This window comes from Lacticaseibacillus nasuensis JCM 17158 (assembly GCF_001434705.1).
Lineage (GTDB): Bacteria > Bacillota > Bacilli > Lactobacillales > Lactobacillaceae > Lacticaseibacillus > Lacticaseibacillus nasuensis.
In genome coordinates this window covers 157,518-204,541 of record NZ_AZDJ01000013.1, presented here as the reverse complement: position 1 = coordinate 204,541, position 47,024 = coordinate 157,518, and the positions used below count along the sequence as shown (strand labels likewise).

Annotated in this window: 42 protein-coding genes (1 of these 42 only partly in view); 29 read left to right on the top strand and 13 right to left on the bottom strand. The window is 54.8% G+C overall.

Annotated features, from left to right (window positions below):
- The 7 genes from FD02_RS04015 to FD02_RS03990 form a co-directional block, all read left to right on the top strand.
- On the top strand, positions 1-989 hold a 989-nt coding region (locus tag FD02_RS04015), incomplete at its 5' end, for a hypothetical protein (RefSeq protein ID WP_162255571.1).
- An 85-nt stretch (positions 990-1,074) separates the two neighbouring features.
- On the top strand, positions 1,075-1,773 hold the full coding sequence (locus tag FD02_RS04010; RefSeq protein WP_054721672.1) for a tRNA (adenine(22)-N(1))-methyltransferase: 699 nt from the start codon (positions 1,075-1,077) through the stop codon (positions 1,771-1,773).
- On the top strand, positions 1,754-2,551 hold the full coding sequence (locus tag FD02_RS04005; protein WP_056950686.1) for a Nif3-like dinuclear metal center hexameric protein: 798 nt from the start codon (positions 1,754-1,756) through the stop codon (positions 2,549-2,551). The genes FD02_RS04010 and FD02_RS04005 overlap by 20 nt, the downstream gene beginning before the upstream one ends.
- A 130-nt stretch (positions 2,552-2,681) precedes the next feature.
- Positions 2,682-2,852 (top strand): hypothetical protein, encoded by a 171-nt coding sequence (locus FD02_RS11445; RefSeq protein WP_156408228.1) that lies wholly within the window; start codon positions 2,682-2,684, stop codon positions 2,850-2,852.
- Between the two features lie 106 nt (positions 2,853-2,958).
- Positions 2,959-3,351 carry a hypothetical protein gene (locus FD02_RS04000; protein WP_054721670.1) on the top strand — a complete coding sequence of 131 codons (393 nt, stop codon included), beginning with the start codon at positions 2,959-2,961 and terminating at the stop codon, positions 3,349-3,351.
- A 13-nt stretch (positions 3,352-3,364) separates the two neighbouring features.
- Positions 3,365-4,870 carry a flotillin family protein gene (locus tag FD02_RS03995; RefSeq protein WP_056950683.1) on the top strand — a complete coding sequence of 502 codons (1,506 nt, stop codon included), beginning with the start codon at positions 3,365-3,367 and terminating at the stop codon, positions 4,868-4,870.
- Between the two features lie 92 nt (positions 4,871-4,962).
- Complete coding sequence (locus tag FD02_RS03990; protein WP_235806666.1) at positions 4,963-5,607, top strand: NAD(P)H-binding protein; 645 nt, start codon at positions 4,963-4,965, stop codon at positions 5,605-5,607.
- Between the two features lie 4 nt (positions 5,608-5,611).
- On the opposite strand, the gene FD02_RS03985 is transcribed toward FD02_RS03990, so the two are convergent.
- Entirely contained in the window at positions 5,612-6,787 is a 1,176-nt protein-coding gene (locus FD02_RS03985; RefSeq protein WP_056950676.1) for an MFS transporter, read from the bottom strand.
- Between the two features lie 158 nt (positions 6,788-6,945).
- Here FD02_RS03985 and FD02_RS03980 point away from each other — a divergent pair, with 158 nt between their 5' ends.
- The gene (locus tag FD02_RS03980; RefSeq protein ID WP_054721665.1) at positions 6,946-8,841 is read left to right on the top strand and encodes a M13 family metallopeptidase; all 1,896 of its coding nucleotides are present in this window, start codon (positions 6,946-6,948) and stop codon (positions 8,839-8,841) included.
- Between the two features lie 55 nt (positions 8,842-8,896).
- On the top strand, positions 8,897-10,783 hold the full coding sequence (locus FD02_RS03975) for a M13-type metalloendopeptidase (protein ID WP_056950671.1): 1,887 nt from the start codon (positions 8,897-8,899) through the stop codon (positions 10,781-10,783).
- A 49-nt stretch (positions 10,784-10,832) separates the two neighbouring features.
- On the opposite strand, the gene nrdF is transcribed toward FD02_RS03975, so the two are convergent.
- The 3 genes from nrdF to nrdH all read right to left on the bottom strand — a co-directional run bounded on the left by nrdF (position 10,833) and on the right by nrdH (position 14,288).
- Complete coding sequence (gene nrdF / locus FD02_RS03970) at positions 10,833-11,789, bottom strand: class 1b ribonucleoside-diphosphate reductase subunit beta (protein WP_056950669.1); 957 nt, start codon at positions 11,787-11,789, stop codon at positions 10,833-10,835.
- Between the two features lie 30 nt (positions 11,790-11,819).
- Entirely contained in the window at positions 11,820-13,991 is a 2,172-nt protein-coding gene (gene nrdE / locus FD02_RS03965; RefSeq protein ID WP_056950666.1) for a class 1b ribonucleoside-diphosphate reductase subunit alpha, read from the bottom strand.
- A 66-nt stretch (positions 13,992-14,057) separates the two neighbouring features.
- On the bottom strand, positions 14,058-14,288 hold the full coding sequence (nrdH, locus tag FD02_RS03960) for a glutaredoxin-like protein NrdH (protein ID WP_054721662.1): 231 nt from the start codon (positions 14,286-14,288) through the stop codon (positions 14,058-14,060).
- Positions 14,289-14,526: 238 nt separating this feature from the next.
- On the opposite strand from nrdH, the gene FD02_RS03955 reads away from it, so the two are divergent.
- Positions 14,527-14,856, top strand: a complete 330-nt coding sequence (locus FD02_RS03955) for a hypothetical protein (RefSeq protein WP_054721660.1) — start codon at positions 14,527-14,529, stop codon at positions 14,854-14,856.
- A gap of 43 nt (positions 14,857-14,899) precedes the next feature.
- Here the strand turns inward: FD02_RS03955 and cls are convergent, their stop codons facing one another.
- On the bottom strand, positions 14,900-16,354 hold the full coding sequence (gene cls, locus FD02_RS03950) for a cardiolipin synthase (RefSeq protein ID WP_056950664.1): 1,455 nt from the start codon (positions 16,352-16,354) through the stop codon (positions 14,900-14,902).
- Positions 16,355-16,441: 87 nt separating this feature from the next.
- Between cls and FD02_RS03945 the strand changes: the two genes are divergently transcribed.
- Positions 16,442-17,044: a nitroreductase family protein gene (locus FD02_RS03945; protein ID WP_054721658.1), complete on the top strand. Its 603-nt coding sequence runs from the start codon at positions 16,442-16,444 to the stop codon at positions 17,042-17,044.
- 32 nt (positions 17,045-17,076) lie between these two features.
- Here FD02_RS03945 and FD02_RS03940 read toward each other — a convergent pair whose 3' ends face one another.
- Positions 17,077-17,463, bottom strand: coding sequence for a ribonuclease HI family protein (locus tag FD02_RS03940; protein WP_054721656.1), 387 nt, complete (start codon positions 17,461-17,463; stop codon positions 17,077-17,079).
- Between the two features lie 24 nt (positions 17,464-17,487).
- Between FD02_RS03940 and FD02_RS03935 the strand changes: the two genes are divergently transcribed.
- The 12 genes from FD02_RS03935 (at position 17,488) to pyrE (ending at position 30,752) form a co-directional block, all read left to right on the top strand.
- The gene (locus FD02_RS03935) at positions 17,488-17,898 is read left to right on the top strand and encodes an EbsA family protein (RefSeq protein WP_054721655.1); all 411 of its coding nucleotides are present in this window, start codon (positions 17,488-17,490) and stop codon (positions 17,896-17,898) included.
- A gap of 2 nt (positions 17,899-17,900) precedes the next feature.
- Positions 17,901-19,574 (top strand): formate--tetrahydrofolate ligase, encoded by a 1,674-nt coding sequence (locus tag FD02_RS03930; RefSeq protein ID WP_056950661.1) that lies wholly within the window; start codon positions 17,901-17,903, stop codon positions 19,572-19,574.
- Between the two features lie 10 nt (positions 19,575-19,584).
- On the top strand, positions 19,585-20,037 hold the full coding sequence (gene lspA / locus FD02_RS03925; protein ID WP_056950658.1) for a signal peptidase II: 453 nt from the start codon (positions 19,585-19,587) through the stop codon (positions 20,035-20,037).
- Entirely contained in the window at positions 20,034-20,948 is a 915-nt protein-coding gene (locus FD02_RS03920; RefSeq protein WP_054721652.1) for an RluA family pseudouridine synthase, read from the top strand. Before lspA ends, FD02_RS03920 begins: the two co-directional genes overlap by 4 nt.
- Before the next feature lie 169 nt (positions 20,949-21,117).
- Complete coding sequence (gene pyrR, locus FD02_RS03915) at positions 21,118-21,666, top strand: bifunctional pyr operon transcriptional regulator/uracil phosphoribosyltransferase PyrR (protein WP_056950656.1); 549 nt, start codon at positions 21,118-21,120, stop codon at positions 21,664-21,666.
- Position 21,667: 1 nt separating this feature from the next.
- On the top strand, positions 21,668-22,972 hold the full coding sequence (locus FD02_RS03910) for a uracil-xanthine permease family protein (RefSeq protein ID WP_054721650.1): 1,305 nt from the start codon (positions 21,668-21,670) through the stop codon (positions 22,970-22,972).
- Entirely contained in the window at positions 22,956-23,858 is a 903-nt protein-coding gene (locus FD02_RS03905; protein ID WP_054721648.1) for an aspartate carbamoyltransferase catalytic subunit, read from the top strand. The genes FD02_RS03910 and FD02_RS03905 overlap by 17 nt, the downstream gene beginning before the upstream one ends.
- A 10-nt stretch (positions 23,859-23,868) precedes the next feature.
- On the top strand, positions 23,869-25,122 hold the full coding sequence (locus tag FD02_RS03900) for a dihydroorotase (RefSeq protein WP_056950654.1): 1,254 nt from the start codon (positions 23,869-23,871) through the stop codon (positions 25,120-25,122).
- Between the two features lie 9 nt (positions 25,123-25,131).
- Positions 25,132-26,220 (top strand): carbamoyl phosphate synthase small subunit, encoded by a 1,089-nt coding sequence (locus FD02_RS03895; RefSeq protein ID WP_054721646.1) that lies wholly within the window; start codon positions 25,132-25,134, stop codon positions 26,218-26,220.
- Positions 26,213-29,392, top strand: a complete 3,180-nt coding sequence (gene carB / locus FD02_RS03890) for a carbamoyl-phosphate synthase large subunit (RefSeq protein WP_056950650.1) — start codon at positions 26,213-26,215, stop codon at positions 29,390-29,392. Before FD02_RS03895 ends, carB begins: the two co-directional genes overlap by 8 nt.
- A gap of 8 nt (positions 29,393-29,400) precedes the next feature.
- Positions 29,401-30,123 (top strand): orotidine-5'-phosphate decarboxylase, encoded by a 723-nt coding sequence (gene pyrF, locus FD02_RS03885; protein ID WP_054721644.1) that lies wholly within the window; start codon positions 29,401-29,403, stop codon positions 30,121-30,123.
- Complete coding sequence (pyrE, locus tag FD02_RS03880) at positions 30,120-30,752, top strand: orotate phosphoribosyltransferase (protein WP_054721642.1); 633 nt, start codon at positions 30,120-30,122, stop codon at positions 30,750-30,752. The genes pyrF and pyrE overlap by 4 nt, the downstream gene beginning before the upstream one ends.
- Before the next feature lie 50 nt (positions 30,753-30,802).
- Here the strand turns inward: pyrE and FD02_RS03875 are convergent, their stop codons facing one another.
- On the bottom strand, positions 30,803-32,506 hold the full coding sequence (locus tag FD02_RS03875) for an Rqc2 family fibronectin-binding protein (RefSeq protein ID WP_056950647.1): 1,704 nt from the start codon (positions 32,504-32,506) through the stop codon (positions 30,803-30,805).
- 128 nt (positions 32,507-32,634) lie between these two features.
- Between FD02_RS03875 and FD02_RS03870 the strand changes: the two genes are divergently transcribed.
- The 6 genes from FD02_RS03870 (at position 32,635) to FD02_RS03845 (ending at position 36,534) form a co-directional block, all read left to right on the top strand.
- The gene (locus FD02_RS03870) at positions 32,635-33,498 is read left to right on the top strand and encodes a DegV family protein (RefSeq protein ID WP_056950644.1); all 864 of its coding nucleotides are present in this window, start codon (positions 32,635-32,637) and stop codon (positions 33,496-33,498) included.
- A 35-nt stretch (positions 33,499-33,533) separates the two neighbouring features.
- Complete coding sequence (locus FD02_RS03865) at positions 33,534-34,088, top strand: NUDIX hydrolase (RefSeq protein WP_054721639.1); 555 nt, start codon at positions 33,534-33,536, stop codon at positions 34,086-34,088.
- A gap of 10 nt (positions 34,089-34,098) precedes the next feature.
- Positions 34,099-34,914 carry a Cof-type HAD-IIB family hydrolase gene (locus FD02_RS03860; protein ID WP_054721637.1) on the top strand — a complete coding sequence of 272 codons (816 nt, stop codon included), beginning with the start codon at positions 34,099-34,101 and terminating at the stop codon, positions 34,912-34,914.
- 181 nt (positions 34,915-35,095) lie between these two features.
- Positions 35,096-35,662 carry a hypothetical protein gene (locus tag FD02_RS03855; RefSeq protein WP_235806665.1) on the top strand — a complete coding sequence of 189 codons (567 nt, stop codon included), beginning with the start codon at positions 35,096-35,098 and terminating at the stop codon, positions 35,660-35,662.
- A gap of 25 nt (positions 35,663-35,687) precedes the next feature.
- On the top strand, positions 35,688-36,209 hold the full coding sequence (locus tag FD02_RS03850; RefSeq protein WP_056950639.1) for a YcxB family protein: 522 nt from the start codon (positions 35,688-35,690) through the stop codon (positions 36,207-36,209).
- Positions 36,199-36,534, top strand: a complete 336-nt coding sequence (locus FD02_RS03845; RefSeq protein WP_056950635.1) for a DUF6176 family protein — start codon at positions 36,199-36,201, stop codon at positions 36,532-36,534. The genes FD02_RS03850 and FD02_RS03845 overlap by 11 nt, the downstream gene beginning before the upstream one ends.
- A gap of 679 nt (positions 36,535-37,213) precedes the next feature.
- Here FD02_RS03845 and FD02_RS03840 read toward each other — a convergent pair.
- The 6 genes from FD02_RS03840 to parE all read right to left on the bottom strand — a co-directional run.
- On the bottom strand, positions 37,214-38,146 hold the full coding sequence (locus FD02_RS03840; protein WP_054721632.1) for a manganese-dependent inorganic pyrophosphatase: 933 nt from the start codon (positions 38,144-38,146) through the stop codon (positions 37,214-37,216).
- A gap of 30 nt (positions 38,147-38,176) precedes the next feature.
- Complete coding sequence (locus tag FD02_RS03835) at positions 38,177-39,145, bottom strand: LysR family transcriptional regulator (RefSeq protein ID WP_054721630.1); 969 nt, start codon at positions 39,143-39,145, stop codon at positions 38,177-38,179.
- 112 nt (positions 39,146-39,257) lie between these two features.
- Positions 39,258-40,097: a pyruvate formate-lyase-activating protein gene (gene pflA / locus FD02_RS03830; RefSeq protein ID WP_056950632.1), complete on the bottom strand. Its 840-nt coding sequence runs from the start codon at positions 40,095-40,097 to the stop codon at positions 39,258-39,260.
- 75 nt (positions 40,098-40,172) lie between these two features.
- Positions 40,173-42,434, bottom strand: a complete 2,262-nt coding sequence (gene pflB / locus FD02_RS03825; RefSeq protein ID WP_056950629.1) for a formate C-acetyltransferase — start codon at positions 42,432-42,434, stop codon at positions 40,173-40,175.
- Positions 42,435-42,722: 288 nt separating this feature from the next.
- Positions 42,723-45,155: a DNA topoisomerase IV subunit A gene (gene parC / locus FD02_RS03820; RefSeq protein ID WP_056950626.1), complete on the bottom strand. Its 2,433-nt coding sequence runs from the start codon at positions 45,153-45,155 to the stop codon at positions 42,723-42,725.
- Positions 45,156-47,024 carry the 3' portion of a DNA topoisomerase IV subunit B gene (parE, locus tag FD02_RS03815; RefSeq protein WP_054721628.1) on the bottom strand. It continues 141 nt past the right edge of the window, so 1,869 of the gene's 2,010 nt are visible here — the last part of the coding sequence; its start codon lies off the right edge, out of view; it ends in the stop codon at positions 45,156-45,158.

The window sequence follows — 47,024 nt, the reverse complement described above, 5'->3', positions numbered from 1 at the left end:
TTGGTTTATCGCCGCATGCGCTAACGCTGGTGAGCCAAACGCTGACCATCAAGTTGCCCAAAGCGGTCACCCTCGTTAATCATTTCGGTAGCGGCCACACGACGACGCAAACTATCGCGGTGAGTTCGGAGCGATTGCAGAAAATTCTACCGGTACTGACCACACTCGCCGATGACATCGACCAAGTGCCCCTGGCCACCGACGTCGGTACCTGGCGCATCACCATCAAGGGGGCCGGTGGTCAGGCAACAGCGCAGGGCTCGTTGCTGCTAGGCGGTGATACCGAACTTTCGGAGCAAATTCGAGCAGTGTTACCATTTCGTGAGCTCTTGTTATTTGATGGCGCGCCCGACCTTATCCAACGTTTAGTGGTGAAGTACGAACCAGACGCCACCACGCGTGAGCAACTTGTCATCGACCGTCGGAGCCATACGGTATCCTTAACGCAGCAGCATGGCGCCACCCGGGTTAAGCTCGCCATTACGGCAGAGACCGTGGGTGATCTGCTGGACGAGCTCGAGGAATCGTTAGCCGAAAATGAATTTGATTCTACACCAAGCAAAAATGCGTCCGAGTTACAGGTGACCATGCGTTACCGCTATGCGAGTCCCGAGTTTGCCAGCGGTACGTTGTCAACCGAAGCGCCCATTTATGGGTGGAATGATTTTGCTGGCGAGTTACAGCGTTGGCTCAAAGAGTTTGCGCCGAATATGCTCGATGCGCGCGTGTTTAATCGCCGCCGGCCCCAGCCAGGAGATTTATTGTACGCACAAGTTGTCTTTCATCATGGCGAGAATCCGTATAGTTACTTGGCAACGGCCAATTTTGCAGTCGGTGACCGGGTCAAGGTTCCAGCTGGGGGTCGCACCATGTATGGCACAATTGTCGCAATGGACTATTTTGCCCCAGAAAACGCCCCTTATCCACCGAGTCAAACGAAATCAATTCTGACCTTAGCCGATCCTCTTGATGAGGCGGCAGGAAATTAAGTAGCCGGCAGCCATCGGTTGATGGCTGCCGGTTGTCGTCTCTTGGTATGGTAAGATAACCATAGAACAAACAAAGGAGCAACCCATGCAATTATCAAAACGTTTAGCCGCTATCGCAGCGTTCGTTCAGCCTGGCGAACGCCTCGCTGATATCGGAACGGATCACGCCTTTTTGCCAATTGCTTTAGTGCAGGCTGGCACCGTGCCGTTCGCCGTTGCCAGCGATATCGGCGCTGGGCCAGTCGCCATCGCCAGTCGCAACGTCGCCGCCGCTGGCCTCAGCGATCAGATTGCTGTTCGGCAAGCCGATGGACTCGCTAGCTTGAAACCAGAAGACGCGATTGCTACCGTTGTCATCGCTGGCCTCGGCGGCGAGTTGATGTGTCACCTGTTGAGCGCAGGCCGACAAGCGCTGGATGGCACCGAAACGCTGATTTTAGCCCCGCACCGCGACCCAGAGTTAGTCCGTCAGTGGTTGGCTGAGCATGAATTCGGCATCCTAGATGAAGCCCTCGTTGCAGACGAGGGGCATGTTTATCCCATCATGGTCGCCGGCCAGACGGCACCAGCTGTACCATATACGCGGGCAGACTTGATTCTCGGCCCAATCTTAAAGCAGCGAGGAGGGGCCTTATTTCAACAGGAACTGGCACGGCGCATCAACGCCACGAAGAAAGTAATCGCCGGGTTGCAGCAGGCACACCAGCTCGACCACCAAAAGCTTGTTGAAGCTCAAACAGATTTGGCCATCATGGAGGAAGCTCATGCAAATCACCGGGAATGACTTAATTGCCGCTTTTGAACAATTTGCCCCGCCAAGCCTGGCCATCCCTCACGACCCCATCGGGATTCAAATCGGGGACGGTAATCGCGTGATCCACACCGTGTTGGTCACCTTAGATGTACGACCGGCCGTGGTGGAAGAGGCTGTCGCGTTACATGCGGATATGATTTTTGCGCATCATCCTGTGGTTTTTCATCCGGCGAAAAACCTTAACTATGCAGACCCGCAACATGCGTTGTACGCCGAGCTGATTCGTCAGAACATCCTAGTTTACGCGGCACACACGAATTATGATCGAGCTAGCGGCGGGATGAACGATGTATTGGCGACAACCTTGGGGCTCGCAGACGTTCAGCCCTTTATCGCGGATGGTGAGGGCACCAACATGGGACGCATTGGGCAACTGCCGACCACAATGTCACTGGCGACATTTATTGACCAAGTCAAACAGCAACTTGAGTTGAACGGGGTGCGGGTGATTGCCCGCGATTTGCAGCGACCGGTACGCACGGTCGCGGTCCTTGGCGGGAGCGGCAGTGAATGGTGGCCTGACGCATTAGCCGCTGGGGCAGACGTCTATCTCACAGGAGACGTCACCTATCATACCGGGCATGACATGCTGGCCGGCGATTTACCTGTCATCGACGCTGGTCATCACATTGAACACGTCATGAAACAAGCCGTACGCAGCAAGCTGATGAGCTGGGCACAGGAAAACGATTGGGCCGTGCAAATTCTTGCCTCTGCACTGAACACCGATCCGTTCACTTTTCGGTAATCATTGACCTGTGCCGTAGACACGGGTATATTTGCCTCAATCGGGAAAGGGGTTGCAGTTATGTGGGATTCACAAGGCAGTCAGCTGATGCCCCATCATCACAGCAGCCTCAGCTTGAACCAGCGCCGAGTTGGTCGGCCCGCTCACCAAACTGGGCCGCAAGCTGCGCAAGGCGCCAGCCAAGCACAGTCACCGCGTTCTGGGCATTTGGGTCGGGAAAAGCCGGCGAAAAGAAATGAATCGCCAAGCCGCCAACAACCGCAACCAGCCAAGCGGCGTGCTCCTCAGCCGCAGCGGGTAACTGAACCAAAGCGCGGTGCCGGCTCCGGGATCAAACTGAATTGGTGGCTCGTTCTATTCGTCGTCTGGCTGTTGTGGCGCTTCTTGCGCGGCTAAGGAGGATCGTGATGTGGACATGGTTCACCAGTCAGCCCTGGTGGCTGGCCAGCTTATTGGGCCTCCTTGGCCTAATCGTCATTGGCGTTTTGGTCTTTGCCGTGTTCTCGCTGGTTGGGTTGCCGGTGTTAGCACTGTTATCGCGACTGTTCTCCCGGGCAGAAAACAGTACGACCGAAAGCGCCGATGATTATTTATTGGGGGAGTTAACCTTGCGCATTCCGGCAGACGGGGTGGGCGAGGTCATGATTACTGGTAACGGCCGCGCGCGGCAAACTTACGCCGCCCGCAGCTACGATGCCGGGGTCGCGTTACCGCAGGGCACGGCAGTCGTTGTCGTCGCCGTGCGGCAAGGCGTTGCATATGTCCAGGCGGCAAAACAATTACCGCCAACAACAAAGTAAAGGATGTGGGACAATGGCTTCATTGATTTGGGCGGCGGTCATCGCCGTATTGATTATCTTATTCTTCGCCTTCCTCGTAACGCATCGTAAAACGGCGCTACCAAACGAGGTTCTGATTATTTCGGGGGCGATGATTTCCGGCAAGCATTCTTACCAGGATACCAATGGCAACAAGGTCAAGCTGATTACCAACGGCGGGGCGTTCATTTTGCCGATCGTTCAGCGCTGGGATGCCTTGTCCCTGAACACACGGACCATCGAGGTGGCCACGCCGGAAGTTTATACCAAGGCGGGCGTCCCAATTAAAGTGGACGGCACCGTCATCTTAAAAATCGGTTCATCGCTAGAGGAAATCGCCACGGCTGCCGAGCAATTTCTGGGCAAGGACGACGACCAGATCAATGGTGAGGCCACCGAAATCTTGGAAGGTCACTTGCGGGCCATTTTGGGCACCTTAACCGTCGAGGACACCTACCAAAACCGAGAAGTCTTTGCGGAAAAGGTCCAAGAAGTCGCCAGCTCCGACTTGGCCAAGATGGGCCTAGAAATCGTCAGCTTTACCATTAAGGACATCACTGACAGCAACGGCTACCTCGATAGCCTCGGTAAAAAACAAATTGCTGAAGTTAAAAAGGACGCTGCCATTGCTGAAGCCGAGGCCGACAAGGAACGGCGGATCAAGCAGGCCGAAGCGGACCAACTGGCGCAAGAAGAAGAAATCAAGCGACAAACACAAGTCGCTGATTCTAAGCGTGCCCAAGCTGTTCAAGTGGCCGAATTCGAAAAAGAGCAACAAATTGCTAAGGCTCAAGCGGACCAGGCCTCCATTGCCGAACAGATGAAGGCTAAACAGGTCCAAAAGGAAAAAGACATCGAACTGGCCCAAAAAGACGCCGATTTGCAGGAAATGACCTTAAACGCTACGGTCCGCAAGCAAGCCGACGCCTCCCGTTACCAGGCTGAACAAGAAGCCGCCGCTAACAAGGCAGCAGCCATTGCTAAGGCCCAAGCCGAGGCCGAACAGGTTAAGCTTGAGGCCGGTGCGCGTGCCGAGCAGGTGCGCGTTGCCGCCGAGGCGCAAGCCCATCAAGTTGAAGTCCAAGGGGAAGCCGACGCGAAGGCCACAGAGCTGACCGGTAACGCCGCCGCCGCTAAAACGCGCGCCATCGGGTTAGCCGAGGCCGAAGCCACCGAGAAAAAGGCTGCCGCGTTAGCGAAGATGAATGAATCTGGGAAACTGCAAATGGTTCTGGATGTGCTGCCACAACTCTTCGCCGCCAACGCCGATGCATACAAGAACGTGGATCACGTCACGTTGTATGGGCAAGGTGATGTCACCGGCCAATCCGTCGAGAACATGACGCGTCAGTTGCAAATGATTCACCAAATGACTGGCATCGATATTGAGCAGGTGATCAATTCCACCATTTCCACCAAGGCTGGCACCGCACCGGTTGCCGCCGCCGTAGCTGCTGGTAAACCTCAAACCAAGGCCAAGCCAGCACCAAAAGCTGAATAACGCAAATCGGCGAGTCGCTAATACAGACTCGCCGATTTTTTTACCGCGGATTTTCAATGCTATGCTAAACTTGTTACCAAAAAGGAAGTGACATGATGAAGATTGCAGTGATTGGGGCCACCGGCCGTGCCGGGAGCGCCATCGTGGCCGAAGCGCTGGCTCGCGGCCACCAGGTCGTGGCAGTGGTCCGCAATGCTAAAAAAGCGCAGCAGCTGTTTGCTAACCAAGTGACCATCCGGCAAACGGATGCCTTGGCCGTATCCCCGGCAGATTTTGACGGGTGCGACGTGATCGTCGATGCCTTTGCCACGCGCCAGGAGGCCACCCAGCACTTGGATCTCGCCGCGCGGCTCGTCGGGTTGTACCGGAATACGGAGTCGCCGCGCCTCGCGTTCATTCTCGGCGCGAGTTCCCTTCGCCAGGCAGACGGTTCACTCGTCCTCGCTGATGTGCTAGCCAAGAATGCCGGCGCAGCTTGGGTCGCCACGCCAATTCAGCAGGCCCATGAATATACGTTTTTAACTTGGACGGAGAACGTGAACTGGGTTGCCGTATCACCACAGTTTAACTTTGTGCCAGGGCCAAAAACGCGGTATCGGGTGGGCAAAGATGAAATCATGACCAACGCGGCCGGCCAATCTACCGTCACCACGGGAAATCTTGCCGCAGCTTTGATTGCAGAATTCGAAACCCCACACTTCGTTCGCCAACGGTTTACCGTCGTGGACGATGAATAAGCGCCTAGGCGCTTTTTTTCGTCCCTAAGTGCACGGTGAAGGTGAGCAGGTAAGATGCCGCCAAGAACACCACAACCACGGTGTAGGGTACCTGATAATGCCAATCCAGCAAAGCGCTCGACACTAAGGGACCCAAAATATTACCAATACTAGTGAGCGACATGTTCAAACGATTGATCACCCCTTGGTTGTTGACACTTTGCTTCGTTAGCAATGTCGTGATAGCCGGACGCAAGAGGTCAAAAGCGGTGAACGCAACCAACGTGGCCACCATCACTACCGGCTTGCTGTGCGTGAATAAAATTTCTAAGACGGCAATGGCACTAAATAAAAACGCATAGCGCGTGACGCGCACTTCCCCGAGCCACGCCACCAGGTGATCGAAGAACAGAACCTGTGCAATTAGAGAAATGATGCCGTTGAGTGTCAAAACCAAAGCGATGTCTTGCAGTGTAAAGGCGAAGACTTCATTGACAAAAATCGAGTAGATACTTTCAAACCCTTGAAGACCAAAACTCGACACAAGAATCAAGACGAACAACATGGTCATGGGTCCGCCCAGCACGCGTCGCCAATCGCTAGCTTGCAAATCGGGTTGAACCACAGCGGTTGCGTGTGTGTGCTGGCGGTCATCCGGTAGCCAACCAATGGTCGCGACTAATCCGCATAGTCCTAGTCCGGCAGCTACCCAAAATGGCACCTTAAAGCCAAACCCTGCCAGCAGCCCGCCCAGTCCAGGGCCAAGAATCAGCCCACCGGAAAAACTCGCAGAAAGCCAGCCAATCACTTTGGCCCGTTGCCGGACATCCGTGACGTCGGCGGCTAGTGCTTGAGCAGTCGGCACAAACATGCCCGCCGACAATCCGCCAATGATGCGGGACAAATCAAACATGTAGAGGTGATTGGTTAACGCAAAAAGCACATCAGACGCTGCAAACAGGGCTAACCCCGCCACTAAGATCGGTTTACGGCCGATGCGGTCCGACCACCGGCCGATGAATGGCGACGCCACAAATTGCGTTAAAGCATACAGCGATGACATCACACCGATATCGGTGGCGCTGAGGTGCAATGAATTCTTAATGAACGGCATCACCGGGAAAATCAGGCTCATGCCAAGGCAGATGAGAAACTCGCTAAAGATTAAGATGCCGACGGTGCGGCGGACAACAGGGGACATATGAACTCCTTTCACGAACTTCATTGTCACATAGATTTGAAGTTGGGCCAATGGCATTTTTACCTGGAATTCCGGAAAAGCATCCCATTTTAGGGTGAAGTACGCTATACTATCATTTGTATGAGATTAAGATTAGATTTTAATTGGAGGGTGACAAGATGGCAAATGCACGCTATCAAGATGATTTGTACCAAGCCGTTAACGGCGAATGGCAAGAAACCGCGGTGATTCCGGCTGATCAGTCACGCACCGGCGGGTTCAATGATCTTGCCGATGACGTCGAGAAAAAGCTGATGGCGGACTTTGCCGCGGTGGCAGCGGGAACAAAGCCTGCGCCAGATGCCGAATTTGGCCAAGCCGTTGCCTTATACCAAAAAGCTAGCGATTGGGCTACTCGTGACGCGGCGGGGATTCAGCCAGTCTTGAACCGGTTGAGCGCCTTGCAGGCAGTCGCAGATTTTACCAGTTTCAATGAATCTGCCGCGTCCTTAAGCAATGAATTATTCCCATTGCCGTTCACTTTTTCCGTTGACCCGGACATGAAGAACACGAAGCAAAACGCGGTGACATTGAGTGGACCAAGTCTGATTCTGCCCGATACGACTTATTATGCTGATGGGAACGCGCAGGCGACAAAGCTCCGTCAAGTCTGGCACGACATGGCGACTAAGGTCTTAGCCCAAACAGACTTAAACGCTGCCGATCAAGCCACGTATGTTGCCGACGCCGAAGCGTTTGACAATGAATTGGCCAAGCACGTCAAGAGTAACGAAGAGTGGGCCGATTATCCGAAGGCTTACAACCCACAAAGCTTTGCTGAAGTGGCGAAACAGTTTGGTGACTTCGACTTCACAGACTTTGCGGCGACCGTCTTCCCGGCCAAGCCAGATCCGGTGATTGTTGCCGATCCGCGCTTCTTGGCTGAGTTTACGCAGTTGTTTAGTGCCGAGACCTACTCGCGCTATCAACACTGGGCCTATGTCACAGAATTACTCAGCAATACGGGTTACCTCAGTAATGACTTGCGCATCCTCGGTGGCACGTACGGCCGGGCCTTGTCCGGTTCTCCCGAGGCGCCAAGTCAAGCAAAGCACGCTTACCGCCTGGCCAATCAGTTTTTCAGCGAACCTGTCGGCATTTACTATGGCCGCACCTACTTTGGTGAAGCTGCCAAGGCAGACGTCACCAGCCTCGTCGAGAAAATGATTGCCACTTACAAGCGTCGTCTAGGTAACTCTTGGTTGAGCGATGCAACCAAGACTAAAGCCATTACTAAGCTCGACACGATGGTACTGAAAATGGGTTACCCGGATGCTGCCGATCCTGTTTATGCAAAGCTGTCGGTTGCGCCTGCCGACGACTTGTTAACGGCAGTCACCAAACTTGCTCAGGTTCGCCACGCCGACAATCTCGCTAAGTTGACCAAGCCGGTGAACCGCAATGAGTGGGCAATGCCAGGACATTTGGTGAACGCCTGCTACGATCCAAGCCGCAATGATATCACCTTCCCGGCGGCAATTTTGCAGGCACCGTTTTATGCGTTGAAGCAAACGGCCAGCGAGAACCTCGGCGGAATCGGTGCTGTGATTGCCCACGAAATCTCCCATGGATTCGACAACAACGGGGCCCAATTCGACGAATTCGGTAACCTCAGCAATTGGTGGACAGATGCCGACTATGCTCAATTTAAGACGAAGACGCAACAGATGATTGACGAATTCGATGGTTTGGAAACCGAAGGCGGAAAAGTCAACGGCAAGTTAATCGTCTCCGAAAACATTGCTGATGCCGGCGGGCTGGCCGCGGCCTTGGAAACCGCGCAAAATCTGCCTGACGCTGATCTGCGTGCCTTCTTCATGAACTGGGCACGTATCTGGCGGCAAAAGGCGCGCGTCGAATTCCAGCAATTCATGCTGGCCATCGACGTGCACGCGCCGGCCAAGTTGCGGGCCAACATTCAGCCACGCAACCTCGATGCGTGGTACGAGACCTTCGACGTGCAACCTGGCGACGGCATGTACCTCGAACCAGCCAAGCGCGTTCACATTTGGTAACCGAGAATAACACTCGCCGCGGCGGGTGTTTTCATTCACAGAAAGGAAGCATTTTATGACGCGTGAACAAGATGATTTATACGAAGCGGTAAACGGCGAATGGCTGAGCAAAACCGAAATTCCAGCAGACAAAGCTGCCGCTGGTGGTTTTGCCGAATTACGCGATGGCGTTGAAGAAAAAATGAAGCGCGACCTTAGCCAAATGGCAGCAGGGGAGGCCAGCGTTCCGTTTCCGGAATTGGCCACGGCGCTGACGTTTTATCGCCTTGCTGCTGATTTCGCGTCGCGTGATGCTGCCGGCGTCACCCCGGCCACGACTTGGTTGGCGCAACTAGCGGCCGTGCCGACGGTCGCCGATTTCAACACGCACGCGGCAAGCTTAGCGCAGGCACAGTTTGCTATGCCATTTTCGCTGAGCGTGACACCGGACATGAAGGATACGACACATAACGTCGTGCGGATTGCGGGCCCAAGCCCAATTTTGCCAGATCCGACCTATTACGGTGAGGCCCGCGGCGATAAACTGATGGCGACTTGGACCGACATGGCAAAGGCGCTTTTAGCAGCAACCGATCTGCCAGAGCACGCTCAGACCCAGTACGTGGTTGACGCCTTGGCCTTCGACAACCGGGTGGCACATCACGTCAAGACCCGCGTGCAGTGGGCCGACCGCGTGAAATCCTACAATCCGCAAAACATGGCTGACGTCGCCGAGCAGTTCGGTGATTTTGACTTTACTGCTTTTGCTAAAGCCATGTTGCCAAGTATTCCTGATCGTGTCATTGTCGCCGACCCGGCTTGGTTGGCCAGCTTTACCGAGATTTTCAATGCCCATAACTATCCCGAGTATCTTCACTGGGCCTACGTTCAAGGCTTGATTGCCGCCGCCCCATATTTAAGCGATTCGCTACGTCAAACGGGTGATGCCTATGACGAAGCCCGAGCCGGCAATCCCGAGCCAGTAGATCAGCCGACCCAGGCTTATGAGCTTACCAACCTCGATTTTGCCGAACCGATTGGGGTCTACTACGGTCGCAAATATTTCGGTGAAGCGGCAAAGGCCAACGTCATCGATCTGGTCAAGCAAATGATTGCGACCTACAAACGCCGGATTCGCAACTCCGACTGGCTGTCCGCACCAACAAAGGAAAAAGCCGTCACCAAGCTTGATACGATGGGCCTGCGCATGGGTTATCCAGACGCCCCACACCCGATGTACAGTGAGCTGACCGTCGACCCGAGTCTGGATCTTTGGACCAACGCCCGCAACTTGGCCAGTTTCAAACAGGCTTATCAGCTCCGGCAATTGGACAGTCCCGTCGACCGCACCGTCTGGGCAATGCCAGGGCACTTAGTCAACGCCTGCTACCGCAGCAGTTGGAATGACATCACGTTTCCGGCGGCGATTCTTCAAGCACCATTTTATTCACTCGAGCATACGCCGAGTCAAAACTTTGGCGGCATTGGTGCCGTGATCGCCCACGAAATTTCCCACGGGTTTGACAATAACGGGGCCCAATTTGATGAGCACGGCAACATGGTGAACTGGTGGACCGATGCGGACTACGCACACTTCAAGGCATTGACCAACGCCATGATTGACCAGTTTGACGGCCTGGAAACCGAAGCCGGCAAGGTGAACGGCCGCCTTGTGGTGTCTGAAAACATTGCCGATGCCGGTGGCTTGGCTGCCGCGGCGGATACCGCGATGCACCTCGAGCATCCCGACATGCAGGCCTTCTTCCGCAGTTGGGCTCGCATCTGGGGCCAAAAGACGCGGATTGAACGTCAGCAACTCCTGCTCGCCACCGACGTGCACGCGCCGCACCCACTACGCGCGAATATTCAACCGCGCAATCTCGACGAATGGTACACCGCGTTTAACGTCCAGCCGACTGATGGCATGTACCTAGCACCTGATAAGCGAATTCATATCTGGTAAACCAAAAAATCCCCGACTCGCTGTGAGGCGAATCGGGGATTTGCTTTGGCTAAAACTTGTAATCGTCGTCGCTCATCGCTTCGACTTGACCCAGCCGATAACCATTACCGACTTGCGAGAAGAAGTCATGATTCGACGTGGAAGTGGAGATCCCATTCATGACGATTGGATTAACGTCTTCGGCGGTGTCAGGGAACAACGGCTCTTGGCCGAGGTTCATCAAGGCCTTGTTCGCGTTATACCGCAGGAAGGTCATGACTTGATCCGTCCACTCCGTCCGGGTGGCGTAGATGTCGTTGGTGTAGCCCTCTTCGTTGGCGTAAAGATCGTACAGCAAGTCGTACATCCAGTCCTTTAGTTCCTGTTGGTCAGCCTCGCTGAGTTCGTTGAATCCGAGTTGGAACTTGTATCCAATATAGGTGCCATGAACACTTTCGTCGCGGATGATCAACTTAATGATTTCGGCGACATTCGTGAGCTTGTTATTGCCCAAGTACCATAGTGGGGTGAAGAACCCAGAATAAAACAGGAAGGTTTCCAAGAAAACCGAGGCAATTTTCTTCTGCAACGGGCTACCATTGTGGTAAATATCGTTAATCTTGTTAGCTTTATATTGCAGGTGCTCGTTGTGGTTCGTCCAGTCAAAAATCTCATCGATTTCGGCCGGCGTATTTAGCGTCGAAAAAATCGTCGAATAACTCTTGGCATGCACAGATTCCATGAATTGAATATTGTTCAGAACAGCGCGTTCTTGCGGCGTGCGAATGTTTTGCTGCAGGCTAACCATGCCGTCTTGACTCTGCAAGGTATCCAACAGGGTGAGGCCGCCGAAGACGTGACCAACCACCCATTGTTCAGGGGCGGCGAGCTCGCGCCAGTCGTCTTGATCGTTTGATACCGGGATCCGTGTATCCAACCAGAATTGTTCCGTTAATTTTTCCCAGGTCGCCTTGTCGATTTGGTCCTCGACGGCGTTCCAGTTGATTGCTTCATATTGTTCTGCCATGTTGACTCCTTCTTCGGGTGGCCCGAAATGTTAGATGACGCAACTTTCACAGGCGTTGCTGCCAATTTCTTCTTGGTCGTCTGTGTAGGTCCGAATGTAATAAATCGACTTAATGCCCTTGTGGTGTGCGTAGTTACGCAGGATGTTTAAGTCACGCGTCGTCATCTTATTCGTCCGGCCGGCTTTCCATGGGTAGAGGCCATCCGGAATCGTGCTACGCATAAAGAAGGTGAGGGACATGCTTTGATCAACGTGCTGTTGAGCGGCGGCATAAACGTCGATTTCCTTGCGCATGTCGATGTCATAGGCACTTTGGTAATAAGGCATCGTATCATTGGACAAGCCTGGCGCTGGATAATAAATCGTCCCAATCTTCTTTTCCTGCCGGTCTTCGATGCGGTTGACGATTGGCTGTAACGAAGCGCTGGTGTCGTTGATGTAGCTGATTGACCCGTTAGGTGCAACAGCCAGCCGGTTTTGGTGATATAACCCATCTGCCATCACGGCGTCGCGCAAGGCAATCCAGTCCGCTTGCGTCGGAACCGCAATATTCTTAAACAACGCCTGCACCTTGGCCGTTTGTGGGGCCCATTCTTGGTTGATGTACTTGTCGAAATAGGAGCCATCCGCGTATTTGCTGGCCTCAAAGTTGACGAAGGTCTCGTGACGTTCACGGGCAATCGCATTACTACTCTTCAAGGTATAGTAGTTCAGCAATAGAAAGTAAATGTTAGTGAAGTCTAACGCCTCTTTGTCCCCATAATGCATATGGTTCAAGGCAAAAAAGGTGTGCAGCCCCATGGCCCCCAAGCCGATGGAATGGGCGACGTTGTTCCCATGTTGCACAGATGGCACAACATCGATGTTGGAGTGATCGGTCACAAAAGTCAGCGCGCGTACCATGGCGTCGATACTTGCCCCGAAGTCGGGACTCTTCATCAAATTGGGAATATTGGTCGAGCCGAGGTTGCATGAGACGTCCGTTCCCATGACGTCGTATTCCTGCTTGTTGTTCAACGCAGAAGGGGTTTGCACCTGCATAATTTCCGAGCAAAGATTACTCATGATAATTTTACCCGCGATTGGACTGGCCTCATTAGCCGTGTCGACGTTCACGATATAGGGATACCCGGATTCCTGTTGCAGCTTGGAAATTTCGTTTTCCAAGTCGCGGGCGCGCAGCTTGTATTTCTTAATCCGAGGGTTCGCGACCATCTTGTCGTATTCTTTGGAGATGTCGACATAGGAAAACGGTTGGCCATATTCGCGCTCAACAGAATACGGGGAAAACAGGTACATGTCGGCATCGGCGGCCACGAGCTCATAGAACTTGTCCGGCACGACCACGCCAAGACTTAGGGTCTTCACCCGATACTTTTCGTCGGCGTTTTCCTTTTTCGCGCCCAAGAAGTTGATGATGTCTGGATGGAACACGTTGAGGTAAACGACGCCGGCGCCTTGACGCTGACCCAACTGATTGGAGTAGGAGAAGGAATCCTCCAATAATTTCATGACGGGCAGCACGCCACTGGCGGCACCTTCGATGCCCTTAATTGGCGCCCCTGCTTCACGCAGGTTTGATAACGTCAGGCCGACCCCGCCACCGATTCGTGACAGCTCCAAAGCAGAATTTACGGCGCGGCCAATCGAATTCATGTCATCAGTAATTTGCAGAAGAAAACATGACACAAGCTCACCACGCCGCGCGCGCCCAGCGTTCAGGAACGACGGGGTAGCGGCCTGATACCGCTGATGAATCATTTCATCCGCCAAGGCGTGGGCGAGCTGTTCGTTGCCATCACCAAAGTACAGGGCGTTAGCAAAAACGCGATCTTTGAAGTCCTCAAGGTAATAGGCATTATCATCAGTTTTCAACGCGTATTGCGCATAAAACTTGTATGCAGCCATGAAGGACTTAAATTCGAAGTGCTCGCCAATCAAATATTGATACAAATCATCGAGGAACGCCTGAGAGTATTTATGAATATACTCGCCTTCATAATAATTATTGGCGATGAGGTAATCGAGGCGTTCCTTGAGGCTGGTGAAGCGCTTCGTGTTCGGCGCGACATTTTCTTTAAGGAAGGCAGCCAAGGCCTCTTTATCTTTATTCAAAGGAATCTGCCCATCAACTGGGATATTAATTTCATTGTTCAAGGCGAAGTAGGACACCTTGGCGGGATCAAGCGTTTTTAGAGACATTTTGTCACCACTTTCTGGCCCAGAGCCAAAAAAAGCGCCTGCGGGAGGCAGGCGCGCCAACAGCAATCAGCCAGCGAGCTGCTTGAGGGCATCGGGCCGGAACCCGGAAAATGCCTGCAAACCATCCGCTTCAAGTACCGGCACCATTTGGAACCCTTTGTTCTTCAGGTAGTCGATATATTCAGGTTCTTGGTTGATGTTGTGTTCCGTGAATGGAATATTGTGTGTGGTTAAGTAGTGCTTCGTCATCCGGCATTGTGGACAGCCGTTACGCGTAAATAAAGTGATATTACTCATTGTGATCATCCCTTACTTTTATTATGTCAGTATCATACCCGATATTGTGGGTCGTGTCAAATAAAAATACCACATCTTGGGGGTGAACTTCACCACCCCAAGATGTGGTATTCACTGTGCGACAACCTACTCATAGTGTAGCATAGATGGTCATGGACATTCAGGAAAAAATCGGCTTTAGCAAAAATTCTTTTTCGCCCACCGGCAAGCGGTTTATACTGAAAGGGGAGGTGATAGGATGAAACGCGATCAAAAAGCCGACCAAGCCGTTCTCGTCGACATGAATGAGAATCTCATTAGCTATGCCGCAGGACGCCTGCCACATGACACCGACCTGGCTAAGGCGCTTGTCGAGGCGACCAAATCCGGCTTACAAGGGCTCGATGACTTGTTCAAAGATAATGGTGTCGGGCGCACCGAGAATTTCCTGGCGATTGGTGAAGGCTACCTCGTCGATCGCTACGAATTAAGTGGCGACGAGCTCAACCAAGAAACCGAAAAATTTGCACACGCCGCACTGCACCTGCTGGCCACCCATGAGCAACAATATGATCGGTGGGAAAAATAATATCACACGCCAGCACTGCTGGCGTTTTCTTTTGCTTTGATGATCAGAGAATTGGGGATAAGAGGCGGGAAAAGTCTTGCTTGAAATGTAACCACCAACCTTGGGCTTCGATGTCTTGTACCGTCAAAAGGTGGCAATGGGCCTGATCAGCTTCAAAGATCTGACTGAGCCGACGAGCCAGCGCCGGATCATACAAAAACGCGTTGACTTCAAAGTTTAACTTAAAGCTGCGAATGTCACAATTAGCCGAGCCCACACTCGCCAGTTTGCCGTCGACGACCATTGTTTTGGCATGGAGAAAGCCGTGTTGATAATGGTACACCTTGACCCCAGCCCGGGTCAGTTGCGCGGCGTAATATTGCGTTGCTCGGTAGATGAACGGATGATCCGGCATATTGGGAATCATCACTCGGACATCGATGCCGGCCAGCGCAGCGGTGACCAACGCGTCGCGCACAGTATCGTCGGGAATCAGGTAAGGAGACTGCAGCCACACAGAGTGTGAGGCGCCGGTGATCAGTTTCACGTAACCCATTTTAATTTGCTGGGCGTCTGAATCCGGTCCAGACGCGACGATTTGCATGGCGTTTTGCCCAGGCGTCGCGCTTGTCGGCGCAGGAGCACTTTGCGCATAGGCGATGGCGTCGCGCGCACCAACTGTAGCGTTCCAATCCATTAAGAACCGGACTTTTAAAGCTAAAACGGTATCGCCGAGAATACGCAGGTGGGTATCACGCCAGAAGCCAAATTTCGGCTTGCGGGAAACGTACTGGTCGCCGACGTTGAAGCCGCCAACATACCCAACCTGGTCGTCAATCACGACAATCTTGCGATGATCGCGATAATTTAAGCGGAAATCCAAGAATAAATGCCGCGAACTGAAATATGTTTCCGCATGGCCCCCCGCGGCCACCAGTGGCCGCCACCACTTTGCTGACGCGCCCAGCGACCCCCAGGCGTCATACAACACGTACACAGCGACCCCGGCTTGAGCCTTGGCAATGAGGTGCTGGCGTAGCTCATTGCCTAACGCATCATTATAGATTGTGTAATACTCCACCATGACATAACGCTTTGCGGCATCAATGTCCGCGAATAACTGCCGAAACTTCGCCGTGCCATCGGTAAAAATATCGACCTGCTGATTGGTCAGCAACGGGGCCTGGTCGGTATTTAGGAACAAGGCAATCAGCTCCTTCGCCGCCGGAGCTGAGACGCCGGCAGGCAAGAGGCGATTGCGGGCATTTTGTTTTTGCTGAAGCCTGACGAAGGCACTAATCCCGTGACGGTATTCAGTTTGAATCGCACGCACGCGCTTAGCTGATAGCCCGCGGCCGGCAAACAGATACAAAATAAAGCCACCGACGGGTAAGAAAAGTAACACTAGTAACCATGCCCAGGTCGTGCTAATATCGCGCACTGAACGCAACACGGTAAATACCGCGCCGACAGTATTCAGCACTAGAATCACGGTAATCATTATCCCAAACAGAGACATGGCTGACTCCTAACTTTTAATTTGTGCTTTACTTACAAATAATTGGTTGATAGACTAATACCATACTCGAATAAAGGTGGTTATCCCGTGAATCAGAATGTACTGCAATTACTCAAGTCCCGTCGCTCCATTTATGCGTTAGGCAAAAATGTTCAGCAAAACCAAGCTGAACTGGTCGACGCCATTGAGGCCGTGATCGAAGAGACGCCGACAGCCTTCAACTCGCAAACGACGCGCGCCGTGTTCCTGTTCGGTGATAAGCACGACCAACTGTGGGACATTGTGGTTGCCCGCCTCAAGTCCGAGGTGCCAACCGAAGCCGCCTACGAAAAGACCAAGCAGAAGATTGCTGCCTTCAAAGCGGCTTACGGCACCATCTTGTATTTCACCGATACTGCCGTCGTGCATCAGCTTGAGCACGACTTCGCGCTGTATGCTGATAATTTTGCCACTTGGGCGGAGCAGGGGCAAGGTTCCGCGCAGCTCAACACCTGGGTGACGCTCGCGGACAACGGCCTTGGGGCTAGCCTGCAACACTACAATCCACTGATTGACGAACAGGTGGCCAAGGCGTTTGACATCCCGGCTAACTGGACGTTGCGTGCGCAAATGCCGTTTGGCTCCATCGAAGCACCCGCCGACGCTAAAGATTATATGGCTCGCGCCGATCGCTTCAAGGTTCTCGATTAATACTTCAGGTTGGGCCACCGGCTCAACCTTTTTTATTTGTCTTCATGCAGCCCTTGTAGCGCCAAGTCGTGCGCGCCGTGATTTTGGTGGTCGGGCACCCATTGCCAAAACAGGCTGGAAAATTGATCCGCCACAGCCAACAATTTTGTGACATAATCGGCATAGTGCTTGGCATAACGCTTATCCAATGCCGAAATGACAAGCTTGGAATCCGTGTACAGGGCAACGGACCCGCTCAGGCCAAGCGCCTGCACACGCAACAAGCCGGCAATCGCGGCTTCAAATTCCGCCTCATGGTTCGTCATTGGTGGCAGGGCTTGATGCGTTTGATCATGCACGCCAGTGGCCGAAATCATAATGCCCAGCCCGCCTGGACCAAAGTTGCCTTTTGTGGCTGCATCTGTGTATAGTCTTATCATGAAATCTCCTAAGGAAGTGGTGGCGTGAAAACGCGTTTGTGGTATCAACCGGCTCGTAATGATTTTATCATTTTCTGGGGGTTGGAGTTATGTGGTGTGGCCTTGGCCATCGTGTTGCAAATGGAAATTGGCAACTATCAAACCTTCGTACCGCTGGCTTGGTTGGTATTGGCCGCCGTAATTGCCATCGGCATCGCCCAAATTTGGCGCACGCGACTCACCATCACGGCCTCGACGGTGACCTTCGGCCGCATTTTGGCTAGCAACGCGATTACTGTAAGTTGGGCGGATGTGCGTGGGCTGACGCAACGCGGCCACACGTTTACCATCGACACCCGCGGCTATGGCCGCTTGACGATTATGTGCCTGGTGCAGGCAAAACAACTGCGACAGGTGCTCGCTACGCATGGATTGGTCATTGACCAGAAGGGATAGACATGTCTGATATCGAAATCGCCCAAGCAAATGAAGCTCACAACATGCTGCCAATCACCAAAGTTGCTGAATCAGTCGGGTTAACCGCGGCGGATCTCGAGCTTTATGGCAACTACAAAGCAAAGCTCAGCATCCCCACGCTGCGCCGACTCCGGCACGCCTCGCAGGGCAAGCTGGTGCTCGTGACGTCGATTAATCCCACCCCAGCAGGCGAAGGAAAGTCAACCGTGACCATCGGCCTCGGCGATGCCTTGCGCCTGCGCGGCCAAAAAGCAGTGATTGCGTTGCGCGAGCCGTCTCTGGGGCCAGTAATGGGCATGAAAGGCGGCGCCACCGGTGGCGGCTATTCCCAAGTCGTGCCGATGGAGGATATTAACCTTCACTTTACCGGCGACATGCACGCTTTGACCACTGCCGTCGATACCTTAGCCGCTTTGATTGACAACCATTTGCAACAAGGCAATGCCCTCAATCTTGATCCACGCAGACTGTTGTGGCGTCGCGCGCTAGATATTAATGACCGGGCACTCCGTCATGTGGTCATTGGCCTAGGGGGGCATGCCAATGGGGTGCCGCGCGAAACCGAGTTTGATATCACGGTTGCCTCAGAATTGATGGCGGTGTTGTGTCTGGCGGAAGACTTGGCGGATTTGAAGGCGCGCATCAGCCGCATCGTTATTGGCTACACTTACGATCGAGCACCGGTAACGGTGGCCGACCTAGGGGTGACCGGGGCCATCGCGATGCTCTTAAAAGACGCGAGCAAACCTAACTTGGTGCAAACACTGGCCCACACGCCAACATTAATTCATGGTGGCCCTTTTGCCAATATTGCCCACGGTTGCAACTCTGTGCTTGCCACTCGCACGGCGTTGGCGCTGGGGGACATTGCTTTGACCGAAGCAGGCTTTGGGGCCGATCTCGGCGCGGAAAAGTTCATGGATATTAAGGCACCCGTCTTGGGTAAAACGCCCGATGCGGTGGTTATTGTCGCTACCGTGCGCGCCTTAAAGTATAACGGTGGGGTCAAACTTGCCGACTTGACCACCGAAAATCGTACCGCACTGGCTGAGGGGTTCGCCAACCTGCGCCGGCATATCACCAATATGCAACGCTATGGGGTCCCGGTGCTCGTGGCAATCAACCACTTTGTCAGCGATACGCCAGCCGAGATTGCTGACTTGATTGCCTTGTGCGAAGCAGTGGGCGTCACCGCAGTTGATGCCCCAGTCTGGGCAGATGGTGGCCAAGGCGGACTCGCCCTTGCCGATGCCGTGCTGGCGGCGTTGCAACAGCCGGCGCACTTTACGCCACTGTACGCTCAAGCGACCACCGCCACGGAAAAAATCGAAACAATCGTGACTGAGATCTACGGCGGTCGCAATGTCACCTACACTAAAGAAGCTCAAACCGCGTTACGCACCATTCGCCGTAATGGCTGGGACCAGTTACCCGTGTGCATGGCCAAGACCCAATATTCGTTCAGTGACGATGCCAAAGCGCTCGGTGCCCCCGATGACTTCACAATCACCGTACGCGACGTCATCCCCAAACTAGGGGCCGGATTCTTAGTCGTGATGACCGGCACTGTCTTGACGATGCCTGGCCTGCCGAAGGTGCCGGCCGCCGAGCGCATGGATGTCGATGAAAATGGAAAAATCAGTGGGTTATTCTAGGAGGAACGTCGTGGTTTGGTACGTGATTTTAGCAGTCGGCCTGATAGGGTTAGATCAATTGGTCAAGGCCTGGGTGGTGGCCAATCTCGCCATCGGGCAAACCGTCACGTTGATTCCGCATATCATCAGCTTGACCCACATTCAAAACACCGGGGCGGCATTTTCGATTCTCGAAGGGCAGCAGTGGGTCTTTTATATTATCACCATCATTGCCTTAGTTGTCGTGGCAGTGTTGTGGCGTGATAGTCGCGGCCACCTGTTGTACCGCATCGGACTAACTTTAATTTTTGCCGGGGCAATTGGTAATTTTATCGACCGGATCCGCCAGCAGTACGTCACCGACATGTTTCAAGTCGACTTCATGAACTTCGCCATTTTTAACGTCGCCGACGCGTGCTTAACCATCGGGGTCATTGCCGTGGTGATCCACCTTATCTTTTTTGATCAGCAGGCCAAAGCATGAAACTCACAATTACGACCCAAAGCGGGCGGTTGGATAAAGTACTCAGCACAATGCTACCCGACGTCACGCGCTCGCAGGCCCAAAAATGGCTGGAGCGCAACCTTGTGACGGTTAACGAGACGGTTGCCGTCGCGAAATATAAGGTGCAACCCGGCGACATGATTGTCGTCACGCCGCCGGTTCCCACACCGCTGGCGGCTGTTCCGGAAGCGATGCCGCTGGCGATTGTGTATGAAGATGATGCCGTCATTGTCGTCAACAAGCCGCAGGGCATGGTGGTGCACCCCGCGCCCGGCCATCCTGATCATACGCTGGTCAACGGGCTGCTTGCGCACACAACCTTCAGTGGCATCAACGACGTCTTACGCCCCGGCATTGTGCATCGCATCGACAAGGACACGAGTGGCTTGTTGATGGTGGCCAAAACGGCGCAGGCCCAAGTCAGCCTCGCCGCGCAACTTAAGGCGAAGACGAACTTGCGCGAATACTTGGCCATCGTCCACGGGACCTTTAACGAAACTGCCGGGACCATCGACGCGCCACTGGGCCGCTCACCGAAAGACCGGAAGAAACAGGCGGTGGTGGCGGACGGTCGCCGTGCAGTGACGCATTTTCAAGTCCTGGCCACGTACAATCATTACAGTTTGGTGAAGTGCGTCCTCGATACCGGACGCACGCACCAAATTCGAGTCCACATGGCCTACATTCACCATCCTGTGGCAGGTGATCCGCTGTATGCGCCGGCGCGGACCTTACCTGGGGCAGGGCAATATTTGCACGCGGCAACGTTGGGGTTCACTCATCCAGTCAGTGAGGCGGCGCTTGCGTTCACCGTCGCTCCGCCCGCCAATTTTGCCCAGATGCTGATAGATTTACAACAAGGCATTGACAAGACTCGGGTGGTTCGGTAAGCTAGGACCAACTTAACAAGCACCTTTAACTAAGTCCAGAGAGGCTTAGAAGGGATCCGAACGAGTTTCGGCCGAACCGCTGCGGCGGTGAAAGCAGACGTCAGTCGCCTTCTGCCCAATCTGGGTGGAAGGCGTTTTTTTGTGCAGGTTGGGAGAAAGGAAGAAAGATATGGCAGCAAAACAAGTCGTCGATAGCGTCACCATGCAACGGGCCTTGACCCGCATCACCTACGAAATCATTGAACAAAACAAGGATCTGGAAAATCTGGTCCTAGTCGGCATCAAGACACGAGGCATTTATCTCGCCGAGCGCATCGCCAAACGCTTGGCGCAACTCGAAAATCTCACGGTTCCAGTGGGGGAGTTAGACATTCGATTGTATCGTGACGACGTTCATCACCAACTCGACCATCACCACCAGCCGAATGTGGAAGGCAGCAGCCTACCGGTATCCATCACCGACCGCCATGTCGTGCTGGTCGACGATGTCATTTTCACTGGTCGCACGATTCGCGCCGCATTAGACGCCTTGATGGACCAGGGGCGCCCGCAAAAAATTAGCTTGGCCGTCCTGGTTGACCGCGGTCATCGAGAGTTGCCGATTCGCCCAGATTTCGTCGGCAAAAATATCCCAACTTCTTTGAACGAGGAAATCAACGTTCAAGTGGCGGAGTTGGACGGCACAGATGGCATCAGCATCAGCAAAGTGGAGGCGTAAGATGGCAGAATTTCATGATGATTCCGTGGTGCTCGACATTCATGACCGCCCATCGATAGGTCACTGGTTTGGCCTATCGATTCAGCACCTGTTCGCTATGTTTGGCTCCACCGTTTTGGTTCCCATTCTCGTTGGCCTGGACCCAAGCATTGCGCTGTTTTCTAGCGGGGTTGGGACGTTAATTTACATCCTGATCACCCGAGGTAAGATTCCCGCCTACATGGGCTCGAGTTTTTCTTTCATCGTGGTCATGCAATCATTGATGAAAACCACCGGCTATCCAGGTATCGCCCAAGGCACCGTCGCCGTTGGGGTGGTGTATCTGATTGTTGCCCTGATTGTGAACTTCGCCGGGTCGGCCTGGATCGACAAAGCCTTGCCGCCAATCGTCGTCGGCCCGATTGTCATGGTCATCGGCCTAAGTTTGGCTGGGACGGCTGCCACCGACGCGACGATGCGTGCCGTGTCCGCTACCAAAAGTGTCTACGATTTGAAATATTTTGCGGTGGCGCTGATTACACTGGCGGCCACTATCGTTTACAACATGTACCTGAAAAAATTTATCAGCTTGTTGCCGATTCTCTTGGGACTTATCACTGGCTACATCGTGGCTCTTCTGTTCGGCGTCGTCGATTTCACGCCGGTGACTCAAGCGGCCTGGTTCAGTCTGCCAGACTTTCAGATTCCGTTTGTTACCTACCATCCGCAATTTTACTGGGGCGCGGTCCTATCCATGGCGCCGATTGCCTTTGTGACCATGACCGAGCATATGGGGCACATCATGGTGCTCAACGAAATGACTCACCGCAACTTCTTTAAAGATCCAGGCTTGAACCATACCTTGGCGGGTGATGGCACGGCATCAATCATCGCCGGCTTCGTCGGTGGCCCACCGGTGACCTCATACGGGGAAAACATCGGCGTCATGGCCATGACTAAGGTTCACAGCGTTTACGTTCTCGCCGGTGCCGGCATGTTCGCCGTCCTCTTCGCCTTTATTGGTAAACTCAGCGCGTTGATTCGGACGATTCCTAGCCCCGTCATCGGCGGCATATCCTTTCTGCTATTCGGCGTCATCGCCAGCAACGGACTGAAGGTCCTCATCGATAACAAGGTCGACTTCGGGCTGAAGCGTAACTTGATGATTGGCTCGACCATCTTGGTCATCGGGATCGGCAATGCCAGCTTACAAGTCGGCGGCTACACGTTCTCCGGTTTGGCGATTGCCACCGTGTTAGGCATCTTGATGAACTTCATCCTACCGAAGCACGCGGCAAACGAGGAGGCCAATGGCGATGCCAAATAAACATTTTGTCTCCGCAGATCAGGTCACGCCTGCATTTGCCGATCAGTTGATTGCTCGCGCCGAAGCGTTCAAGGCCGGCGCGGAACCGCAACTGACCCAACCGGTGTATGCCAGCAACTTATTTTTCGAAGCGAGCACGCGCACGCATACCAGTTTTGAAATGGCGGAGCGCAAGCTAGGCATGACCGTCATCCCCTTCGATCCGACTCACAGCTCAGTGACCAAGGGTGAAACACTCGAAGACACCTTACGGACTATTGCGGCCATCGGCGTCAACGTCGCCGTGATTCGCCATCCAGAAGACGCCTATTACACGCCATTGATCGCTGCCGACGTGCCATTGCACCTGATGAATGCCGGCGACGGGGCAGGACAACATCCTTCACAAATGATGCTAGATCTGATGACCATTCACGAGGAATTCGGCCACTTTGCTGGCCTGCGCGTTGGCATCGTTGGTGACTTAGCCCATTCTCGCGTGGCCAGAAGCGACATGGCCATGCTCACGAAACTCGGCGCACAGGTTACATTCTCCGGGCCTAAAGCCTGGTACACAGCAGACTTCGCTGAATACGGGCCATACGTACCACTGAAAGAATTGGTTCCGCAGGTAGACGTATTAATGTTGCTACGAGTTCAGCTCGAACGCTTAACCGAAGCGGAAACCCGTGAATTTTCCGCGGCTAATTATCATGCACAATTTGGGTTGACCGAGGAGTTAGCCGCGACCATGCCCAAGCAAGCCATTATCATGCACCCAGCACCCGTCAACCGCGATGTCGAGCTGGCCAGCAGCCTAGTCACCGGTCCGCAATCACGAATCTTCACCCAGATGAAAAATGGGGTGTTCATGCGCATGGCCATGCTCGAATGGCTGTTTAAATAGGAGGAAGTCGATGACCACTGTCATTCAAAATGTTGCCGTGCCCACCTTGGCCTACACCGGGGACATTCTCATCGCTAACGGCCGCTTTGCCGCGTTTGGTCAGCACCTAAACGGAGATACCATCATCGACGGCACAGGCCTCACCGCGTTGCCAGGGTTCGTCGATGTTCATGTCCATTTTCGCGAGCCAGGCTTTACTGCAAAAGAAACGATTGCCACCGGCGCAGCGGCTGCAGCACATGGCGGTTACACGACCGTCGTGGCCATGCCGAACGTGAACCCCGTCCCCGATAATGTTGCGGACTTCGTTGACATAACGAAGCGCAATGCGGCGGTGCCGATTCACGTTAAGCAGTGGGCAGCCATCACCAAAGGGCGGACCAGCACGCAAAGCGTCGACATGGCTGCCTTAAAAGCCGCCGGAGCTTTCGGGTTTTCTAACGACGGCAACGGCGTCCAAGACGCCGCGACTATGGCCGCGGCGATGACGGCCGCACAGCACTTAAATCTGCCGATTGCCGCCCACATCGAAGACGAGGGCCTGATGCAACATGGGGTAGTCAATGCGGGCAAGCTGGCCAAAAAGCTCAACCTGCCAGGCATTCCCAATGTGGCCGAGTCGGCGCAACTAGCGCGTGATCTCGAATTAGCTGCGGCGACTAACGTTCACTACCACGCCTGCCACATTTCGACCAAAGAAAGTGTTGCCTTGATTCGGGCGGCGAAGGCGGCGGGCGTGCACGTTACTGCCGAAGTTACGCCGCACCACTTATTGCTGGACGAAACCGACATCCACGCTGACGACCCGGCCTTTAAGATGAACCCACCGTTGCGCTCGCGTGCCGACCACCTCGCGTTAATTGAAGGACTAGCCGACGGGACACTCGACATGATTGCAACGGACCACGCGCCGCACACCGCGGCGGATAAGACCGGGTCGATGGCCACCGCAGCATTTGGCATCGTCGGCTTGGAGACGGCCTTCAGCCTGCTGTACACCCAGTTCGTCACCACCAAGATGTTCACGCTGGCTCAGCTGGTGAACTGGCTCAGCAGCGCACCGGCAACCGCATTTGGTCTGCCTGCTGGCAAACTAATTGTTGGCGCGCCAGCTGATGTCACCCTGGTTGATTTAAACCGCCAAGGCACCATCGATGATCACACCTGGTTGTCTAAAGGCCACAACAGTCCGTTTATTGGTCGGCCATACACAGGCGCTGTAGTGAAGACCATCGCCAGCGGCCAGGTCGCCTGGACAGAATAGGAGGCAATCGTGAAACGCTATTTAATTCTCGAAGACGGAACGGTGTATCCCGGCGAAGGCTTCGGTGCCGAAACCGTTACGACCGGCGAAATCGTGTTTAATACCGGCATGAGTGGCTATCAGGAAACGATTACCGATCAAAGTTACAACGGTCAAATCATTGCGTTCACCTATCCGCTCATTGGTAACGCCGGCATCAACCGTGATGACTACGAAAGTATTACCCCAACGGCTAAAGGGGTCGTGGTTCGCGAGGCGGCCACGGTGACAGGTAACTGGCGAGCGCAAATGACGTTGGATGAATTTTTAAAACGCAAACACATCCCCGGCATCATGGGCATTGACACGCGGGCATTAACGCGGCGGTTGCGCACGGCCGGTACAATGAAGGCCAGCATTGTCGACGCCGCCGACGCGCACGCCTTCGATCAACTCAAGGCGCTCGTCTTGCCGAAGAACCAAGTCCAACAGGTCGCGACCACGCAAGCATATCCGGCACCAGGCACGGGACGCAACGTCGTGGTGATCGATTTCGGGCTGAAACACAGTATCTTGCGCGAGCTGGCGAAGCGGTCCTGCAATCTCACCATCATGCCACCAACTACGACCGCAGAGGAAATCCTTGCGTTACACCCAGATGGCGTGATGCTCACGAATGGCCCCGGCGACCCTAAAGATGTCCCCGAGGCGCTGACGATGATTCGCGGGGTGGAAGGAGAGATTCCATTGTTTGGGATTTGCCTAGGTCACCAGCTCTTCGCCTTGGCGAACGGCGCAGATACCTTCAAAATGAAGTTTGGTCATCGCGGATTCAACCACCCTGTCCGAGAAATTGCCACTGGGCGAATCGACTTCACGAGCCAAAACCACGGTTACGCGGTTGACCCGGCCAGCATCGACCCGGCGACATTGCTCGTGACTCATGAAGAGATCAACGATCATACCGTCGAAGGCTTACGGCACCGGTTGTACCCAGCATTTTCCGTTCAGTTTCACCCAGACGCCGCACCTGGCCCGCACGATGCAGCACACCTATTCGACGAGTTCATGGAAATGATGGACGCTTTTAATCGGGGAAAGGACACGACACATGCCTAAACGCACTGACATTCATAAAATCCTGGTCATCGGCAGCGGCCCAATCATCATCGGCCAAGCCGCCGAGTTCGATTATTCCGGCACCCAGGCGTGCCTGGCGCTGAAGGAAGAAGGCTATGAAGTCGTCCTGGTGAACTCCAACCCTGCGACCATCATGACCGACAAGGAAATCGCCGATCAGGTCTACATCGAGCCGCTAACCGTGGAGTTTGTCAGCCGCATTCTGCGAAAGGAACTGCCCGACGCCATCCTCCCGACCATCGGTGGCCAAATCGGCTTAAACCTCGCCATGAGTCTAGCTAATGCCGGCATCCTTGACGAGCTGAATATCGAGTTGCTGGGCACCAAGCTGTCTGCCATCGACCAGGCTGAAGACCGTGAACTGTTCAAGAATCTCATGCAATCGCTGCACGAACCCATTCCCGAATCCGCCATTGCGCATGACTTTGCCGAAGCCCGCGCGTTTGCGGAGCACATCGGGTTCCCCGTGATTGTTCGGCCGGCCTTCACCATGGGCGGCACCGGAGGCGGCATCGCTAAGACTGCCGCTGAGCTCGCCCGCATCACCGAAAACGGCTTGTCGCTCAGTCCAGTGCACCAGGTGCTCATCGAACGCTCCATTGCGGGTTACAAGGAAATTGAGTTTGAGGTGATGCGCGATGCCGCCGACAACGCCATGGTCGTCTGCAACATGGAAAACTTCGATCCCGTCGGCGTCCATACCGGCGATTCGATTGTCTTCGCACCGGTTCAAACCCTGACCGATAAAGAGGTGCAGATGCTGCGCGACGCCAGTCTGCGCATCATTCGGGCCTTAAAAATCGAAGGCGGCTGCAACGTCCAACTAGCGCTCGACCCAAACAGTTTCAAGTACTACGTCATCGAGGTCAACCCGCGGGTCTCACGCTCAAGCGCCTTGGCCAGCAAAGCCACTGGCTATCCCATCGCCAAAATGGCCGCCAAGATTGCTGTCGGCTTACACCTCGACGAAATTAAAAACCCAATCACCGACGCCACCTACGCCGAATTTGAACCCATGCTCGACTACGTTGTCGCGAAGATTCCGCGGTTCCCGTTTGATAAGTTCGAAAGTGGTGACCGCCGCCTCGGCACCCAAATGAAGGCCACCGGTGAAGTGATGGCCATTGGGCGCACCATCGAAGAAAGTTTGCTGAAGGCTGTGCGCGGGCTAGAAGTGGGGGCTACCCACCTTTGGCAGGCAGACGTTGCTGCCGCCAACGACGAGACGATTACCGACAATCTGATTACCGTCACGGATGAGCGATTATTTTACATCGCTGAGGCTTTCCGGCGCGACTTCACCTTAAGCGAAGTCGCCGAGCTCACCAAGATCAATCCGTTTTTCCTGGCCAAAATTCAACACATCGTCGCCCTAGAAGGTGAGTTGCAGGCACATCCTGGCGACTTGACGCTACTGCCAGTCGCCAAGCGCAACGGTTTCGCCGATGCGACTATCGCGTTATACTGGCACCTCACCGCCGCACAAGTCCGCACCATGCGCAAGGAAGCTGGCATCGTGCCGGTGTATAAAATGGTCGACACCTGCGCCGGAGAATTCGAGTCAACGACGCCATATTTCTACAGCACCTACGAAAACGAAACGGAAAGCACGCGCAGCGCCAGAGAAAGCGTCCTGGTACTCGGTAGTGGCCCAATTCGCATCGGTCAAGGCGTGGAATTCGACTACGCCACGGTGCATTGTGTCAAGGCCCTGCAAAAGGCCGGGTACGAAGCCATCATTATGAATTCGAATCCAGAAACGGTGTCCACTGACTTCTCGATTTCCGATAAACTCTACTTTGAACCGTTGACCCTCGAAGACGTGCTGAACGTGACTGATTTAGAGCAACCAGCCGGTGTCATCGTCCAATTCGGCGGCCAAACTGCAATCAACTTGGCGGGGCCGCTGGCAAAAGCAGGCGTGAAGATTCTTGGCACCAGCCTCGACGACCTCGACGCCGCCGAGGACCGCGACCGCTTCGATGAAATTATCAAAACGCTGAACATTCCGCAACCTGTCGGCGATACCGCAACGAATAAGGCACAGGCAATTGCCATTGGCGAGCGCATCGGCTATCCCGTACTGGTTCGGCCGAGCTACGTGCTCGGCGGCCGGGCGATGGAAATCGTGCACGATACGACGGAATTGTCGAGTTACATCGACCGCGCGGTATCGGTATCCAACGACCATCCGGTGCTGATCGATCAGTACCTGGTCGGCACCGAATGTGAAGTCGATGCCATTAGTGACGGTGAGACTGTGGTCATCCCCGGCATCATGGAACATATTGAGCGCGCCGGCGTTCATTCCGGCGACTCGATGGCGGTTTACCCGCCGCAGGATTTTTCCCCAGCCGTCATCAATCAGATCGAAACCGCTACGATTGCTTTAGCCCAGGCGTTACACTGCATCGGCATTATGAATATTCAGTTCATTGTCAAAGCAGGCAAGGTCTATGTGATTGAAGTCAACCCGCGGGCCAGCCGCACTGTGCCGTTTTTAAGCAAGGTCACGGGAATTGCCATGGCGCAAGTCGCCACGCAGGCAATTCTTGGCATCAAGCTCACAGACCTCGGCTATCACACCGGGATTCTACCGTTACGCCCAGGCGTCCACGTTAAGGCTCCGGTGTTCAGTTTTGCCAAGCTTAATGCCGTCGATGCGATGCTCGGGCCGGAAATGAAGTCTACCGGCGAGGTGATGGGTAGCGACACGACGCTTGAAAAAGCGTTGTATAAAGCCTTCGAGGCGAGTCATATGCACCTGCCAACTTTCGGAACCGCACTCATCACGGTGGCGGATGCCGACAAGGCGACCGCTGTTGCGTTGGCCAAGCGCTTCCGGGAGGTCGGCTACCAAATTGTGGCGACCGCCGGCACCGCCGCTGCGCTACACGACGCCGGCATCACAGTCACCACCATTGCCAAACTCGGCGAGGCAGGGGACACCGCGATTCTCGACGCCATTGCGGACCATAAATTGCAGCTAGTCGTCAACACCACCAGTGAAGATCGGGCAACCACTAGCGACGGGTATCGCATCCGCCAAGCCGCCATCATGCATGGCGTACCCCTGTTAACCAGTCTCGACACCACAGATGCGATTCTGCGCGTGCTCGAAAGCCGAGCGTTTGCCACGTCACCGCTTTAGGAGGAAGTATGCCACCCATTATTGCCTTAGATTATCCGACGTTGACTGACGCCACGGCGTTGCTGGCGCGATTCGCGTCCAGCACGCCGCTGGTTGTTAAGATTGGCATGGAACTGTATTATGGCAACGGACCAGCCGCGCTGGCCCGGTTGCAGGCTGTCCATCCCGTTCAAATCTTTCTGGATTTGAAACTTCACGACATTCCCCATACCGTCGAACGCGCCGCCTTTCAACTCGGCCGCCTCGGGGTTCAGCTGACCACTGCACATGCCGCCGGGGGGCTGGCGATGTTGCAGGCGGCCAATCGCGGCCTGGCGGCAGGCGCAGCTGAAGCTGGGTTACCGGCACCAAAATTACTCGCCATCACGCAACTCACCTCGACCAGTCAAAGCATGTTAAACACGCAGCTTCAGATTCCAGGCAGCGTCGCCGCAAGCGTTCAACACTTGGCGGCGATTGCCCAGGCGGCGGGCTGCGCCGGCGTTGTCGCCAGCGCCCGGGAAGTGCCGTTGATTCGCGCGGTGACCAAACCAGAATTTTTGATTGTCACACCGGGTATTCGGCCCACACCAGTTGCCGATGATCAAGTGCGCGTGACCACCCCGGCTCAGGCAAAAGCGCTTGGTGCCAACGCCATCGTCGTGGGTCGGCCCATCACGCAAGCTGTCGATCCTGTTGCGGCGTACGACGAGATTTGCCGAGCATGGCTCGGTGAGAAGGAGGACTCATGACTGACATTGCAGAAACCATCGCCGCTGACCTACTCGACATCGGTGCCGTGACGTTGCGGCCGAATGATCCGTATACTTGGGCGAGTGGGATCCATTCACCGATTTATACCGACAACCGCATTACCATCAGTTATCCAGCGGTGCGCACGCGGATTGCCGAGGGTTTAAGCGACTTAATCCGCACCCAATGGCCGAGCGTCGATGTGATTGGCGGGGTGGCCACCGCGGGTATTCCCCATGCAGCGTTAGTCGCCGATCGTCTGACTCTGCCGTTGGTCTATGTTCGCAGCAAGCCAAAGGATCACGGCCAAGGCAGACAGATCGAAGGCCAGCTCCAACCCGGGGCTAAATTGGTGTTAATTGATGACTTGCTGAGCACAGGCGGTTCCGTGTTACAAGCTGCAGCCGCCGCCAGCCGGGCCGGCGCTACGGTCATTGGTGTCGCCGCAATTTTCAGCTATCAGTTACCCGCCAGCACGGCAAATTTTGCCGCCGCAGGGATTCCCTTTGCGACGCTGACGAATTATCCGACCTTAATCGATGTAGCGCGTCAGCGTGGCGACATCACCGAGGCGGAGCTCACCTTGTTACACCAGTGGCGGCAAGACCCGACACACTGGCCGGCATAAAAAAAGTGCCATGTCTGCAAGAATCTGCAGGCATGGCACTTTTTGCTTGGTCAGCGGGTTGGGGGCTGGCGCAATTTGGCAACCAGGGCCGCGTCTGGCGTCACCGCCACAGTGCGTTGGCCTTCGTAAACCACGAACCCAGGCTTGGCGCCGTTGGGTTTGCGAATCTTGCGCACTTCGATCCAGTCGACTTGAACATTGGCACTCGCGCGGGATTTCGAGAAGTACGCCGCGAGGTTAGCCGCTTCCAGTAATGTCTGCTCACTGGGGTCGGCACTATCGATGATGACGTGTGAGCCGGGGATGTCTTTAGCGTGTAACCAGATGTCGGTTTTCTTCGCCTTGTGCAAGGTTAAGGCGTCGTTTTGCAAATTGTTTTTGCCGACCCAGATGATGGTGCCGTCGCTGGCGTAAAATTGTTCCGGCGCGGCAACTTTCTGCCGCTTCGCCGGCTTCTTGCCTTGACGCTTCGCCTTGAGGTAGCCGCCTTCAGTCAGTTCTAAGCGAATATCGGCCAAGTCTTTCGGGCTCGCCAGCTCAATTTGGGCCATGACGCCTTGCAAATAATCCAGTTCAGCTTGGTTTTGCGCCATTTGTTCGGTGACGAAGCTCACGGAATTGCGCAGCTTTTGATACTTGGTAAAATATTTCTGGGCGTTTTGCGACGGTGTCAATTGATTCGACAACGCAATGGTCAGCGGCGCGTTGTCGGCGTAATAATTCGGCAGGGTCACGCTGGTCATCCCGCGCTGCACCTGACTGAGGTAAGTGGTGAGCACCTCGCCGCGGACGCGATAGTCCTGTGCCTTGGCGCTTTGACGCAGCGTGGCGGCGAGTTTCTTTTGCTTTTTCTGATCGCGTTCAATGTGCAGACGCAAAGTATGAATCAGATTGCCGCCGAGCTGCTGGACGCGATCGTGCTCGGCTTTTTGCGCGTAAAACGCGTCGAGCATCTCGCTAAGGGTAGCAAACGTCTGCGTCTCCCCAGCCAGAGTGCGGTAGGGGATGGCCGAAAAGTTAACCTTTTTCCCCGTGGTGATGGTGGGTTGCGGGGCATCAAAGCCTGCTAAAAATTGCTCCCACGCCGCGGCCGGATCAGCCGTTGACAAGCGGGCGGCCAGTTCTGCGGCGGTGTCGCCAGCCAGACCTTGATAGTGGCGTTGCAAGAGGCTGATCAGCGGCACGTCCGGCGAGGCCGACCGGACCAACTCGAGATAATCGGTGGCATCATCGGTAAACGGATCGACCTTATCTTGCTTCGGCGGTTCGACGTAGGTCGCACCGGGTAGCAACAGACGATACCGATTCTGGTCGCTGCCAACGTGGCGAATCAAGTCGATGATGCGATTGGTGGTTTGGTTCAGCAGCGTGATGTTGCTATGCCGGCCCATCATTTCGACAATTAACCGCAGGCTCAGGTCATCCCCAAGTTCGTCGCGCGTGGAAAAATCGAGCCAGATCACGCGGTCGTTTGCCGCTTGCGTCAGCGCCACCAGCCCGGCGCCCGCCAGGTACTTTCGCAACGTCATCGCAAAGTTTGTCGGCACCTCGGGATTCGCAAAGGGAATGCGAGTAATTTGCACCCGGGCGTATTGCGGATAAGCCGACAGCAACAGCGGCTGATTCTTGCGGTTGGCCCGGATGGTCAGCACCACCTCGTTTTGGTAAGGTTGTTGAATCTTGCTCACACGGCCGCCGACGAGTGGCTGCAGTTCTGCCACCATGGCGTGAGTGAAAAAACCATCGTATGTCATGTTCGTCCTCCAATTCAGTAGGTCTATTGTACCGCACTCTGCAGGCACAAAATAACCCAGGACAGTTCAAAAATGTTGGTTTTCATGGTAAGGTTAGACAAGTTAATTCTAGTAAAGGGGTGAATGTCATGAAGATCGCCGTTGTCACGGACAGCACCGCGTATCTTTCCCCAGCGGACATCGCACAATTCAACATTAAAGTCGTGCCCATTCCGGTGATCCTAGACGGTACCGTCTATGACGAAGGCAAGGACATCAGCACCGCAGAGTATTATGAACGGCTTCGCACCGCCAAGACTTTCCCAAGCACCTCGCAGCCGCCGCTGGGCGAGGTGTTGAAGATTTATGAGGACCTCGGTAACGAAGGCTACGACCACGTCATCAGCATCCACCTCGCGAGTACCATTTCCGGATTCGTCAACACGTTAAAAGGCGCGGTGAGCGAGGTGCACAACACTAAGGTCACCGTTTATGATTCGCAAATCACCGTCATTCTCATGGGTGAACTGGTGATGACCGCCGCTCGTCTGGCTCAAGCCGGTCGCACCGTCGAGCAAATCTTGCCCGCCTTGGATGATTTGCGGGCGACGATGGGGGAGTACTTTATCGTCAACGACCTGCAAAATCTCGTACGTGGCGGCCGCCTCAGCAACGCCGCGGCGTTTGTCGGTGGGATGTTGAAGATCAAACCTCTGTTGACCTTCGATGATGACAGCCACAAGATCGTCGCGTTCGAAAAGATTCGCTCGCTAAAAAAAGCCTACGCGCGAATCGAGGACTTATTTGCCGCTGACTTGACGAAGGTGGACTACCCGCTCAAAGCCTGGGTGCTGGACGCCAACGACCCGACAGCCGGTGACGCCTGGCAGGCAGAACTCGCCGCGAAGTTCCCGGCGGTCGAATTCGGCCGTTCCTATTTTGGCCCAGTCATCGGCACACACCTCGGGGAAAAGGCCATCGCCTTGGCCTGGATCAAAGACACCACGAAATAAGCCGGCGGCAGCCGGCTTTTTATGAAGGAGAACTCATGGAAATTACGCGTCACACTGCCGCCGGCGACATTCAGGCGGAACGTCAGCTCTATTCTGGCCACATCTTCGATATCGTTCAACAAACCATCCACACGCCGGATGGCTTAACGGTCACCCGCGATTTAGTCAGGCACGCCCCGGCGGTTGCGTTGCTGGCGCTGACGGCAGATGAACAGGTCCTGGTCAATCGCGAATACCGGGTGGGTATCAACGCTGAATCCTTCGCGCTGCCGGCCGGGTTAATCGATCCAGGCGAATCCGTTGAAGCCGCCGCCCGCCGCGAGTTGCAAGAAGAAACCGGCTTCGTGGCACAAACGGTGACGGAAATGACCGCAATTCGCTCCAGCGAGGGGATGACGGATGAAGTCGTTCACTTAATGTTGGTCACGGTGGATCCGGCCCAGCGCGCCAGCAAGCATTTTGACCAAGACGAGTTCGTCACCAGCGATTTCGTTCCACTGGCTGAGGTGATTGCCGCCGTGAAAGATGGGCGGATGGCCTCGGCTCAAACCGTCAGCGCTGTCAGCTATTACCTTGCCTTTGTCCGCTAGGAGGAGAAAATTGCCAGACTTAGCCCAAGTACGATTAATTGCTGCCGACATGGACCACACGTTACTCACCGAAGCCAGCCAGCTACCGCCGCACTTCGACCAATTATTGACGCGCCTCCACCAAGCTGGGATCCAGTTCGTTCCAGCCAGTGGGCGGCCGCTATACACCTTAACCGAAATGTTTGCAGCCTCGGCTGCCGAATTGGCCTTTGTCAGCGACAATGGGGCCGTGGTCGCCGCGCATGATCAGGTCATCGATACGACCTTGCTGGCGACAGCGGCCTATCAAGATATGGTCCGCCACACGCTGGCCCATACTGATGGCATTCCCATGCTGTGCGCGGTCAGCGGCGCCATTGCCCCAACAGAAAGCGCCGAGTATGATGACGTGTTCCGTGAGTTTTACCATCAATTAGATTACGTTGCGGATTTGGGCAACGAAATCGCAGACGTGGACAAGGTCACGGTGTATTTACCACAAGGGGACTCGCAACGCGTGTATGACGAAGTGCTCGCACCACGCTATGGCGACGATTATTCTGTGTCTGTCAGCGGCGATGTCTGGATCGATCTCATGCCGCGCGGCGTCGATAAAGGGCACGGCTTGCGGGTGCTCGGGGAACACCTTGGTATCGCGCCATCTGAGATGTTGGCAATTGGCGATAACTATAACGACGCCGAGATGTTGCAAACTGTCGGCTACAGTTACGTGGTAGCCAACGCCAATCGTGGGGTTCGCCAATATGCAAAGTACGCCACCGCGAGCAACGAAGACTATGGCGTTAGCCAAGTAATTGAGGCCGTGCTGGCAGCGCATAACGAATAGATAGCCCGTCAGTTAACCATGTATCTGCGGGTGAGTTGTGTCCTCAACTTTTGGGAACTTTTTGCGGTGGACGGCGATGATATGAACATCACGCAATCTTCATGGTTCGCTCGCAGGATGCACACATCCGCTGCTTATCATTGACCAAGTTATCATATTTTGTTTAGAAAGCTGGTCAATGATGAATCAAGCCTTAATTTACTTACCACTCGTTTTTCTCGTCCTAGCGGCGCTCCTACTCGGCTTCTTTGCCCTGGTGTTGCGCGATGCGTTGCACAATCGGCCCAGCGCTGATACTTCGCGGTCACTGCGGGGATTAGCCAAAGTTAGGCACTACGGTCGTATTCAGTGGGCCGTGAGCCAAGTTGATGCGCACTATGAAGCCCTTTTGCGTCAGTGGTTCGGCGCGGGTACGATTGCGGGACTTGCTTTGGTAGGGGCAGTGGGCGCGGCCATCCCCGAATTGTCCGGGTGGGGTGGGGTCACGTTCACCTGGTGGTGGCTAATTCTTGCCATCTGCGCATCCTGTGTTGCAATTCTAGGCTGGCAGAAATTGCAGCAAGCTCAATTTGCCGCCTTAGATCACCTGCGACTCACTGACGCGAAGCAGTTTAAGCAGCTCACCGTCGCCATTGACCACCGGTGGCTCGGCCAGCTACTGAGCACCAGCAAGTATTTGTTTGGGGCGTTGGGGTTATTTTTCCTGGCGATTGTCAGTCACATGCTGATCAGTTACTTAGGGTATTAACGTTTGTTCGAAGGGAAGCAGCAGCATGCTCATCAAGGATGTTGAAATTAGCTTTGCTGATTATCTTGCTTATCAGCACTGGTTCCAGCGCACCGATCACCAGGCCAGGTGGACCAACCGGCTAATTGATTGCCTAGGCGCGCTCCTCGCCGGATTGGGTCTCATCATTGTGATTCTCGGCAGACCGATTGGCTGGTTTTTTCTCGGCTTTGGCGGGGTGTATATCTGGTTTTACCGCTGGTTGAGAGATCACCGGACCAAACAAAGTTATCAGGCAGCGGCCAACGCACAATTATTCGCGGCGCGCGCCGTGCAAATCGATGAGACAGGCATCACCACCACGATGACGAATACTCATGGTCACATCGACTGGTCGGGTTATCAGCGAGTCGTTGAAGAGCCGCAACTCTTTATTTTGATGATTGCTAAGCGCCAGGCGCAACTGCTACCTAAAAGCGACTTAACGTCGGCACAGGTTGCCGAGTTGCGTAACTGGTTTAGCCAGTGTCTGACGGCTGAGCAATGGGAGGGACAAAATGACAATTGAACTTGAGGGCTTCGCGGTAAAACCGGACAAGCTCACTGTGGCGCACGAATGGCTCGCGTTTCTACGTGAACATACGGCAGCGGTTAACCAGACGTTGGTGCCGGAGCATCTCAGTCGTGAGCAGATTTTTTCCGTGACGATTGGCTCGCGGCTGTATCTGTGCTGGTATTCGGATGCCTTCGCGCCGGCTGAGCAAGCCGTGACAGCCAGTCGAGATCCCATCGACCAACAACATGTCCGTTATTGGAACGAATGCATCGACGAATCCGTGCCATCATTGAAATTTAACCTAGAAAACTCGTTCGTTAACCCCAACATTGATTGATAGTCGCGCTCGCTTAGTAGCGAGCGCTTTTTCATGACGAAAAGCAAAATCAAATCGCGGATTGAGTCGATTCCTTGTCATCCATATTGAAAAGGCTCACGCTACCAATATACTGGCTAGCAACGCGCGAATCTGCGGAGGTGCATTCTGATGATGGGTTCATCGATCGCGATTATTTAGTATCTGCTGATGTTGGGCGTGCCATTCTTGGTCATCGCGTTAGCTGTAAAGTATGGTGTGCTTTGAGCCGTACAGGCACTGTCTGAGGATGAATTAACTCAGGTCAATCGCGTGTTCAAGCGCTAATTTGGTTTGCTGATAGATTTGAGCAAACCGCAGTGTGAGGATCAACCAAGTCATTAGTTAACTGAGTGCTCTGCGACAAAATTTTGTCGCGGCGCACCTGTTCGTATCAGCTCGCTGTTGGCCAACCTTGAGTTTTAGATTCGTCCTGCGTTGATGCCGACGAAGTATCGCTAGACTAGACTAGATAGGGAATATGCGAAAAGCAGTTGAACTTTAGCTTAATATCCGTTTGTTGTATTCTAGTTTACATAATATATATTATGCGAAGTAGTGTCTCGGAAGATTTGTCCACCAGCCGCGAGCCCTTTGCCACCAACAAATAAGCCCCCTTGCGCACCAAAAAAGCAGCTCCACATCGGAACTGCTTACCGAACTACGCTTCAAATGCTTTTTGCAATGGTGGCACGACTTGCTTCTTGCGTGACACGACGCCTGGCAAGGCCAAGCGGTGATCTGCATCAAACTTGGTCCCAAATGCGGCCTCAAGCTTGTCTAAGCCAGTACCAACCGCAAAGCCTGTTGAATCGCTATCCAAAATGTTGGTCGCAATCAACAAGAATAAATCGTATTGGTGTTTCGTGGCTTCTTGCTGCATGGTCGCCGTTAAATCGGCTTGGCGTGCATAGATTTCGTTGAGATCCACGGTGTTGACCTGACCGATGCGGACAGTTAACCCGCCCATGTTGAAACTCTTGGCGTCGCCTTCGACGATGTCTAAATCACTCTTTGCCGCCAAGTTCGTGCCAGCCTTCAGCATGGCTAAGCCGAATTCCTGCAAGTCGATGCCGGCAATCTTGGCCAGTTTAGGCAAAATATCGCGTTCCGTGGCCGTGGTAGTTGGGCTCTTCAGCAGCAACGTGTCGGACACGATGCCACTGATCATTAAGCCCGCGATTTGCGGCGTGATAGCAATGCCCGCTTCTTGATACATCTTGTACAAAACCGAATTCGTGCTGCCGATTGGTTCCGCACGATAAAACAGCGGCGCGGCAGTTTCAAAGTTGGCGATTCGATGGTGATCCACCACGGCGGTAACCGTGACGTCCTTGATGTCAGCAACGCTTTGCTGCGCTTCGTTGTGATCGACCAGCATCACCGTGTCGGTTTCGTTGGCGGCGCTAGTGATGACCCGTGGCAGCGCGTGCTTGAAGTAATTCAAAGCAAATTTGGTTTCGTCGTTTGGTTCCCCCAAGGCCACGGCCTCAACGTCGGTGTTCCCCAGTTGCCGCTGATATTCCGCGAAGGTCATCGCGCTGGTAATCGCGTCGGTGTCGGGATTTTGGTGGCCAAAAATCAATGTCGTCATGTGGTGGTTATCTCCCTTGCAATAAAATGGTTACTCGTTAAGTGTAACACGGTTGTCATGCACCCGCGAGAGGTAATCTTCATCGTCGAGATAGGCGTAAAACGCGTCCAGGAAGGTCTGAATCCGCGGAATGACCTCCTTGCCCTTGCGATAGACGAAGGACAAGTTGAAGTTCACCGCCGGCTCAAACGATACCGCGTAGGCGTGAATCTGCTCGCGGTGCGCTTGGTAGTACGTCATCGGTAACGCCGTATTGACGCCGGTGCGATTCAGAAACTGCGTCAGCTGCGCCGGCGTGGTGAACTGAGCAACGGCCTTCGGATAGTCCACCATTTGGTTCTTATAGGCTTCCTTGAGCAAGTGGCTCAAGAAATAATCCTCCGGGTACGTGACCCAAGGCGAATTAATCGTGTCGCGGAAGTGGATGCGTTTGCGCTGCGAGAGTTTGTCGTCGTGGTGCAAGAACATGAGCTGCTCGTCGAAAATCTTGCGGGTGTCGTAGGGCTTCCAGTTTTTGATCGTTGGATCCGGGAGGTACATGATGGCCAAGTCAATTTGGTTGTTCTCTAATTGCTCCCAAATTTCGTGCCGCGTCATCATGCGGTACACCAGCTCGATGTCTGGGTGTTGCTTATAGTATTCGGCCGCAAAAGCGGTAAACGCGGAGTCCTCCACCGAAGCCAAGATGCCCACGGAGATTTGGCCGGTTTCTGAACTGGTCGTTTGCTGAATCTCGTCGGCGGCTCGGTTGAGCACTTCGTAAATATCGTGCGTGGCGGCCAGCATCGTCCGCCCCGCCTCAGACAGGTGGAGCTTCTTACCCACAGAATAGAACAACGGTGCCCCCACCGTGCGCTCCAACTTCTTGATTTGTTGCGTCAAGGCCGGCTGGGTAATCCCAAGCAACTGCGCGGCTTGCGTATAATTCATCGTATCGGCGAGCTGCAGGAAGTACGTCAGCGTTTTCGACGAGAAAATACTCTCTTGTTTGGTCTTCATTTTCACTCCCGCTCCTTTATCTTGGCTTAAATACACTTCTAGCTAATGATAAGGTAAAAAAAGACGGGAAGCAACCGCTTTAGTCGCTTCCCCGAGTCAATATTCTTAAATTTTATTTCTGATTTTGAGCTGGCCGCCAGGTCTTGTACCCGGTGTAATCGGCTGTATGTAGCAGTGCTTCAGCGTTTTTCACCCGGTCGGCGGTCGGTGGTTCGATTCCTTCTAATGGATACGTGATGCCCAATTCGTGATATTTTTTTACGCCAAGGGTGTGGTACGGCAGGATTTCTACCTTCTGGACGTGATCGAGGGTCTTGATGTAGTCGCCGAGTTCGGCCAAGTAGCGATCATCATCGGTGCGTTCGGGCACTAACACGTGGCGGATCCACATGTCGCAACCATTGGCACTCATCCACTCAATCATGTCGAGAATATTTTCGTTGCCGAAGCCGGTGAGCTTCTTGTGCTCCGTAGAGTTGATATGCTTGATGTCGACGAGTGAAATGTCAGTCACCGCCATCAGCGCCTTGAACTGGCTGAACCACGGCTCGTCGCGCGTGAACGGCTGACCGGACGTATCCAAACAAGTCGAGATGCCGCGCGCTTTGGCCTGCGTAAACAAGTCGACCAGAAAATCGAGTTGCACCAGCGACTCGCCGCCGCTGCAGGTGATGCCACCGGTGGCGCCCCAAAATGCCTTGTAGCGCTCGGCATCGTCGAGCAGTTGCGCGGCGGTCATTTCCTCCCCCACCCCAATGTTCCAGGTGTCGGGATTGTGGCAGTACTGACAGCGCATGCGACAGCCTTGGAGGAATGCGGTGAAGCGAATGCCGGGGCCGTCAACGGCACCGAAGCTTTCAACGGAGTGCACGTAGCCTTTGATCGGACCGTCAGCAGCGACGCCGATTTGATCCAAGACATTCAATGGTGCGGTCGTATCGAATAGTTTCATGATCATTCCTCCGTTCCCGGTTTGGCAAAAACGGGAGCCACGAAAGGCTCCCGTTGCCGCATGACTGTGAGTTGACTACATTTCTTCGAAGAAGGTCCGCGCGATGACGTCGTCTTGTTGTTCCTTGGTCAGGTCTGCAAAGTAGACGCAGTAGCCCGAGACCCGGACAGTCAACGTTGGGTATTCTTCCGGATGCTTTTGCGCATCGATCAGCGTTTCCTTGTTGAAGACGTTGATGTTCAAGTGCATGCCGTGGTTAGCCATGTAACCATCAACCATGTTCACCAACGTGTCCTTGCGGGTCTCGTCGTCATGACCCAAGGTGTTCGGCGTCACGCCGAAGGTATTGGAAATCCCGTCGGTAGCGTAGTGGTAAGGAATCTTCGCCGTGGACATCAGGGAGGCCAAGGCGCCGTTCTTTTCTGCCCCGTAAGCCGGGTTGGCCCCTGGGGAGAATGGTTCGCCTTTTTGCCGCCCGTTTGGTGTCGTGCCGGTGTTCTTACCATAAACGACATTGGAGGTAATCGTCAAGACACTGGTGGACAACTTGGCCCCACGGTACAGGTGGTGCGTGTTCATCATTTCATAGAAGTGCTTGACCAGCCACTTGGCGATGTCGTCGGCGCGGTCGTCGTTGTTCCCGTAGCGCGGATAGTCGTCATTTTCAACGGTGAAGTCAACGGCGATGCCGTTTTCGTCGCGAACTGGGTGCACCTTACCGTACTTGATGGCGGAAATGGAGTCCACCGCGTGGGAGAACCCGGAAATCCCGGTGGCGAATGTGCGATCCAGGCGGGTGTTCTTCAGCGCCAGCTGGGCGGATTCATAGTAGTACTTGTCGTGCATGTAGTGAATCGTGTTCAAGGCGTTGACGTAGGTGTCGGCCAACCAGCTCAGCTGCACGTCGAATTTGTGCATGAAGGTATCGTAGTCGATGACGTCATCGGTGATTGCGCCACTTTCTGGGCCGACCTGCACTTCGCCGAGTTCGTCCTTGCCGCCGTTGATCGCATACAAGATGGCCTTGGCCAAGTTGGCGCGCGCCCCGAAGTATTGCACCCCATCGGAGATTGGTTGGGCGGAAACACAGCAGGCGATGCCGTAGTAGTCGGTGCCCCATTCGTCGCGCATCAAGTCGTCGTTTTCGTACTGAATCGTGGAGCTGGTGATGGACACTTCCGTCGCGTAGCGCTTGAAGCCTTCTGGCAGGCGTTCGGACCACAACAGCGTAATGTTGGGTTCCGGTGCCGCGCCCATGTTGTCGAGGGTCTTCAGGAAGCGGAAGGCGGTCTTGGTCACGTGATGGCGCCCGTCGTTGCCCATGCCACAAATCGACAGGGTCGCCCAAATCGGGTCGCCGGAGAACAAAGCGTTGTAGTCTTCCGTGCGGATGAAGCGCACCATGCGCAGCTTCATGACGAAGTGGTCGATCATTTCTTGCGCTTCTTCTTCGTTGATGCGGCCAAGCTTCAAGTCGCGATCGATGTATGCGTCGATAACCGTGTCGATGCGGCCCACGGACATCGCCGCGCCGTTTTGCGTCTTCACCGCGGCCAGGTAGCCGAAGTAGATCCACTGAATGGCTTCTTGGGCGTTGGTCGCCGGGCGGGAAATGTCATAGCCGTAGCTGGCCGCCATTTTCTTCATGTCGTTCAAGGCACGGTATTGATCCTGCACCTCTTCGCGCAGGCGAATGACGTCGTCGGTCATTTCACCGTCGCCGATGTTTTCAAAATCATGCGCCTTTTCGGCCATCAAGCGGTCGATCCCGTAAATGGCAATCCGCGGGAAGTCCGCGACAATCCGGCCACGAGCGTAGGCGTCTGGCAAGCCGGTCACGATCTTGTAGTGACGCGCCTTGCGCATGTCTGGCGTGTAAGCATCGAAGACGCCTTGGTTATGGGTCTTGCGATATTCGGTGAAGATCTTGTGCATCTCCGGATCCGTATCGAAGCCATATGCCTTCAACGCGTCTTCGGCCATGCGAATGCCCCCAAACGGCATGAAGGCCCGCTTGAACGGCGCGTCGGTTTGCACACCGACGATTTTTTCCAGGTCCTTGTTCAAGTAGCCCGGGCCGTGGCTGGTGATCGTCGCCACCACATTATTGTCGGCATCCAAGACGCCGCCGTTTTCGCGTTCTTGCTTCTTCAGGTTCAACACCTGATTGTTCAGGACCGTCGTGGCCTCAGTTGGGCCGGCCAAGAAAGATTCGTCGCCATCGTATTGGTGCAGGTTCTGTTGGATAAAGTCGCGGACGTTGATCTCTTCTTGCCACGCCCCACCCTTAAAGCCTTCCCAGTAAGTCTGGGCTTGGGTCTTGTCTAACTGTTTCATCTGGAATGCCTCCTTATGATGTGGGAATATCACAGTTCTTACGGTTATAGTGTAACACGTCACAAGGGTAATGCAAGCACTTTCTTTTGCGAATTACAGGCGTTTGGTAAAATTGTAATTCACCGTTAAGCCTTAACTTATGCACGGTACTTCACGAGCCTATTTCTTGTTTTCCTGCCTAATTCTATCTGATTATTTTCAGTGATATGCACAGTTACTGTTACAGTCGTTCCGGTTCAGTATTGATACAGCAAAAACCGGACCCACAAAAGTGAGTCCGGTTGCGGTTTATTCGGTTGGCTGTGGGTACATCGCCACGGGCGTGCCTTCGATATCCGTGTCGATCAGGAAGCTCCCATTCGAGTACCGATCGACCGGCGTCAGGCTGCCGGGTTCCAGCAGCTTCTGCGTGCCGGAATCGGTTAACACCAGCAACTGGCTGGTTGCCGTCATGGCGGTCATCGCCACAATGCGGTGCGGATTGCGCTTGAGCTCGTGTAGCACCAAGAGGCCGCGCCGCGCGCGCGTCATCATGCCGACTTCGCTTAACGCCATGCGCTTCATCGCGCCGCGTTGGGTCAAAATCGCAACTTCGGTGGTGGCCGGGTCGGTAACGATGATGAAGTTGACGACGGTGTCGCCATCCTTCAACGCCATGCTGCGCACGCCAGTGGCCCGCGCACCGATGACCGACACTTCACTCAACGGGAATAGTGCAGCGTAACCGTTGCGCGTCACCATGAAGACGCTGCGGTCATCATCACTCGGCACAAAGGCAACGTTGGTCACAATGGCGCCTGGGGTCTTGAGCTTCATCCCCACCATCGCCTTGCTGCGATAAGTGCGCTGTGGCTGCAAGTCGGCGAGGCTAGTTTGTTTGATGTAGCCGTCGCTGCTGCCAAGGACAAAATTGCCGGCGGCGTCGAGGGCATCAAAGCCGAAGACTGCCAGCACCTGTTCGGCTTCGCCGAGCCCCACGGTTTGGCTGAGGTGCTCGCCGGCGTCTTTCCACCGTTGATCGGCAATTTCGTGCACCTGGCGGTAAATCACGTTGCCGAGATTGGTGAAAATATACAGGTGCTGCAAGGTCCCCATTTCCTGCACGAATATCGGCAGGTCCGTTTCCTTCAGCCCGTTGTCGGCTGGATCGACGGCTTGGTAGGAGCGCAGGCTGGCACGCTTGACGTAACCGTCACGCGATACCAGCACCATCACCCGCTCGTCGGTGACGGTGACGGCCGTATCGACTTCGAGGCTTTGAATCTCGGCTTCGATACTCGTTTTGCGGTCGTTGCCATAGGTCTTGGCGATGTCGGCGAGTTCGCTTTCGATGACGCGATCGCGGGCGGTCGGATCGGTAAGAATTTCCTGGTAGCCCGCGATACGCTCGGCCAGCTCCGCGGCTTCGGCTTCCAACGCGGTAATGTCCGTGTTGGTCAAGCGATACAGCTGCAGGGAGACGATGGCTTCGGCTTGCGCGACGGAAAAGTCGTAGGCCTTGACCAAGTTGGCCTTGGCGTCGGCCTTGTCGCTACTTTGGCGAATCGTGTGAATGACCTGATCGAGAATCGAGATCATCTTGATCAAGCCTTCGACAATGTGCGCGCGCGCCTGCGCCTTGGCCAGGTCGAATTGCGTCCGCCGGGTGACCACCTCGCGCCGGTGCGCGAGGTAGGCTTCCAGCATCGGCTTCAACCCGAGTTGCCGCGGCTTCAAGTCGGCGATGGCGACCATGTTGAAGTTATAAGCGATTTGCAGGTCGGTGTTCTTGAACAAATAGGTCAAGATGCCTTCCGCGTTGGCCTCTTTCTTCAACTCGATGACTACGCTCAACCCGAAGCGGTCGGATTCGTCGCGCACCTCGGCGATGCCGTCAACTTTTTTGGTGACGCGCAGCTCATCGATTTTCTTCACCAGCTCGGCCTTGTTGACTTCGTAAGGCAGCTCGGTGACGACGATTTGCTGCTTGCCGCCGCGCAACGTGTCGATGTGGGTGCGGGAGCGCACGACGATCTTACCGCGGCCGGTGTCGTAGGCCTGACGAATGCCGGCGACGCCTTGGATGATGCCGCCGGTGGGAAAATCGGGGCCTTGCACAAACTTCATCAGCTGCTCGCGGCCGGCATCGGGGTGTTGCATCAAGTACAAAATCGCGTTGATGACTTCCCGCAGGTTATGCGGCGGAATCTCGGTGGCGTAGCCGGCAGAAATCCCGGTGGCGCCGTTCACCAGCAGATTGGGAAACGCCGCGGGAAGCACCGTGGGCTCCTGGGCGGTATCGTCGAAGTTCAACACCATGTCGACGGTGTCGGCATCGATGTCTTTAAGCATTTCGCCGGCGATTTTTGACAGGCGGGCTTCGGTGTAGCGCATCGCCGCTGGCGGGTCGCCGTCCATCGAGCCGTTGTTGCCGTGCATCTCGATCAACGGCTCGCGCAGCTTCCAATCCTGGCTCAGGCGCACCATCGCCTCGTAAATCGACGAGTCGCCGTGGGGGTGGTAATTGCCCATGACGTTGCCGACGGATTTGGCGGATTTGCGAAAGCCGTGGTCGTATGTGTTACCGTCTTGGTTCATGGCAAACAAGATGCGGCGCTGCACGGGCTTCAAGCCGTCGCGGACATCCGGCAAGGCGCGTTCTTGAATGATGTACTTGGAATAGCGGCCGAACCGCTCGCCCATCACCTGCTCAAGGGTGAGTTCTTGGATTTGATTGGCCATTTACTTTTTCCCCTTTCGCAGTTGTTGTTTGATTTGTTGCGTGCCGAATTGCATGTCGGCGTGATCCACCGTCTTGGTTTCCAAGATGCTGCCGTCGTCGTCGAGGTCAAACTGCACGTTTTTCTCGATCCACTCGCGGCGAGGTTCGACGCGGTCGCCCATCAAGGTGGTGACGCGCCGCTCGGCCAATGCGCCGTCTTCGACGCGGACGCGAATCAAGGTGCGCGTCTCGGGGTTCATCGTGGTTTCCCATAGCTGATCGGCGTTCATTTCGCCTAACCCCTTGAAGCGGGTCAAGGTGTAGCCCTTGCCCATTTTCTTGGTTTCGGCTTCGAGCTCCTCATCGGTCCAGGCGTAAGCAATCTTGATGTTGGCGCCTTTGCCTTTTTGTAGGCGGTACAACGGCGGCAAGGCGATATACACCTTGCCGGCGTCCATCAAGGGGCGCATGTACCGGTAGAAAAAGGTCAACAGCAGAATCTGAATGTGGGCGCCGTCGGTATCGGCATCGGTCATGATGATGACCTTGTCGTAATTGGCGGCCTTGACGTCAAAATCCGCGCCGGCGCCAGCGCCGATGGTGTAAATCATCGTGTTGATCTCGGCGTTTTTGGTAATGTCGGCGAGTTTGGCCTTTTGCGTGTTCAAGACCTTCCCCCGCAAAGGCAAAATCGCCTGAAACTTCCGGTCGCGCCCTTGCTTGGCACTGCCGCCGGCGGAATCGCCTTCGACGAGGTACAATTCGTTTTTCTTCGGGTTCTTACTTTGCGCCGGGGTCAGCTTGCCGGACAGCAGGCTGTCGGTTTTCTTCTTGCGCTTGCCGGTGCGGGATTCATCGCGGGCCTTGCGCGCCGCCTCGCGGGCCTCGCGCGCCTTTAAGGCCTTGCGCACGAGCTCTTGGGCCGCGTCGCCGCCTTCCATCAGCCAGAAGCTCAGCTTTTCGTACAAAACGTTGTCGACCACCGCGCGGGCCTGCGGAGTGCCGAGTTTGCCCTTGGTTTGGCCTTCAAACTGCAGCAACTCTTCTGGGATTCGCACGGACAACACCGCAGCTAGTCCTTCGCGCACGTCGGAGCCTTCGAGGTTTTTATCCTTGTCTTTGAGCAGGCCGACTTTCCGGGCAAACTCGTTGAACGCGCGGGTCATGCCGCTGCGCATCCCCACTTCATGCGTGCCGCCGTCGCCGGTGCGCACATTGTTGACGAAACTAATCGTGTTTTCCGAGTAGCCGTCGTTGTATTGGCCGGCAAAATCCACGATGATGCCGTCGCGCTCGCCTTCAAAGTTGAACACGGGGCTGACCGTGTCCTTGTCTTCGTTGAGGTAATTGACGAAGCTCACCAAGCCGTCTGGATAATGGTAGGTTTCGCTGCGCCCGTCACGCTCGTCGCTTAAGGTGATGGCGATGTTTTTCAGCAGGAAGGCCGATTCGCGGAGGCGCTCGGCCAAGGTATCGAAGTCAAACACCGTGGTGGTAAAAATCGTTGGATCCGGCTTGAAGGTCACCGTGGTGCCGTTATGCTCGTTGACCTTGCCGAGTTTCTGCAGGCCTTGCGGGTGGCCGCCGTTGATGAAGGTCTCGGTAAACGCCTGCTTGTCGCGCACCACGCGCACGGTCAGGCTTTCGGACAAGGCGTTGACCACCGAGCTGCCGACGCCATGCAGGCCGCCGGAGGTTTTATAACTATTTTGGTTGAACTTGCCGCCGGCGTGCAGCACGGTCAAAATGACCTCGATGGTCGGCTTGCCCGACGCGTGCATCCCCGTCGGCATGCCGCGGCCATGGTCGACGACGGTCACCGAATTGTCAGCGTGAATCGTCACGTTGATCGCATCGCCGTAACCCGCCAAGGCTTCGTCGACGGCGTT

Bases quoted from the DNA above. Each gene is read 5' to 3' on its own strand.
- FD02_RS04010 (WP_054721672.1), top strand. From the start codon at position 1,075: ATGCAATTATCAAAACGTTTAGCCGCTATCGCAGCGTTCGTTCAGCCT.
- FD02_RS04005 (WP_056950686.1), top strand. From the start codon at position 1,754: ATGCAAATCACCGGGAATGACTTAATTGCCGCTTTTGAACAATTTGCC.
- FD02_RS04000 (WP_054721670.1), top strand. From the start codon at position 2,959: ATGTGGACATGGTTCACCAGTCAGCCCTGGTGGCTGGCCAGCTTATTG.
- FD02_RS03995 (WP_056950683.1), top strand. From the start codon at position 3,365: ATGGCTTCATTGATTTGGGCGGCGGTCATCGCCGTATTGATTATCTTA.
- FD02_RS03990 (WP_235806666.1), top strand. From the start codon at position 4,963: ATGATGAAGATTGCAGTGATTGGGGCCACCGGCCGTGCCGGGAGCGCC.
- FD02_RS03985 (WP_056950676.1), bottom strand. From the start codon at position 6,787: ATGTCCCCTGTTGTCCGCCGCACCGTCGGCATCTTAATCTTTAGCGAG.
- FD02_RS03980 (WP_054721665.1), top strand. From the start codon at position 6,946: ATGGCAAATGCACGCTATCAAGATGATTTGTACCAAGCCGTTAACGGC.
- FD02_RS03975 (WP_056950671.1), top strand. From the start codon at position 8,897: ATGACGCGTGAACAAGATGATTTATACGAAGCGGTAAACGGCGAATGG.
- nrdF (WP_056950669.1), bottom strand. From the start codon at position 11,789: ATGGCAGAACAATATGAAGCAATCAACTGGAACGCCGTCGAGGACCAA.
- nrdE (WP_056950666.1), bottom strand. From the start codon at position 13,991: ATGTCTCTAAAAACGCTTGATCCCGCCAAGGTGTCCTACTTCGCCTTG.
- nrdH (WP_054721662.1), bottom strand. From the start codon at position 14,288: ATGAGTAATATCACTTTATTTACGCGTAACGGCTGTCCACAATGCCGG.
- FD02_RS03955 (WP_054721660.1), top strand. From the start codon at position 14,527: ATGAAACGCGATCAAAAAGCCGACCAAGCCGTTCTCGTCGACATGAAT.
- cls (WP_056950664.1), bottom strand. From the start codon at position 16,354: ATGTCTCTGTTTGGGATAATGATTACCGTGATTCTAGTGCTGAATACT.
- FD02_RS03940 (WP_054721656.1), bottom strand. From the start codon at position 17,463: ATGATAAGACTATACACAGATGCAGCCACAAAAGGCAACTTTGGTCCA.
- FD02_RS03930 (WP_056950661.1), top strand. From the start codon at position 17,901: ATGTCTGATATCGAAATCGCCCAAGCAAATGAAGCTCACAACATGCTG.
- FD02_RS03920 (WP_054721652.1), top strand. From the start codon at position 20,034: ATGAAACTCACAATTACGACCCAAAGCGGGCGGTTGGATAAAGTACTC.
- pyrR (WP_056950656.1), top strand. From the start codon at position 21,118: ATGGCAGCAAAACAAGTCGTCGATAGCGTCACCATGCAACGGGCCTTG.
- FD02_RS03910 (WP_054721650.1), top strand. From the start codon at position 21,668: ATGGCAGAATTTCATGATGATTCCGTGGTGCTCGACATTCATGACCGC.
- FD02_RS03905 (WP_054721648.1), top strand. From the start codon at position 22,956: ATGGCGATGCCAAATAAACATTTTGTCTCCGCAGATCAGGTCACGCCT.
- FD02_RS03900 (WP_056950654.1), top strand. From the start codon at position 23,869: ATGACCACTGTCATTCAAAATGTTGCCGTGCCCACCTTGGCCTACACC.
- carB (WP_056950650.1), top strand. From the start codon at position 26,213: ATGCCTAAACGCACTGACATTCATAAAATCCTGGTCATCGGCAGCGGC.
- pyrF (WP_054721644.1), top strand. From the start codon at position 29,401: ATGCCACCCATTATTGCCTTAGATTATCCGACGTTGACTGACGCCACG.
- pyrE (WP_054721642.1), top strand. From the start codon at position 30,120: ATGACTGACATTGCAGAAACCATCGCCGCTGACCTACTCGACATCGGT.
- FD02_RS03875 (WP_056950647.1), bottom strand. From the start codon at position 32,506: ATGACATACGATGGTTTTTTCACTCACGCCATGGTGGCAGAACTGCAG.
- FD02_RS03870 (WP_056950644.1), top strand. From the start codon at position 32,635: ATGAAGATCGCCGTTGTCACGGACAGCACCGCGTATCTTTCCCCAGCG.
- FD02_RS03865 (WP_054721639.1), top strand. From the start codon at position 33,534: ATGGAAATTACGCGTCACACTGCCGCCGGCGACATTCAGGCGGAACGT.
- FD02_RS03855 (WP_235806665.1), top strand. From the start codon at position 35,096: ATGAATCAAGCCTTAATTTACTTACCACTCGTTTTTCTCGTCCTAGCG.
- FD02_RS03850 (WP_056950639.1), top strand. From the start codon at position 35,688: ATGCTCATCAAGGATGTTGAAATTAGCTTTGCTGATTATCTTGCTTAT.
- FD02_RS03845 (WP_056950635.1), top strand. From the start codon at position 36,199: ATGACAATTGAACTTGAGGGCTTCGCGGTAAAACCGGACAAGCTCACT.
- FD02_RS03840 (WP_054721632.1), bottom strand. From the start codon at position 38,146: ATGACGACATTGATTTTTGGCCACCAAAATCCCGACACCGACGCGATT.
- FD02_RS03835 (WP_054721630.1), bottom strand. From the start codon at position 39,145: ATGAAGACCAAACAAGAGAGTATTTTCTCGTCGAAAACGCTGACGTAC.
- pflA (WP_056950632.1), bottom strand. From the start codon at position 40,097: ATGAAACTATTCGATACGACCGCACCATTGAATGTCTTGGATCAAATC.
- pflB (WP_056950629.1), bottom strand. From the start codon at position 42,434: ATGAAACAGTTAGACAAGACCCAAGCCCAGACTTACTGGGAAGGCTTT.
- parC (WP_056950626.1), bottom strand. From the start codon at position 45,155: ATGGCCAATCAAATCCAAGAACTCACCCTTGAGCAGGTGATGGGCGAG.